General features: G+C 59.5%; 44 protein-coding genes. 27 read left to right on the forward strand and 17 right to left on the reverse strand.

Annotation, left to right across the window (positions count from 1 at the left end; genetic code table 11):
• On the reverse strand, positions 1–536 hold a 536-nt coding region (locus K1Y02_05495; protein MBX7255794.1), incomplete at its 3' end, for a class I SAM-dependent methyltransferase.
• Positions 537–666: 130 nt separating this feature from the next.
• Between K1Y02_05495 and K1Y02_05500 the strand changes: the two genes are divergently transcribed.
• The 3 genes from K1Y02_05500 (at position 667) to lepB (ending at position 3,308) form a co-directional block, all read left to right on the forward strand.
• Positions 667–1,593 (forward strand): GNAT family N-acetyltransferase, encoded by a 927-nt coding sequence (locus K1Y02_05500; GenBank protein ID MBX7255795.1) that lies wholly within the window; start codon positions 667–669, stop codon positions 1,591–1,593.
• A gap of 147 nt (positions 1,594–1,740) precedes the next feature.
• Positions 1,741–2,673, forward strand: a complete 933-nt coding sequence (locus tag K1Y02_05505) for a hypothetical protein (protein ID MBX7255796.1) — start codon at positions 1,741–1,743, stop codon at positions 2,671–2,673.
• A 59-nt stretch (positions 2,674–2,732) separates the two neighbouring features.
• Complete coding sequence (gene lepB / locus K1Y02_05510) at positions 2,733–3,308, forward strand: signal peptidase I (GenBank protein ID MBX7255797.1); 576 nt, start codon at positions 2,733–2,735, stop codon at positions 3,306–3,308.
• A 15-nt stretch (positions 3,309–3,323) separates the two neighbouring features.
• Here the strand turns inward: lepB and K1Y02_05515 are convergent, their stop codons facing one another.
• Entirely contained in the window at positions 3,324–3,917 is a 594-nt protein-coding gene (locus K1Y02_05515) for a hypothetical protein (protein MBX7255798.1), read from the reverse strand.
• 99 nt (positions 3,918–4,016) lie between these two features.
• Here K1Y02_05515 and K1Y02_05520 point away from each other — a divergent pair, with 99 nt between their 5' ends.
• Complete coding sequence (locus K1Y02_05520; protein ID MBX7255799.1) at positions 4,017–4,592, forward strand: hypothetical protein; 576 nt, start codon at positions 4,017–4,019, stop codon at positions 4,590–4,592.
• 49 nt (positions 4,593–4,641) lie between these two features.
• Here K1Y02_05520 and K1Y02_05525 read toward each other — a convergent pair whose 3' ends face one another.
• The 3 genes from K1Y02_05525 to rplJ all read right to left on the reverse strand — a co-directional run bounded on the left by K1Y02_05525 (position 4,642) and on the right by rplJ (position 7,429).
• Positions 4,642–6,276: a GAF domain-containing protein gene (locus K1Y02_05525; GenBank protein ID MBX7255800.1), complete on the reverse strand. Its 1,635-nt coding sequence runs from the start codon at positions 6,274–6,276 to the stop codon at positions 4,642–4,644.
• Positions 6,277–6,408: 132 nt separating this feature from the next.
• Positions 6,409–6,810, reverse strand: a complete 402-nt coding sequence (gene rplL / locus K1Y02_05530; protein ID MBX7255801.1) for a 50S ribosomal protein L7/L12 — start codon at positions 6,808–6,810, stop codon at positions 6,409–6,411.
• Positions 6,811–6,904: 94 nt separating this feature from the next.
• Positions 6,905–7,429: a 50S ribosomal protein L10 gene (gene rplJ, locus K1Y02_05535; GenBank protein MBX7255802.1), complete on the reverse strand. Its 525-nt coding sequence runs from the start codon at positions 7,427–7,429 to the stop codon at positions 6,905–6,907.
• Between the two features lie 426 nt (positions 7,430–7,855).
• Here rplJ and K1Y02_05540 point away from each other — a divergent pair, with 426 nt between their 5' ends.
• The 11 genes from K1Y02_05540 (at position 7,856) to K1Y02_05590 (ending at position 19,961) form a co-directional block, all read left to right on the forward strand.
• Positions 7,856–8,836, forward strand: coding sequence for a peptidylprolyl isomerase (locus K1Y02_05540; GenBank protein ID MBX7255803.1), 981 nt, complete (start codon positions 7,856–7,858; stop codon positions 8,834–8,836).
• Positions 8,837–9,040: 204 nt separating this feature from the next.
• Entirely contained in the window at positions 9,041–9,838 is a 798-nt protein-coding gene (locus K1Y02_05545) for a hypothetical protein (GenBank protein ID MBX7255804.1), read from the forward strand.
• A gap of 77 nt (positions 9,839–9,915) precedes the next feature.
• Positions 9,916–11,223 (forward strand): phosphopyruvate hydratase, encoded by a 1,308-nt coding sequence (gene eno / locus K1Y02_05550; protein ID MBX7255805.1) that lies wholly within the window; start codon positions 9,916–9,918, stop codon positions 11,221–11,223.
• 28 nt (positions 11,224–11,251) lie between these two features.
• Positions 11,252–11,578, forward strand: a complete 327-nt coding sequence (locus K1Y02_05555; protein ID MBX7255806.1) for a septum formation initiator family protein — start codon at positions 11,252–11,254, stop codon at positions 11,576–11,578.
• A complete protein-coding gene (locus K1Y02_05560; protein ID MBX7255807.1) occupies positions 11,575–12,582 on the forward strand; it encodes a PhoH family protein in 1,008 nt (335 codons plus the stop codon). Before K1Y02_05555 ends, K1Y02_05560 begins: the two co-directional genes overlap by 4 nt.
• The gene (locus tag K1Y02_05565; GenBank protein MBX7255808.1) at positions 12,579–15,053 is read left to right on the forward strand and encodes an HDIG domain-containing protein; all 2,475 of its coding nucleotides are present in this window, start codon (positions 12,579–12,581) and stop codon (positions 15,051–15,053) included. Before K1Y02_05560 ends, K1Y02_05565 begins: the two co-directional genes overlap by 4 nt.
• Positions 15,053–15,574 (forward strand): rRNA maturation RNase YbeY, encoded by a 522-nt coding sequence (gene ybeY / locus K1Y02_05570; protein MBX7255809.1) that lies wholly within the window; start codon positions 15,053–15,055, stop codon positions 15,572–15,574. The genes K1Y02_05565 and ybeY overlap by 1 nt, the downstream gene beginning before the upstream one ends.
• 37 nt (positions 15,575–15,611) lie before the next feature.
• Positions 15,612–17,060, forward strand: coding sequence for a hemolysin family protein (locus K1Y02_05575; protein ID MBX7255810.1), 1,449 nt, complete (start codon positions 15,612–15,614; stop codon positions 17,058–17,060).
• Entirely contained in the window at positions 17,057–18,316 is a 1,260-nt protein-coding gene (locus K1Y02_05580; GenBank protein ID MBX7255811.1) for a hemolysin family protein, read from the forward strand. Before K1Y02_05575 ends, K1Y02_05580 begins: the two co-directional genes overlap by 4 nt.
• Before the next feature lie 53 nt (positions 18,317–18,369).
• Complete coding sequence (locus K1Y02_05585; protein MBX7255812.1) at positions 18,370–19,137, forward strand: 1-acyl-sn-glycerol-3-phosphate acyltransferase; 768 nt, start codon at positions 18,370–18,372, stop codon at positions 19,135–19,137.
• An 11-nt stretch (positions 19,138–19,148) separates the two neighbouring features.
• Positions 19,149–19,961 carry a 1-acyl-sn-glycerol-3-phosphate acyltransferase gene (locus tag K1Y02_05590; GenBank protein MBX7255813.1) on the forward strand — a complete coding sequence of 271 codons (813 nt, stop codon included), beginning with the start codon at positions 19,149–19,151 and terminating at the stop codon, positions 19,959–19,961.
• Positions 19,962–20,016: 55 nt separating this feature from the next.
• On the opposite strand, the gene K1Y02_05595 is transcribed toward K1Y02_05590, so the two are convergent.
• From K1Y02_05595 to K1Y02_05605, 3 genes are all read right to left on the reverse strand, one after another.
• Positions 20,017–21,231: a PmoA family protein gene (locus K1Y02_05595; GenBank protein ID MBX7255814.1), complete on the reverse strand. Its 1,215-nt coding sequence runs from the start codon at positions 21,229–21,231 to the stop codon at positions 20,017–20,019.
• 28 nt (positions 21,232–21,259) lie between these two features.
• Entirely contained in the window at positions 21,260–22,018 is a 759-nt protein-coding gene (locus K1Y02_05600) for a hypothetical protein (GenBank protein MBX7255815.1), read from the reverse strand.
• Between the two features lie 266 nt (positions 22,019–22,284).
• Positions 22,285–23,055, reverse strand: coding sequence for a DUF3800 domain-containing protein (locus K1Y02_05605; protein MBX7255816.1), 771 nt, complete (start codon positions 23,053–23,055; stop codon positions 22,285–22,287).
• Positions 23,056–23,296: 241 nt separating this feature from the next.
• Between K1Y02_05605 and K1Y02_05610 the strand changes: the two genes are divergently transcribed.
• Positions 23,297–24,286 (forward strand): hypothetical protein, encoded by a 990-nt coding sequence (locus K1Y02_05610; GenBank protein ID MBX7255817.1) that lies wholly within the window; start codon positions 23,297–23,299, stop codon positions 24,284–24,286.
• Between the two features lie 20 nt (positions 24,287–24,306).
• On the opposite strand, the gene K1Y02_05615 is transcribed toward K1Y02_05610, so the two are convergent.
• Positions 24,307–24,714, reverse strand: coding sequence for a PaaI family thioesterase (locus K1Y02_05615; protein ID MBX7255818.1), 408 nt, complete (start codon positions 24,712–24,714; stop codon positions 24,307–24,309).
• A 108-nt stretch (positions 24,715–24,822) separates the two neighbouring features.
• On the opposite strand from K1Y02_05615, the gene K1Y02_05620 reads away from it, so the two are divergent.
• On the forward strand, positions 24,823–25,542 hold the full coding sequence (locus K1Y02_05620; protein MBX7255819.1) for a hypothetical protein: 720 nt from the start codon (positions 24,823–24,825) through the stop codon (positions 25,540–25,542).
• A gap of 45 nt (positions 25,543–25,587) precedes the next feature.
• Here K1Y02_05620 and K1Y02_05625 read toward each other — a convergent pair whose 3' ends face one another.
• On the reverse strand, positions 25,588–26,985 hold the full coding sequence (locus K1Y02_05625) for a Gfo/Idh/MocA family oxidoreductase (GenBank protein ID MBX7255820.1): 1,398 nt from the start codon (positions 26,983–26,985) through the stop codon (positions 25,588–25,590).
• A 636-nt stretch (positions 26,986–27,621) separates the two neighbouring features.
• Between K1Y02_05625 and K1Y02_05630 the strand changes: the two genes are divergently transcribed.
• On the forward strand, positions 27,622–30,501 hold the full coding sequence (locus K1Y02_05630; GenBank protein MBX7255821.1) for a DUF4861 domain-containing protein: 2,880 nt from the start codon (positions 27,622–27,624) through the stop codon (positions 30,499–30,501).
• A gap of 215 nt (positions 30,502–30,716) precedes the next feature.
• On the forward strand, positions 30,717–32,174 hold the full coding sequence (locus tag K1Y02_05635) for an HDOD domain-containing protein (protein ID MBX7255822.1): 1,458 nt from the start codon (positions 30,717–30,719) through the stop codon (positions 32,172–32,174).
• 6 nt (positions 32,175–32,180) lie between these two features.
• Here K1Y02_05635 and queA read toward each other — a convergent pair whose 3' ends face one another.
• Positions 32,181–33,203, reverse strand: coding sequence for a tRNA preQ1(34) S-adenosylmethionine ribosyltransferase-isomerase QueA (queA, locus tag K1Y02_05640; GenBank protein ID MBX7255823.1), 1,023 nt, complete (start codon positions 33,201–33,203; stop codon positions 32,181–32,183).
• A 95-nt stretch (positions 33,204–33,298) separates the two neighbouring features.
• Between queA and K1Y02_05645 the strand changes: the two genes are divergently transcribed.
• Entirely contained in the window at positions 33,299–35,179 is a 1,881-nt protein-coding gene (locus K1Y02_05645; GenBank protein ID MBX7255824.1) for a hypothetical protein, read from the forward strand.
• A 64-nt stretch (positions 35,180–35,243) separates the two neighbouring features.
• Positions 35,244–35,687, forward strand: coding sequence for a cyclic nucleotide-binding domain-containing protein (locus K1Y02_05650; protein MBX7255825.1), 444 nt, complete (start codon positions 35,244–35,246; stop codon positions 35,685–35,687).
• Between the two features lie 2 nt (positions 35,688–35,689).
• Here the strand turns inward: K1Y02_05650 and K1Y02_05655 are convergent, their stop codons facing one another.
• From K1Y02_05655 to K1Y02_05675, 5 genes are all read right to left on the reverse strand, one after another.
• Positions 35,690–36,499, reverse strand: a complete 810-nt coding sequence (locus K1Y02_05655; GenBank protein ID MBX7255826.1) for a PDZ domain-containing protein — start codon at positions 36,497–36,499, stop codon at positions 35,690–35,692.
• Positions 36,500–36,515: 16 nt separating this feature from the next.
• Positions 36,516–36,839, reverse strand: coding sequence for a hypothetical protein (locus K1Y02_05660; protein MBX7255827.1), 324 nt, complete (start codon positions 36,837–36,839; stop codon positions 36,516–36,518).
• Between the two features lie 100 nt (positions 36,840–36,939).
• On the reverse strand, positions 36,940–37,704 hold the full coding sequence (locus tag K1Y02_05665) for a hypothetical protein (protein MBX7255828.1): 765 nt from the start codon (positions 37,702–37,704) through the stop codon (positions 36,940–36,942).
• Positions 37,705–37,734: 30 nt separating this feature from the next.
• On the reverse strand, positions 37,735–38,463 hold the full coding sequence (locus K1Y02_05670) for a hypothetical protein (protein ID MBX7255829.1): 729 nt from the start codon (positions 38,461–38,463) through the stop codon (positions 37,735–37,737).
• Positions 38,460–39,203 (reverse strand): hypothetical protein, encoded by a 744-nt coding sequence (locus K1Y02_05675; GenBank protein ID MBX7255830.1) that lies wholly within the window; start codon positions 39,201–39,203, stop codon positions 38,460–38,462. Before K1Y02_05675 ends, K1Y02_05670 begins: the two co-directional genes overlap by 4 nt.
• A gap of 356 nt (positions 39,204–39,559) precedes the next feature.
• On the opposite strand from K1Y02_05675, the gene K1Y02_05680 reads away from it, so the two are divergent.
• From K1Y02_05680 to asnB, 4 genes are read left to right on the forward strand one after another with little or no spacing between them, the layout of a single operon-like run.
• Entirely contained in the window at positions 39,560–40,483 is a 924-nt protein-coding gene (locus K1Y02_05680; protein MBX7255831.1) for a glycosyltransferase family 9 protein, read from the forward strand.
• Positions 40,476–41,528 (forward strand): glycosyltransferase family 4 protein, encoded by a 1,053-nt coding sequence (locus K1Y02_05685; GenBank protein ID MBX7255832.1) that lies wholly within the window; start codon positions 40,476–40,478, stop codon positions 41,526–41,528. The genes K1Y02_05680 and K1Y02_05685 overlap by 8 nt, the downstream gene beginning before the upstream one ends.
• Positions 41,525–42,670 carry a glycosyltransferase gene (locus tag K1Y02_05690; GenBank protein MBX7255833.1) on the forward strand — a complete coding sequence of 382 codons (1,146 nt, stop codon included), beginning with the start codon at positions 41,525–41,527 and terminating at the stop codon, positions 42,668–42,670. The genes K1Y02_05685 and K1Y02_05690 overlap by 4 nt, the downstream gene beginning before the upstream one ends.
• Positions 42,671–42,673: 3 nt before the next feature.
• A complete protein-coding gene (gene asnB, locus K1Y02_05695; protein MBX7255834.1) occupies positions 42,674–44,566 on the forward strand; it encodes an asparagine synthase (glutamine-hydrolyzing) in 1,893 nt (630 codons plus the stop codon).
• A 7-nt stretch (positions 44,567–44,573) separates the two neighbouring features.
• Here asnB and K1Y02_05700 read toward each other — a convergent pair whose 3' ends face one another.
• The gene (locus K1Y02_05700) at positions 44,574–46,880 is read right to left on the reverse strand and encodes a YfhO family protein (protein MBX7255835.1); all 2,307 of its coding nucleotides are present in this window, start codon (positions 46,878–46,880) and stop codon (positions 44,574–44,576) included.
• Positions 46,881–47,106: 226 nt separating this feature from the next.
• Between K1Y02_05700 and K1Y02_05705 the strand changes: the two genes are divergently transcribed.
• On the forward strand, positions 47,107–49,080 hold the full coding sequence (locus K1Y02_05705) for a hypothetical protein (GenBank protein ID MBX7255836.1): 1,974 nt from the start codon (positions 47,107–47,109) through the stop codon (positions 49,078–49,080).
• A 249-nt stretch (positions 49,081–49,329) separates the two neighbouring features.
• Positions 49,330–50,235: glycosyltransferase (locus K1Y02_05710; GenBank protein MBX7255837.1), on the forward strand; the 906-nt coding region annotated here is incomplete at its 3' end.

Genomic DNA, 50,235 nt, shown 5'->3' on the forward strand with positions numbered 1-50,235 from the left:
TCTTCAACCTCTTCCGGCGTGTAGAAGACTGAGCAGTACACCATCAGGCTCTTGTTCTCGACGGCGTTGTAGCGATTGAACCATCTAAACGGATTGTGACCCGACAACGCGTCCAAGCGACGGCCCATCGCGACCGCGTTGGGCGCTTCCACCAGCAATGTACCCCCGGGACGCAACACGCGGGCAATCTCTTGAAGTACCGAGAAGGGGTTGTAGAGGTGCTCGATAACGGACGCGAATAAAACCAAATCGAAGAAGGAGTCATCGTACGGAAGGCGCTCGCTGTCCACGTTGCAGGCGACAGACACGACACCTCGCGCTTTTCCCTTCTCCACGTCGTCACCCAAATCCACCGCGTGCAGTTCCTCGGCGAAGCGCTCGCGGATGACAAGTCCGGCACCCGCCACGTCGCCCCCGCCGCCGATGTCGAGGCAGCGGCGCTGCTTTGACGTGACATGGCGGTTGAGTAGCTCCAGCACCATGCGGTGTCGCCGTTCATGGAACCGGCGGTATGCGTCGTGATTGTGGTTTTCCAAGGGAGTAATCCTGAATCGCGGGATATGGTAACACAAGTGGCGACAGCTACCGTGGAACCCCCTCGATACGCGGCACGAACCGGACCTGCAACTATACGGCCCTCGCTCGGATAAGCTATTATCCAGCAGTATGATGCGGATCGAGAGGATTACAGACCTCCCCAAGAACTTCGATGAGTTCGTGGTGGAGATTGCCGGGGGACTCGCCGGGTTGTACGGCCCCGCCGCCGCTGAGGCATACGCTGAGAATGGTCCGGCCGGGGTTGCTGCCTCCCTTGCGCACCCGCAGGTGACCGGCTACGCAGCCATCGGAGAGGAAGGCGCCGAGGCCCTGCTCATCGGCGTAATCCGCAATGACCTCGCCCATATATCCTTTATCCACGTCCTGAGCCGGTGCACGGGTAGAGGCCATGAATCGCAGCTCACGGAATGGGCGGTCAACCGTTTTCGGGATGCCGGACTGTCGGGGATCGTTGCCGAGGCCGTGCCACTTTGTTCGCTGACATTGGACGACACCTATGCCCGCCTTGGATTTCTGCGTGTCGACCGCATGATCATGATTGCGCCGCTGACGGCCGGGGCTTTGGCCGTCGACAGTCTCCGCACCAGCCATCCCTTGGCCGAAAAGGACTGGGAAGAGGCGGCGGGAGTCGTGTTGGATGCGTACCGGGATCACCCAGGACAGTTGCTCCATTCGGAAGTGAGGAACATGGAGGCCGCGATGGCGTTTATTGCGAGCGCCACATCGGGGGGCTTCGGGCGCACGCGCCCAGGGTTTATTCGATGCATACGCCGCGGGGGACGGATGGCGGGCGTTTTGTTTGGATGCGAAGCGGCTCCCCAGGTCGGGTTCATCCTTCAGGTTGCCGTGGCGCCGGAATTTCAGGGAAGAGGTTTCGGGCGCACCTTGTTATGCGAAGTGGCGCAGTGCTTCCGCGAAGCGTCCTACGAACGTCTTGCCCTTGGCGTTACCGAGGACAATCCCGCGCGTCGTCTGTATGAGCGGCTGGGTTTCAAGAAGTTGCGGCCAGTGACGGCCTACGCGTGGTGGCGTTAGGCAACGCGCAATTCGTGGGCTTGACGGGCCTACTGGATTTTCACCCCGTACTCACGGCACTCTACTTGGGCGTAGACGCGCGGTTTAAGCGGAAGAGCCACGCATGCAAATGAGCGATGGAAGTCAACCCCGAAAGGCGATGCACGAATGCTCAGAGTCTTTGCGATAGGTTTTGTCTTCTGCGCGGCGGTTGTGTGCGCGGAGTCTCCTTTCCCCGCCGAGTTGGAGTATCTCAACCAGTTTGCGTCCAGTGAAGACGCTATGGTTACCGGGGTGCGCCAGTATCACGTTTTGCAGCAAGCGATGGCCGACTGGGATGTGGACATCGCGGAGAGTCTCGCGGGCCAGGGAGAGAAGGAAGATGCGAGCGACCGGATGAAGCAGAGGCAGCAACGCTTCGAGCTCATCGAGAAGGCGTACAATGTGTTGCTTGGCCACTATCCCCACAACGCGCGCGCCCAAAACTACTATGGAGAGTTCCTGTACGACTGCAAAGGCGACCAGATGGGGGCGATCAAGGCTTGGAAGATCGCCATCGCCGAGGACTCCAAACTGAGTCTTCCCTACAACAACCTGGGTATCCACTACTGCCATCGCGGCGACATCGCGCTTGGGCTGGAATATCAGCGGAAAGCCGTAGACCTCGATCCGGACAACCCCGACTACAAGTACAATCTCGCGCAGACGTACCTGATCAATTGGCCCGAGGTGCAGAAAGAACTCAAGTGGGACAAGAAAAAGGTCTTCTTCGAGGCGATGAAACTATCGCGCAGGGCGGCGGAGTTGAAGCCGGATGACTACGAGTTGCTGGAAGACTATGCCGTGAACTTTTTCGCGGCGGATCGATTTGAAGTGGAGCCCAATTGGAACGATGCGGCAAAAGCGTGGGAACAAGCGCGCGCCAAGGCCAGGCGCACCGATCAGGTCTTCTACACGTGGCTCAACGAGGCGCGTGTGCGTATCCGGCAACCCGAATACGAACAGGCCATGATTTGCCTGGATGAAGCATTGAAGCTCGAGCCGACTAGCGACGTTGCCAAGAAACTCAAGCGTGAAGTGGAAGCGAAACTGGCTCAGTAAAGATGGAACTACCACAGTTTATAGGAAATCTCCCCCGCGGACGTGTGGCGTTCTACTCCGTGGTAATCATCGGGTCGCTGGTGCCCATATACGTGTTCGGAATTATGGGTGCGGTACCTTTTAAAGTGCCTTCCAGGTCGATGGAGCCCACGCTGCTGCCGGGAGACTACCTGTTTGCCACTCCCGAAGAGTACTACCACCGTGGCGACATCATCGTGCTTCGCGACCCGACCCAGAAAGGGGCCTATCTCGTCAAACGGCTCGTGGGATTGCCGGGCGACACGATTTCGGAGGACAACGGGTATCTCTCCATTAATGGCAAGTACGCATCGGAGCCGTACCTGTTTGAACCCGTCAATTACGTTCTTGTGCCGGTCACCGTTCCGGAGAACGAGATCCTCGTACTGGGAGACAACCGTAACGAGAGCGAAGACAGCAGCCGCTGGTTGATCGATCCCGACACGGGCGAAGTCACCGTGAGCGACGAATATGGCAACAAGGGTCCCGATGGCAAGAATTACAAGCGGACGGTGCCCATCTCATCGGTTATCGGAAAGGTCCGCTATATCTACTTGCCATTCAGCAGGGCCGGGAAAGTGGAATCCTATCCGCTGGTGAATGTGGACGGAGAATAGTCCGGATTTCTCACACTACAACTCGGGATGAAACACGCGGTTGACCGGAGTCCGGTGGCACCTCGGACACACAAGCGAACCGTCCTTGGTGCGATTGCGTGTGGCATTCTTTACGCACGCGACACAGACTACCGCTTGGCACCGTGAGCAGACCAGCCCCAAATCCGCATGCAATTCGGGGGCCTCGTTTAAGCGGCCATCGTACAACATCGGCGGCCACGGAGCCTTGCGCAGCGGTTTGCTGCACTCCATGCAGGTAGACGTCTTCACTTGCGGCGAATACAAGTTTGCCCCAATCCACTCCGGCGGACGGCGGTCCATGAGGAACGCGTGCGAGGCTTCGCAATAGGGACAAACGAATTCAGCCATCTTTCGGCCTCTCAGTTCGGGCTTGACTCGGACGCAAAGGGCCATTTCAGGTCCCGACAAGGTGACAAGCTGATGCGGGTGAATGACCAAGTGGCGGTGGCACGTGTTGCACTCCATCTCAAACGAGCTCGTCGGACCACCGCCCCGCGTCGACCCTTCCTTGCTGCGCATCCACGCGCGGAGCGTTAAAGCCAGCACCACAACCGTGCCTGCAATCCCGATGATCACGGAGACTTCCATAGAGGCTGATTTCAATCCTTATTCTGTCGCGCTTCTGGCATCGCACCGGGCGTACGGACTCCACTTGTCAGAACGCGACGCGCTTTCTATACTGAGACTATGAAACCAATACTTATTTTAGCCGCATGCGCTATCCTGGGCGCAGGTCTCGATTTCAAGGAAAACATCATATACCGGCTTGAACTCAAGAGTTCCGCCGAGCCCGTGTATGGATACTACAAGTCCGAGGCGTCCACGCCCAAGGGAAAAGTTTACTACTTCAAAATGGTCAGTCCGGATTCCAATGCCACGCTGCCTCCAGGTTCCTATCAGGAAAGCGAAATCGCCGACCGATTCGAAGTAAGCGATGACGAGTGGAAGCAGCTTCAGGAACAAGCACAAGCCAGAGCGGGAAACGTCAAAGTTCAGACTTCCTCCGGCGAGATATGGGTAAACGCGCACGAATTTGAACTCGCCAAACGCGCTACCCAAATGGCAGAAGAACGTCTCAAGCGATCAAAGCCTACCGAAATCACGGAGTCAACGGAGTCGGAGCCTGTAGTCTTGACCGAACCTGCACCGAGCCCGGGTTTCCTGAAGCTGTGGGGAGGGCACATCGCGCTGGCGGCTGGTGTGGTCCTGCTCATCGGCGCGGTGGTCAAGTTCATGATACTGGGCGCGTCAGGCCGAGGCTGAGCGGAGGTCGAGTTCGGGCGTCAGGCCGCGCGTGCTGCGGGCGGCTTCACTATTGAATCGCTTCCACCTCGTAGGCGTGTACGGGTTCTTCCTTGCCCTTGAGAAGGACGGTGCCGATGGCACGCGCTTTCACGTGGTCTTTGATGAGCTCATAGGTCGTATCCGCAACCACAACCTGTCCGGGTTCAGCCAGCGAACACAGCCGCCGCGCAGTATTGACCCGATCGCCGACAACGGTGAACTCCATGCGATCGGGCGATCCCACCAGTCCCGCGATGACCTCGCCTGTGGCAACCCCGATGCCCAGCTCAAAGGGAGGCAGGCCCGCTTGCTGGCGCTTCGTGTTCATCTCATGGTTGCGGATTTGCATCGTCACCGCGGCGGTCACCGCGCGCAAGGCGTCGTCGTCCCGGTTGAGCGGCGAGCCGAACACCGCCATGATCTCGTCGCCGATGTACTTGTCGAGCGTACCCTGCATCGAAAAGATGATCTGCGTCATCGCGGTGAAGTGCTCGTTGAGCATGTCGACCAAGGTCGATGCGGGCAGCCGTTCCGCGATGGGTGTGAAGCCTCGAATATCGCAGAAGAACGCCGTGACCACGCGCTTGGTGCCGCCAAGCTCGAGCGCGCCTTCCTTGCGCATGATCTCTTCGACAATTGACGGCGACAAGAAGCGTCCGAGATTTGCGCGCTTCTTCTCCGTTTCCACCATGCGCTGATAGAGACGCACATTGTCGATGGCGAACGCGGCCTGCGCGGCAACCGACGCGAACAATTCCAGGTCTTCCTGGTTAAACGTATGGGTTGTGCTGCGCGTGTCGACGTAGATTGAGCCAAGGAGTCGATCTTCGATGCGCAGCGGCACGCACATCGCGCTGCGAATCTGCTGGCGGATGATGCTTTCGCTCCCGCTGTATTGTTGGTCGTCGCTGGTCATCAGCACGGGTTCACCCGACATCGCGGCGCGGCCCGCAATGCTCATACTCGGAGATCCCGCGCGCATATCCTGCCCCATCTCGCGGGCAACGCTGACGCGAAGTGCGCCCGTGGCTTCTTCTCGCACCATCAGAAAGCCCCGGTCCGCGCCCGTGACTTCCATGGCCGTATCGAGAACGGCGGACAACCGCTTCGAGATGTCGAAGTCCGAAGCGAGCAGTTTGCTGGCCTGATAGAGCGCGGAAAGCCTGCGGAAGGCGCGGCTCATGGTCAGAACGTCTTGCTTGGCGGTTTCCTGTGCGACGGCCTGCGCCTGGGGCTGCCCGCTGGTTGCCTGCTTGCCAATCATGGTGAGTGTGCTGCTAACGCGATCCATCTCGTCGCGAATCTTGGCCAGATCCTGAACCAGAGACGATGGCGAAGAGGAATCCGGTTTGGGAGCCTGGCCGGGGTCGTCAGCAAGGTAGACGAGCAGGCAATTGCCGCCGAGACGGATTTCATCGCGATCGCTGAGTACGCGCTCGACAATGCGCTGATTGTTGACGTAGGTGCCGTTCAGGCTATTGAGATCCATGACGACAACTTGGTCGCCCCGCCGGAGGATTTTCGCGTGATGCCGGGAGACGCCTTCGATCGCCAGCGAGACGGTATTGTCTTCGGCGCGCCCCAAATGCGTAATGGCAGCGGTAATAGGCACGGTATACTGCTGCGCGCCGGGCTGTTGAGGATCGACCAGAAGCCTAGGCATGCCAGGAACTCCACACCGGGTTTTGCGTGATAATACGATGCGGCGGGGAGGCGATCAACGCGCCACGGAAACAAGAAACGCGGCGAGTGCCGAAACACTCGCCGCGTTTGATCTGAATCGACAAAACGAGGACTAGGCGTGGCCCTTGATCTCGACCTTCGCGCCGGCCGCTTCGATCTTCCCCTTGATGTCTTTCGCTTCGTCTTCGGAGATGTCTTCCTTGATGGGCTTCGGAGCGCCGTCGACGAGGTCCTTGGCTTCCTTGAGGCCCAAACCGGTGATGGCGCGGACTTCCTTGATGACCTGGATCTTGTTGCCGCCGACTTCCGCGAGGATCGCGTCGTACGAGCTCGGGCCTTCGTCCGCGGCCGCTTCGCCGCCGCCAGCGCCAGCCATCGGCATCATGGCGCCCATCATCATGGGGGCGGCAGCCGTCACGCCGAACTTGTCTTCGAGCGCCTTGATCAGCTCGCTCAACTCCAACACCGACAACTCGGAGATTTTCTCGATGATTTCTTCTGTCTTCGTGGCCATGGATTGAAACTCCTACACGTATCGGGCACACAGCCCGTATTCATTCGTTTAAGCAGCGGCGCGAGCCCCTGTGGCCCGCCTCGCCCGCAGCCGTCTACGCGGCGGCGCCTTCCTTCTGTTTCTTGATCTGGTCGAGCACGTTGACCAGATTACGCGGCATGGCACTGAGCACGCCGACGAAGTTGCGCAACGGCGCGGCGATCGTTCCGACGACCTGGCCGATAAGCACTTCGCGCGACGGCAGGCTCGCCAGCGCTTCCAGTTGCGCGGGACCCAGCACCTTGCCGTCCAGGATACCTCCCGTCATGGAGACGACCGGGACGTCCTTGTTGAACTCCTTGAGAACCTTGGGCGGCGCGGCGGGATCGTTCGAGAACGTCCATGCGGTCGGGCCATCCATGAACTTCGCGGCGTCGGACAGATTCAGTTCGTCGAGAACGCGCTTGGCCAGCGTGTTCTTGTAGACTTTCATCTGGACATTCGAATCGCGAAGCTTCTTGCGTAGCAACGACACCTGGCCGGCCTTGATTCCGATGTATTTCGTCATCACGACGACCTGATGGGCTTCGATGCGCTCCTTGAGTTCGGATACGGCATCAATCTTTTCTTGCTTTGGCACTTGCAGTCACCTCCTTTCCAAAGCGAAATAAAAAACCCGCACGGTCCGAAGACAGTGCGGGATAGGATTCTCCAAAAAATGGTTCCGTACCGCGGTCTCGGCAGGCAATTTTAAGGCCTAAAGGCCACCGGCTGTCTTCAACCAACGATTACACGGTTTCCCGTGCGGTCGGGGATATCGTAGCAAATGGCGGGCGGCACGATCAAACTCTCGTCGTGGGAGGTGGGGCGCGTGGCGAATTCAGCCGTGTATCGGAGGTGTGCATCGATGGTTTGCGCAGTTTTCCGCGCTATGGTATGCTTCTCGGGTTAGCGCATAGACTGTAAAACCGAGAAAATCAGGTAGCCCGGCGCGGCTTGGATGCTCCCAATTCGACTGCTGGGATTCCGTGCTGTTCGTTACCGCATAGCGAGGATCGAATCTACGATGACTACACTGCGAGCGGCTGTTTTGTTGGGGCTGTTGGTGTTTGTGCCCGCATTTGCCGGGTATGCGCAGCGCGCAACTACCGTGGACCAGGTGGTGGCAACGGTCGACAAGGAAGCGATTCTGCTGAGCGATATCATGGCGGAAATCGGTCCGCAGTTGAATGAGATTCGCCGCGGCGCGACCAGCGATGCGGAATTCGATGCCGCATTGCAGAAGAAGATTAAAGCAACCTTGGATCAAGCCATTGAGAACAAGGTGTTGCTGCGCGAGGCGCAGAATATCGGTCTTAAAGTGGAAGAGGACATTGTCGAGAAGCGGCTGGACGAGTACAAGAAGCTCTTCAGCACGAATGAAGAGTTCATGAAGGAATTGCAGTCGACCGGCGAGACGCTGAGCGATCTGCGCAACAGGCTCCGCAAGCAAATGCTTGCGCGTACGATGGCAATCCGCAAGACGAAAGAGTTCGACACGTCCGTCACCGTGACGGAGTCCGAGGTCGCGCAGTATTACCAAGATCACATGGACGAGTTTAAGCACCCCGAGCGTGTGCACGCATATCAGATTTTCCTCCCCGCGAATTCGGAACCGGAAACGCGCGCGAAGGTCAAAGCGCACCTGGAAGAGTTGCGCAGCGAGATCGACGCCGGTTCGGATTTCGAGGAGCTCGCCAATCAGTATTCCAAGGCGCCGGGCTCGGAAGACGGCGGTCTCATTGGATGGGTCGAGCGGGGCGATTTGGTGCACCAATTGGAGGACACGGTATTCGGGTTGAAGCCCGGTCAGCTTAGTGAAATCGTCGAGACGGATGGCGGTTTTCACTTGCTGATGGTCGATAAGCGCGAAGAAGCGGGCCTTGCGCCGCTCGCGGAAGTCCGTAAGGACATCGAGCCGATACTTCGGACCGCGGCCGCGGGCGTCCACTACAAGAAATGGATCGAGGATCTGAAGCGCCGGAGCAGCATCCAGGTGTTTATCTGATCCTCCTGTGGACGGCGTGTCGCAGCGGCGCGGTTAAGCGCCGGTGCAGCACGCATTTACGCATAGCATTGAAGATACGCCATGAGGATTTCTCGCGGACAGTCTGTGCGCGGAGAGCCGCCGTGGACTTTGCAGTAGAGCTTGCGAACGCTCACGCCGTGGGCTTCGCGGCGTGGGTCGTGAGAAATCCGGGATAGTGCATGTATGTTGGGTCGCGCCCTCAAGATGGCTTTCTGGGTTGTGTATGACCATACCGGAAAGCTCCTGGCAGCCAATCTGCTGTGGGCGTTGATCGTGCTGGTTCCAGGTAGTATTGCCGCAAGTTGCATACTTTCGGGGAACCCTGCCGTTCAGTTGTTCTTGGGGGTACCCGGTGCGCTACTCACCGCATTGGCCGGTTTTCCGGTGATGGCGGTGGGGGTGGCTCACATGGCGAAACAGCTCATCGAGCGCAAAGACGGGTCGCTAGGGGATCTGTTCGCAGGAATCCGGCTTTATTGGCGTCGCGCAATTGGCGTCGGGGGAATACTCGCGATTGCGCTTACATGCTTGACGACAAGCGTATGGTTCTACGCATCAAAGTTGAATGAGGTAGCCCCGATTGTGGGGTACGCCCTTAGCGCGTTGGCCTTGTGGGGAGTGCTTCTCGTGCTGCTCACGGGACTGTATGCATTTCCCGCGCTGGCGCAGAAGCGGGCGGGGGTGGTGGCCACACTTAAACTGTCGATACTGCTCGTCCTTGCTAACCCATTTCTATCTATAGGCTTAGGGTTGCAGGTGTGCGCTCTTGGGGTCATTGCCTTGCTGTTGCCGCCGTTCTTGTTCTTTTTGTACGGGTCGGTGGTGATGGTGCTGATGTCGTCGGCCTACGAGCTCCTGGCTCGTAAGTATGCGACGCCGGACAGCGCGGAGGGGCCCACGAAGACCATCGCGCCGGATGACAGTCAGGACGATTATCTGAATCGGGGAGTTCGAGACGCTCTATTCCCTTGGAAGGGTTAGATTTATACGGAAGCTGAAGCCGGAGGCCGCCCGAACGGGCAGGCTGTACGGACAGGAATGGAAGGAGAAAGGTACCCATGACGAGAATAACCGGAATCGTTGGGCGCGAGATTTTGGATTCGCGCGGCAACCCCACAGTAGAAGTTGATGTATACCTGTCCAGCGGCGTAATGGGCCGCGCGGCTGTCCCCTCGGGCGCTTCGACGGGTGAAAACGAAGCCATCGAATTGCGCGATAAGAACGCCAAGCGTTACCTCGGCAAAGGCGTGTTGAAAGCGGTTGACAACGTCAACGAGGTCATTTCCCAGGAATTGATGGGGATGGACGCGTTGAATCAGCGCGAGATCGACAAGACCCTCTGCTCGCTCGACGGTACATCGAACAAGGGGAAGCTCGGCGCAAATGCTATCCTCGGCGTGTCGATGGCAGTTGCGAAGGCTGCCGCGACCGCATTGGAAGTCCCGCTGTACCGTTATGTTGGCGGCGCAAACGCCCACGTCCTGCCGGTCCCGATGATGAACATCCTGAATGGCGGCGCCCACGCGGACAATAACGTCGACATCCAGGAATTCATGGTCATGCCCGCCGGTGCGAAGTCGTTCAAAGAAGCGCTTCGCATGGGAACGGAAGTCTTCCACGCGTTGAAGGCGGTGTTGAAGAGCCAGGGTCTGAACACGGCGGTCGGCGACGAAGGCGGTTTCGCACCGAACCTGAAGTCGAATGTCGAAGCTGTCGAAGTCATCTTGAAGGCCATCAAGAACGCCGGGTATAAGGCGGGCAAAGACATTTTCCTGGCGTTGGACTGCGCGGCCAGCGAATTTTACAAGGGCAAGAAGTACATTTTGAGCGCCGAGAAGAAGCCGGAACGGAGTTCCGCGGAAATGGCCGACTTCCTGGCCGGGCTTGCAGCCGCGTATCCCATTATCTCCATTGAAGATGGTATGTCCGAAGGCGATTGGGCCGGCTGGAAGTTGTTGACCGACAAGCTGGGCACGAAGACGCAGTTGGTGGGCGACGACTTATTTGTCACCAACACCGAGTACCTGGCGCGCGGTATCCGCGAGGGCATCGCCAACTCGATCCTCGTTAAGGTCAATCAAATCGGTACGTTAACCGAGACGTTGGAAGCTGTCGAGATGGCCCAGCGGGCAGGTTACACGGCGGTTATTTCCCACCGCAGCGGTGAAACCGAAGATTCGACGATCGCCGACTTGGTGGTGGCGACGAACGCCGGCCAGATCAAGACCGGTTCCGCGTCGCGCAGCGACCGTATCGCCAAGTACAACCAACTGCTTCGTATCGAAGAAGAGTTGGGTGGCCAGGCAGAATTCTTGGGTATGCAGGCGTTTTACAATATAATGAAGCCCAAGGCCGGGGCGAAGTAACCAGCCCCATTACAGATTGGCTTGAAGGATGATGGGTAAAGGGTACGTAATCGCGCTGCTCGTCACCATCGGGTTGACGGCTGCATACGTATGGCACCGTGATCTTCGCGGCAAGTACGAATACTATCTCGAAAACGAGAAGTATGTGCAGACGGTCCAGGACCAGCTTGAGACGTTGAAGCAGGAAGAGCAACGACTGCAGGAGCGTGTCGATGGCCTGGACAACAATGACCCGGTCGAGGTCGAGGCGGATCTCCGCCGCGATAGAAAGCTCGTCCGCCCGGGAGAGAAGATCTTCCGCGTGGAGTTGGAGCCGGACGGCAGCGCACAACAGGGAGTCGTTACCGAACCCTGACACACGAGATCATTCTGAATAGCCAAGAAGAAGCAATAAAGCTTCTTGGGCGCAACGGAGAACTCCGGAAGCGCATCCAACAGGAAACCCCTGTTCGGATCGTCGATCGCGGCGCTAAGGTCGTTGTGATGGGCGAAGACCCTGATGCGGCCATGGTTGGGTCCATGCTGAGCGAAATGCTTGTTGCCGTACGGCGCGGGCACACGCCAACCGTGGCCGACGTGAGTTATGCCTTGAACGAAGCACGAACGAACCGGGGCGCACCCCTGAGCGATTTGCTCGGGGGTTCGCCCCGTCCTCTCTTGCGCACCGAGATCGCGATTAAACCGCGAACTCGGGGCCAAGTCCGTTACCTTGAGGCCATCCGGAACCACGGCGTCACCCTGGCGATCGGTCCGGCGGGTACGGGGAAGACGTACCTGGCGATGGCGGCGGCGATCAGCGCCTTGCTCAACAAAGAAGTGAACCGGCTTATCTTGACGCGTCCCGCGGTCGAAGCGGGGGAAAGCCTTGGATTTCTGCCGGGAGACTTGCAGCAAAAGGTCAATCCGTATCTACGACCCTTGTACGACGCGCTGTATTCGATGGTGGATGTCGAGCGTGCCCGCCGGTTGATTGAACGCGAGGCGATTGAAGTGGCGCCTCTGGCTTTTATGCGCGGCCGCACGTTGGACCACGCGTTTGCCATTCTCGACGAAGCGCAGAACACGACTTCCGAGCAGATGAAGATGTTTCTCACACGGCTTGGCGAAGGTTCGCGAGCCGTGGTCACGGGGGACATCACGCAAGTCGACTTGCCCAAAGGCACGACTTCGGGCCTTGTGGAGGCGAACCGCATTCTGAAGCACACGCCGGGCATTGCCATTGTGCGGCTGGATCGCGCCGACGTGGTGCGGCATCCGTTGGTGCAGGGAATTATCGACGCCTACGAAGCGGCGGGCGCACAAACCGATTCGGAGACGCAGCACCATCACAGCGTCCTGGAACGCGGTGGGCGGCAATGATATTCGGGAAGTATCTACGAAAGAGGCAACGGCTCAGCGGTGGAACGTACCGCGGGCAGTCGCAGCAATCGCTGACGTATCGCGAACGCCAATTGAAGCGGGGCGCGTTGGCGCTGGCGTTTATCGTGCTGTTGCTGGGCGTGACGAAACGCCTGACCACCACTTCGGAAATCCGCGTGCCCGACAAGGACGGAATTCCCGCCGACGAAACCATCATCGCGGAGATCGGTTTCCAGAGCGAAGACACGGCGAGTACGCGCGAGGCCAGGGAAGCGGCGGCAAGCAAGGTTCCGGATGTTTTTCGCGTTAACGACGAAGCGGTGCGATCTCAGTTGGAACGGTTCGACGCGATGGTTTCGGAACTTAAAGCGCAGCGCGAAGGACTTGAGGCGGAGCTGCGCGATCAGCTTAAGCCGGGCGTACGTGAGCAAGCCCTGAACGCGACGCTCTCGCGCGTGGTCAAGGCGCATGCCGAGAGTCTCATCGCTTCTTCGCAGTCCTTGAGCGCCATTGGCGACGCAAACCTGTTGGCAACGTGGCTGATGCCCAAGCCCGAATGGGTTCGCTCCGTGATTTCCGCGAAGGGAGATGAAGGCAATAGCCGCCCGACGCCGATGGAGTTTGCCAATCTCGATCAACTGACGCGCATCGCAAAGAGCGGTCTCGAATATGTGCTGTCGTACGGGATACTCAAACCCGGTGAGACCGGAAGCGGATTTTCGTCCAAAACGTCGGATCGCCAGATTCTGGTGCTGCGCGAGCGTCCGCTTGCGGGGCAGTTCGAAGAAGAAGAGATTCCCCTGAATCAGGCGCTGAAGCTTGGCGAGGCGCGTGACACGTTGAAGGAACGCATTGCCAAGGCCGACGAGGGACTTCAGTCGGTTGCAGGAGATGCCGCCGCCGATCGGGTGTCGATTCAAGATGCCGCCGAAGAAGTGGCCCAACTTTGCCTGGCGGACACGTTACGGTTTGATGACGAAGAAACACGCGTGCGCCGCGAAACGGCCCGTATTTCGGTTGAACCCGTTATGAAGGAGTTCGTGCCGGGCGAAGAGATCATTCGTCTCGGTGTGAAGTGGACGCCTCAAACGCGGCTGGACGTGCAAACGTACTTGGCGGAGAAGTCCCGCTTCGACAAGCAGACGGCCAACGTTTTGGGTACGTTCCTTGGGCACATGATTCTCGTTGGCATCATCTTGGGCGGTCTGGAGCGGGCATTGCCGATTCTGGCGCCTAAACGAAAGATGCCGCTGCGCGATTTCATGCTGGTGCTTCTGGTGTTATGCGCAACGATCTTGATTGGGCGCGTGATCGCCTACTTTGACGACAGCGGATTTCTTGTGCCCGCGATGGCAGCGGCCATTCTGCTCGCGATTCTGACGAATGCCCGGCTAGCGGGACTCGTCAGTCTTCTGATCGCCATGCTGGTTTCGATTCAATTCGACAACAATTGGCGGGCCATGGTCATCCTGTGCACGATGTCGTTTACGGGGATTCTGAGCATTACGGTGGTGCGCCGCCGCAGCGATATGGGCAGCGCCGCCGTCAAAGCAACCATCGTGGGCATACTCGCGATGGTTGGCATTGCACTCGCGCAGGATTCGCTCTTTAGCGAAGCGACCTTCCGAGGCTTGCTTGCCATCGCGCTGAACGGCTTGGTCTGTTTGTTCATTGTGCCGGGGCTCCTGTCGCCGCTGGAACGGCTTTTTGGGATTACCACCGACATTCAGTTGCTCGAATACTCCGACCTTAACAACCACATCCTCAGCCGGTTGGCGATGGAAGTCCCCGCGACCTACGCGCATTCCCTGATGCTTGGGCAGTTGGCGGAGGCGGCCGCGGATGCCATCGGCGCGAATGGATTGCTCGCGCGCGTGTGCGCGTATTACCACGACATCGGCAAACTGCGCCGGCCCGAGTATTTTGTCGAGAACCAGACCGGCGCCAACGTGCATGACGGCCTCTCGCCGCGATTGAGCGCGCGCGCAATCGCTTCGCATGTGTCAGAGGGCGCAGAAATGGCGCGCAGCCTGCGGCTGCCGAAACCGTTGATCGACGCGATCTACGAGCATCACGGCACGTGCCTCATCAGCTTCTTCTATCAGGAGGCGGTGGCGCAGCAGAAGCACGGCGGCGTTATCGAAGCGGACTTCCGGTATCCGGGGCCGCGTCCGCGCAGCCGCGAAACCGCGATTCTCATGATATGCGACGCGGTGGAATCGGCGGTACGTACGCTGAAGAATCCCAATGAGGAGCGCATCCGCGAGCTGATCGACCGCATCATCTCCAACCGGGCTTCCGACCGGCAGTTTGACGAATCGGACCTGACCCTGAAAGACTTGGACACGATCGCCGAAGTGCTGACAAGGCGTATAATGACCTCGCAGCACCGTCGTATTACCTATCCCGACCAGACTCCTAAACCGGAAGCCACAAACGTGATTGCACTCTCGGGAGGACAGGACAAGTAATGTTGAGCCTAGCCGTCCGAAACACAACGCCCCATCCGAACACCTACGCAAAAGAAGACCTGCGAGTGCTTGCCCGGCGCGTGTGCGCGGGAGAGCGGATCACCGACAACGTCGAGATTAGTCTTTGGCTGTGCAACGACGACCAGATTCGCGAATTGAATCTAAAATACCGCAACGAAGACGAGCCCACGGACGTGTTGTCGTTTCCTCAAGAGGAAGCCTCGACGTCCAAGGACGAGACTGAGCCCCGTCTTCTTGGGGACATCGTGATCTCGCTGGACACCGTGCTGGCGCGTTCTCCGAATCCCAAGGCCATCCGCCAGGAAGTGCGGCTTCTGTTTTGCCATGGATTGCTGCATCTCTTGGGCTATGACCACCCCGACGAAAAGCAGCGCCAAGTCATGGCCATGAAGCAGGCGGAGTATCTCCGTCTCCCTCTCGAGAGTGTTTGGATTCAACATCATGGCCACGGCGCCGATTCGCCGCGCAAGCGAGGAACGAAGAAACTTGGACGACGCTAAGCGACCGCCGCGCCGGGCGGGTTCCCGGAGCGCCCAGGTGGCGTTCCTCGGCGCGGCATTTCTGGTAGGGATTGGGATGTTCTCCGCATACGGAACGCCTCCGCTCGACGGCGCCACCATCGATCCTGCGGCAATGACCGAGCCCGCGCAGTCGTGGACAGAGATCTTTCCGCCGCAGATCTTGCTTGTAGTGTTTGTGCTGCTGTGTTGCTCGGCGTTCTTCTCGGGATCGGAAACGGCGTTCTTCTCGATCCACAAGATTCGCCTGCGCAGCATGCGCGAAGAAGGTAGCGTGGGCGGCGCGCTTGTCGCTAAAACCATGGACCATCCGGGCCGCCTGCTGACGACTATTCTTGTGGGCAACACAATCGTCAATGTGCTCATCGGTATCTTTCTGGGGTCGCATGTTCAGGATCTTCTTAGCTACTACTTCCCCACGCTGCCCGAGGCTGGCGCGTACGTGCTTGCGGTGGCGCTATGCACGTCCGTGCTCGTGTTCTTCGGCGAAATCTCTCCGAAGGTATTCGCGGTGCGTATGAGCGAGCGAATCGCTCGCGTGGCGGTGTTCCCCCTGCTTGCCGCGGATCGAGCGCTTGCGCCCATTCGCGACAGTCTGCTGTGGATGACCGAGGCGCTGTTTCGACTCACGCGATTCCGGCAATTGCACGCCGCGCCGTTTATCACCGACGACGAATTGCGGACGGTGCTCACCGACGGGGAAGCCCAGGGCGTCATCGAAGACGACGAGCGGCAGATGATCGAAGGCATTCTCGAATTCAGCGACGCGCAATTGCGCGAAATCCTCGTGCCGCGCCCCGATGTCATTTCACTGTCCGAAGACACCACCGTGGCCGAGGCGCTCGATACAGTCCGCCAACACGAGTATTCACGCATGCCCGTGTATAGGGATAGCCTCGATACCGTGGTTGGCGTGTTGCTCGCGAAAGACCTCATCCCCTGCATTGCGCGCGGCGAGTTGCAGCGGACTATCAAAGGACTCATCAAACCGGTTCATTTTGTGCCTGCGATGATGACGGTGCAGCAATTCGTTGCGGACGCGCAACGCCACCGCGCGCACTTGGCCGTCGTGGTCGACGAATACGGCGGAACCGCGGGCATTGTCACGCTCGAAGACGCCGTCGAGCAGGTCGTCGGCGAGATCATGGACGAAGACGAGCAGGAAGAGCCGGGTTACTTGAAGCTTGGCGAGTCGGAGTATCAAATCGAAGGCGGCATGCCGCTGGACGAGTTGAGCGAGTTGCTTGGCGTGGACCTTCAAGACGATGAACACGAGACGCTCGGCGGCTTTCTAATGGCCAAGAGCGAGAAGATCCTGGAATCCGGCGACGAAATCGACTACGAAGGCGTCCGATTCACTGTCGAAGCCTGCGACGGGAAGCGCGTATCCAGCGTGCGCGCGTACATCTCCAAACGAGACCCGCAGGAAACGGAGCCCACCGCAGGCTCCGAGGCGGGTGCGACATGACGCCCATTACCGCATTCGCCATCTTGTTTGTCGCCGTGATCTTTACGGCCATGTTTGCCGGATACGAAACAGGCTTTGTATCGGTGAATCCGATCCGACTGCGCTTCTTGGCGGAAGAGGAACACCAGAAACGCGCGGCGCGGCTCCTGCGATACCACTCGCATCCCGATCAGATGCTGACCATGTTGCTGATCGGAACGAACATTGGGACCGTCGCCGCGACACTCGCCATCAGCAGGAGTCCGCTCGGCGAATTGGGCGCGATGCTCATTGTCACGCCGCTGCTTCTGCTATTCGGCGAAATCGTGCCCAAGAGCGTGTTTCGCATGCACCCCAACCGGTTGTCGCTGGCGCTGCTCCCGGCGGTTGAACTTGCGTACGTGCTCCTGTCGCCGCTGGCCGCGCCGGTGTCGTGGCTGACCCGCGCCCTGTTCCGCACGGCGGGCGCGCGTGAGCAGCACATCAGCCCCCTGATGGCCACGCGCGACGATGTGCGCGTGCTGGTCGATGAGAGCGCCGATCACGGAACCATCGAGCCGGAAGAGCGCCGCATGATTCATTCCGTGATCAATCTTCAGGCGACGCAGGCCAAGGAGATCATGGTGCCGCGCATCGATATTCAGGCGCTGCCCGACACGGCCACGCGGCAAGAACTGGTGGATCTCCTCGTGGAATCGGGCCGCACGCGCATTCCGATCTACCGCGAATCGATCGACGAGGTCATCGGCGTGGTGAGCGCTCACGAAGTGTTGTTGGACACGACGCCCGATAATCCGGACATCACACGGTTTATCCACGAAGTGAAGCATGTGCCCGATTCCATGAAGGTCGACGATCTGCTCCAGGAGCTGCGGAAAACGAAGCAGCATCTTGCGATCGTGACGGACGAATACGGCGGCACGGACGGGCTGGTCACCATTGAAGACATTCTGGAAGAGATCTTCGGCGACATCATGGACGAGCATGACCGTGAAGAAAGCCAAATCCATCAGGTGGGACAAAACGCCTACGTGATCGACGCGCGAACGTACCTCGAAGATGCCTCCGAGGCTGTGGGAGTCGCCATCGAAGACGACGAAGTGGAGACGGTCGGCGGTTGGGTCATGCATGTGGCCGGGCGGATACCCTTGCAGGGAGAGGTTATCACGCACGGCAGGTTCCGAATCACGGTACTTGACGCCGGGGGCAATTGTATTGCCAAGATCAGGCTGGAACTGCTGCCTGAACCCGGCACAGGGGCTTCCGCGAACAAGTAATCGATGTATCGCCGCTGAATTCCGCGCGGCACAACCACGGGGACTCCAGAATCGTGAAATTGCTGGTGGCACTGCGTGTGGGTTGGCGCATGCTGGCGTTGGCCGTTTGGACGCTGTCGCTGTTTTCGCTCCGCCTGGTCAGTAAAATGCTGGGTTTGTACTCCCTTTCGCTCGATCAGCGGACTACGCGCCGCTTGCTCTACCGCTGGGCGGGAGGCGTGGCGCGCATCGTGAACATGAAGCTGGAAGTGCGCGGAACGCCGCCGTCGCCGCCGTTCTACCTCGTCACCAATCATCTGAGTTATATCGACGTGCTGCTTCTTGCGCGCACGGCGGGCTGCGTTTATGTATCGCGCGCCGATGTCGAACAGTGGCCGGTCGTCGGTTTCATCGCGCGCATGATGAACACCTGCTTTATCGATCGCGCGCGTGTGCGCGACACGAAGCGCGTTAACGACCTTATTGCAGGACTGCTCGACAAGGGATACGGCGTGCATATGTTCGCCGAGAGCAAGATCGCGCAGGATGCGCAGATACACCCGTTCAAACCGCCGCTGCTGGAGCCGGCCGTCCAAAAGGGTTGCGCCGTGCACTATGCGGCAATCTCGTACAGCACGCCGGTGGGCAGTCCGCGCGCCGCGGATGTCATCATTTGGAAAGACGGCGTCTCGTTTATGGGCAACATGATCAATGTGCTCGGCCTTCCCGGGTTCAGTGCCGTCATTAGTTTTGGCGACAAGCCCATCCAAGGTGACGACCGCAAAGAGCTGGCTGACAAGTTGTATCGCGCTGTACTCGAGCGCTTCACGCCCGTGGGTTGAGGCTGAGCTCCGTGAACGACACAGGTCAGGAAGCGCTTCCCCTGAAAGGAGAAAAGCCAGGGCTTGCCGATGTGCTCCGTGTTATTCGGCGAGTGACATTGATTGCCGCATGGACCGTGGGGCTGTTCTTGGTCCGTCTTACCTTTATGCCGCTATCGATTGTGGCGCGCGTGACTGAGCGGCGCATGCGTCAGTCGATACTCCGGCTGTGGGGCCGCGGTATCGCGCGGATCGCGGGGATGCGCATCGAAGTGGTCGGGACTCCACCCGCTCCGCCCTTTCTTCTGGTTTCGAATCATCTCAGCTACGCGGACATCGTCGTATATGCGCAGTGCCTGGGGTGCTTGTTCGTGTCCATGGCGGAAGTGAGTTCGTGGCCGCTGATCGGGTGGATAAGCAAAGGGATGAACACCCTATTCATCGACCGAAAGCGTATGCGAGATGCGCGTCGCGTCGCGGAGTTGATTCAAGCTTCGCTTCACGAAGGCAACGGCATGCTGGTGTTTCCCGAGAGCGTGACAAGTCCCGGTGAAACCGTGCTCCCCTTCAAGCCCGCACTGTTGGAGCCTGCCGTTGCGATAGGGCTTGGCGTCCACTACGCAACGCTGCGCTACGCCAACCCCGGCGCCGTTCCTCCCGCCTCGATTGCCGTATGTTGGACGGACAACACACCATTTGGTGTGCACGTGTTGAGGTTGTTGCGCGTGCCGCGATTCGAAGCGCGCGTGATCTTCGGCTCTGAACCTATTGCCGCCGATGACCGGAAGGAGCTTGCCGCGCGGTTGCGCGACGCAGTTGCTGCGCAACTTGATCCCGTGGAGTAAAGTAAAAGGCGCCTCCGCCGAAACGGAAGCGCCTTGATGGAATCTCAATACCGGGCTATTTGCCTTCGCCCCAACTGACCTTCGGCGGCTTTGCATAGTCGGCAAAGCGATCCTCGATCTTCGCGTCCGCGGCCCCGCCGCTATGCACCAGGATGCGGTATTTGAACGTGAGCGTTTCGCCCTTCTTGAGCGTGTAATCGCCGTTCAGCCGATTCGAGTCTTTCTCGGTGAAATACGAAAGGCCGAAACAGTTTGCTCCCAGGAGCCCGTAGTCGCGCACGTGCCAGCACGTTGGATAACGCAGGTTCGACGGATTGTCGAACACCGTGACGCCGCGTACGCCAACGCCTTCGATGGTGCCGGAGTAGTCACACCAGGGCGAAGCCTTGCCCCAGCACGCTGCCCCTCCCACACGGCCCCCATCAAGCGTAATCGTTCCGCCGTTCTTCTCATTCAGGCAGTCACGCATGCGCAGGGCGACAATCCCACCTTCCTTGGTGTCCTTAAAGAGCACGTCACCCTCGGTAGCCGTGAACGTGACTGTTACGTCGAACAGGCGCGAACTGGCAGGTGTCGGATAGAACCGATATTCGCGTTCTTCCGCGAGGATAGGCTTCTTCTCTTTATCAACCCAGGAATTCTTGGCATGAATCCAGCCGTACGCGTCGCCAGAACCGTGCGTAACCTCCCCGCTGACTTGGTAGCCGGAGTTTTCGCCCTCGGCCCAGCAGTCGACGCCGTTCACGTCGCCATAAGCGCTCCAGAAGGACTTGTGGTGCGGGTGGTCTTCGGATAGTTCCTTTTCGCCCACTGGCCAATCGCGCGTGATGGTTGCGCCGCCCTCGGAAAGCAACGGCCACAAGAAAGGTTTCTTGTAATCGTTCGAGTGGTAATAGGCGGTGAACAACTCGTCGTCAATGAAGACTTCCAGTTTGCCGTTGTCTTCAATGCGAACGCGAGGTGGGTGCTTGTCGTCGTTCACTTTGACCGTGTACGTGTGCTTTGTATTTGGCATGGCGCCCTCCGGAAGGAAAACGAACTCGCCGTTGCGGACTGTCCCCGGAAATTCCTTGCCGGTCTTGCCCTCTTGGACACGAATGGCAAGGTTGTCGGCGACAGTCCCGTCAAAAGGTAGCGACAGCGGAACATGGAGACTGGTTTGCGAACCCGATTCAAGCAGGATGGTGCGTCCATCAAGCGAATCGGCCGCCATGCCAGGCATCGCTGCCGAGATTAGAACTGCAAGTGTCCACACCAATCGAGTATTCATTCTGAGTCTCCCTGTGCGAATCGGTCGCTTATCTCAACGATGCCGCTTCTTCCAGAACACGGTCATACCAATCGATCTCAACCGCTTCGATGCCGCGAAGAATCATCGGGAACTCCGATGTCTTCAATTGCTGAAACAGGGCCGCGCCACGCCGCAGAATCTCATGGCCTAGCGTGAACCCCGCCAATTCCTCTTCATCATACAGATCCGGGCGCGATTCCATCAGCGCGCGTGAATTGTCCATGATCTCGACGGTAGCCGTCAGCAACTTCACGTTGGACAAACACGTGAACAACTTCAGCACTTCCGTCCGGAATCGAATGACTTCTTCCTTGGGCACGTGCGCGATCATCTGAATCATCGTTTCGCGTTTGGCCACGTCGCGTGGCGTTAAGCCGCGCGCGTGCGCATACTTCAGCATCTCGCCCTCGAGGCGGCGCGTTTCGAGATACGCTTCCAGCGAATGCGCGCCCGCCTTTACCGCCGATGGGAACATCACGCCAAGCTTCCATACCGTCTTCACCGCCATCATCATCAGCGGGGTCAGGCGCCGTGGCGACCGAATGACGACTCCCATGTGATCGAACGCCGCATCCAGTTTCATGCGCTGTTGCGACTCGGGATAAATGCACTCCAGAAAGTAATCGCGCAACAGCTCAATCTTACGCTCGGAGACGGCTCGAAACTCGCCGAATCGCCGTACATTCTCAAGCAGATACCGCCCGCGCAATTGCTCGCGGTATCCATCGATTACGGCGTATTTTAGAGTCGCATTATCGGCAGGCATGGCAACTTCTGCTTTGCAGGCGCTGGAACACGAGCTTGCGCCAACTCCATCACTTTAGCACAGCTTGCCCGCCCGGGGCGATTGTCGCAATCTGCGGTTATGATGACATCGCGAGGTGCTCGCCACGCGCACTGTGTCCGTATTGGATTAATGAGTTATCTATATTGACAATCAGAGTGCTTGGTGGTATAAATCTTTTGGGTCCGAAACTTGGCTCGTCTGAGTAGTAGGACTCACCCGGGAGCTGAAGAAGCTCCCCCTTTCTTTTATAGACGGACTACTCCAAAGGGAACGGATGGTGAAGCAAACCTGCAAAGAATTGGCTGCAGGCGAGTGAAGTACTTTGCGCCTCCCGTCTTCCGCATGTATCGGCAGGGATTCTGGAATTGGTAGAGTACGTAAGCAGCCACGTCACATGCTTGAATGAAGTATGAGTGTTTGGAGTCTCGCATAATCGGATCTTCGATCAGATTCACAATCTGAAGATTCCTTGATCCCGTTCCGTAATGTTGTTGATTGGGTACAGGGTTGTACCGCCTCATCCGTCTCAGAAGGTTGCGTAACTTCAGTTCATCGGTATGGTCACAAACGACGATGCCCTTTTCCGGAAGGTTGCGACTGCCTCGGAAGTTGCCGGCTGTAATGGTATTCTCGAATCGTTGAATGAGCGCTTCCCATCCGTGCGTAAACACATCATAGCCAGGCGATTTGCGGTTCTTGTCGACTATCACGTTGATGATGTCAATCTTCGGAATCCGCGCGAGTTCGTCGCAGACGGCGCGAACTATGGCGAGGCGGTCGTTTCTTGCTATCAACGCATACGACTTTGGGGGCTTGTTAATCATGCGAGCGGCATGGATCTCATCACGAAGCCGCAGCCCGTACTGAACTCTCAATCGACGTCGAAGGGCTACAAAGAGGGCCAACGTTGACTGCCAGTCTTGTTCATGCACGATGAGCCCAGATAGAGCGAAGCAAGTACTTGGAGATCCCACCAGACCCGGATCGCCGCTTTCATCTACGTACATTATGTACATATCCGACCCCCCGAAGATAGGAGTACCATTGTACCATGATGGCCATGCCGATTGTGCGCGCGTGAAGGACATGGAGCTTGGCAGCCTGTTTCCGGTGACTCACAAGTTACAGCCGCAGATTGGGCGGGCTTCGGCGCATCTAGAGAGAATGTGGTACACTTCAGCGGGGTAAAGGGGCGAATCAAAACGTAAGGGCTGTGGCCCGTCTTCTTCGGCGACGGATAATGGAGGTCCGGGGAAGATGCGCTATCTACTTGCCCTATCAATTTTTGTGGCGGCCTTGGGCGCCGGTTGTCCATCGGGAGATCCCGGATTGCCACCCGGAGGTGACGATACCGGCGGTGGGGGCGGAGTAGACGGCATTGTCAACGGCAGCCTCGACGGAGCCCAGATCTTCCCTTCTGACAATCCGTGGAACACACCCATCGACACGCTTCCTGTCGATCCGAATTCCGATACGTTGATCGACAGCATTGGCCGGGACGACCACCTTCACCCCGATTTCGGCGCGAACTGGAACGGCGGTCCCTTTGGCATACCGTACATTCTTGTTTCGGGCGACACGCCGGGCAAGGCGGTCGAGTTTGAGTACGACGACGAGAGCGATCACGCGTTGTATCCGATTGCCCGCAACACACCGATCGAGGGGGGACCCAATTCCAGCGGCGACCGTCACATGATCATGATTGATCAAGACAATTGGATCCTCTACGAACTGTACAGCGTGTATCCTCCCGCGCACTCGGGCGCTCCGTACAGCGCGGGGTCCGGGGCCATCTTTGACCTAAGCAGTAACGACGTGCGTCCGGCGGGATGGACGTCGGCGGATGCCGCGGGCTTGCCGATTTTTCCGGGCTTGGTGCGATACGACGAGGTCGTGGAACAAGGCGAAATCACGCACGCGTTGCGTTTTACCGTAAACCATACGCGGCGTGCGTATGTGTACCCAGCGCGGCACTTCGCGAGCAACAATACAAGCGCGTCGCTGCCGCCGATGGGGATGCGTGTGCGGCTCAAAGCGAGCTTCGATATCTCCGGCTATCCGGATTCGGTGAAAGTGATTCTGCGCGCCTTGAAGAAGTACGGAATGATGGTGGCCGACAACGGCAGCGACTGGTACATCTCGGGCGCGCCGGATGCGCGGTGGGACGATGACGAACTGAACACGTTGAAAGAACTCACCGGAGACGATTTTGAAGTTGTGCAGATGGGGACTATCGTTACGGATTGAAGCGACGAACAGACCGAGCGTTACGGTTTGCGGCGCAGAATGTAGAACGATCCGCTCGCTTTTGCGACGAGATCGTCGCCCGAACGGACCTCGGATTCGAGGAACGCAATTCGATTGCCTTGACTGATAACACGCGTCTCGCAGGTGACGCTGCCCGCTGACACGGCCTTGATGTACGTCATCTTTACTTCGAGGGTCGCGCAGTCGAGTCCATCTTCCAGACCCGCGAGCACGGCAAGCGCCATACTCGTGTCGGCCAGCGTGTACTGCGCTCCGCCGTGCAACACACCGCCCGCGTTAAGGTGGCGAGGCGTTATCTCCAGGTGACAAATCGAATGCCCCGGCTCGACAAGCGAGACCGTCATGCCGACCATGCCCGCGAAATAGTCCGCGAGAATGTCATTGACGTTCTGCATATCCAACTTCATGGACCCATCTCCCCAAATCCAACGCGGCGCGTCCACAATACTCCATCTCGCGCGTGGATGCATCCGTTCGCATTGAATTGTGCCCGCCAAAGCGCCCAAACTCCCGCCATGGGCAAAGCGAAAAGCAGAACTCTTGAAGTCGATCTTTATCCATCGTTGCGCGACTATCTCGAAGCGCAAGGATACACCGTGCGCAGCGAAGTGAACGGCTGCGACGTAGTCGCCCAGAAAGGCGACGACCTCATCGTCGTCGAACTGAAGCGCGCGTTCGGTATTGCGCTGCTTGTTCAGGCGACCGAGCGTCAGCGGATCAGCGATTCGGTCTATGTCGCGATTCCGCGTCCGGGCGAGAGCTTATGGTCCAAGAAATGGAAAGGAATCCGCCATCTTCTGCGGAGGCTCGAGCTCGGATTGATACTGGTCGCGCCACGTTCCCGAGCGCGTAAAGTCGAAGTCGTGTTTCACCCGACGCCGTTTGACCGCAAGAAACGCAGCCAGAAACGGCGCGCCGTACTTGAGGAAGTCGCGGGGCGTTCCGGCGACTACAACCAGGGAGGCAGCACGCGGCGCAAACTGATGACGGCGTATCGCGAGAGCGCCGTCCGCATCGCCGTTTGCCTGGATCGTTTGGGGCCGCTTTCGCCGAAGACGTTGCGTGCCTTGGGAACAGGCCCGAAGACGACGGGCATTCTCTACGACAACGTTTACGGTTGGTTCGAGCGCGTTGACCGAGGCGTGTATGCGCTGAGCGCGCAGGGCAGGAAGGACCTTGCGCAGTACGCGGACCTTGCGGCGGCGTTCGCGGCGGAATTGAGCGAGGCAAAATAAAAAGGCAGGGAGCGGTTTCCCACTCCCTGCCGATTCACGCGACGCTTAGCAGGGAAGCTCCCAGCCCTTGCGGTATTCTTTGCTGACGATTTCAGAGGCGTTGCGGACGTTCGTCACAACACCCTTCTTGTTGTCCCAGCGAAGTTTCTTGCCGGACTTCACCACCAGGTTACCGAAGTTGACCATTTCGGTAAACGGACCCGCATAGTCGAAGTTCGAGCAGGAGGGTTCGCCGCCCTTGCAGGCGTCGATCCAGTTCTGCGCGTGGTCTTCGCCAGGAATGCGCGGAAGGTATGGATCGGGCTTCTTGTAATCCTTCATCTTCTCGTCGGGCATGAGGCGCGGATTACCGCCGTATTCGCCCTGGGTGATGACGCCCTTCTCTCCGACGAGGAAGGAACCGTTCATGTTCTCATCGCCCAGCACCTGGTTTTCAGGAATGCCGGCAGGACGCTTCGGCCGGTTGTAGATCTCTTCGCCGGTCTTCTCATCCTTCCAGTGACCGTCATACCAGTACACGTCGACCGGGCCCATGTCTCCGCGCGCCGGGAACGAGTACTTGATCGTGCTGGAGATCGGGAAGGTCTCTTTGTTGCGGCCCTTCTGCCACACGACTTCCACCGTGTAGTACGGGGCTTCCACCAACTTCAACGACATGTACACCGGGTCCATGATGTGGCAGGCCATATCGCCGAGCGAGCCGCCGCCGAAGTCCTGCCACGCGCGCCAATCGTGCGGGCAATACGCTTTGTTATACGGACGCCACGGGGCCGCGCCGATCCAGCGATCCCAATCCAGATTCTCGGGCTGAACCATTGGCGGCATGGGTTCGCCAAGGCCCTGGTTCTTCCACACGGGACGATGCGTCCACACGTGGGCTTCTTTGACCTGGCCGATAGCGCCCTTCTCGATCATCTCGCACAGCTCGCGTACGCCATTCCCCGAATGTCCTTGATTGCCCATCTGGGTGGCGACCTTCATCTCGCGGGCCGTGTTCGCCAGAAGGCGCGCCTCGGCGACCGTATGCGTGAGGGGTTTCTGCACGTACACGTGCTTGCCGAGCTTCATGGCCATATACGCGGCGGGCGCATGGGTGTGGTCGGGAGTCGAAATCGTTACCGCGTCGATTTCCGGCATCTGCTCGAGCATGATGCGATAATCGTGGTATTGCTTCACGTTCGGGATGCGGGCAAACGCCTCCTTTGCGCGGTCCCAATCCACGTCGCACAGGGCGACCACGTTTTCCTTCGTGCACGCCATGATGTCGCTCAGGCCCTTACCGCCCGCGCCAATCGCCGCGCAGTTTAGTTTCTCGTTTGGAGAGAGTTTCCGTGGCACGACCTTTGCCGTGTTCGGCGCGGCGGCGGCCTTCGAAAAGGTCATAACCGCCGAAGTCGTCGTTGCCATGAGAAACGCTCTTCGAGTCAGAACATGCTTGCCCATACGTTGAATCCCCTATTGCCGTGGTAGCCGCTACCCACTGTTTGTATGCGTCGCGCGAGCGGATGATTCCTTCGCCGAACACGTTACTATAGGATTCAAGGAGCGGCCTTCGCAACCGCGTCGCGCTCGCGGGGTTTAACGCAAAGTCGTAAGGATGTTTCAATCTGGCGGTCTACTCGCTCTGCGGGAGGCAGTCGCAATTCTTGCTGTAAGGTGACTTTGTTGAGGAAGTCAACGCGCCACGCTCATTCAACTCCCATCCTGTTCATCTTGTGAATCCTTGTTAAAGAATGGAATTGAGGTCTTTCCATTGTAGCTTTGGGAAGGTCCCTGTTCCGCGCACACGCAGAATCCTGGAATTCGGCTTCCAGGGAACCCTTGAGACTTTCCGGGGATAACAAGAGAAACAAAAAATACCCCCCTCAACTCCCGGAATTGCCGCATGGCGCCGGGCGCCGGATGGTCGCCATCGACTCCGCCGGGAGGCTTGTTGTGCCCCTCGACGGGCGCGGGGCGATGAAGTTTATGTTGTTAGCCGCCAAATGCTATAATGAGCGGCTGTGTCGCGTTTTCTTTTGCGATTTTGTGGATAGGACTCCCCGGATCACCGTGATCCTGGGTGGAGGATATGTATACATGCGGTGGATGAGTTTAGTAGTACTGTTGTTGGTTGCGTCGGTCTGCGTGGCCCAGGAGGCGCCCGCTCCGGCTCCGCCTGCTCCAGCACCCGAGGCGGCGCCTGCGCCAGCACCGGCACCTGCTGAACCGGCGCCAGCACCGGCTCCGGCACCCGCCGAACCGGCCCCAGCGCCCGCCCCCGCGCCAGCACCAGAGCCAGCGCCTGCTCCCGCGCCTGAACCTGCACCCGCTGCGCCCGCTGAGCAACCGCCCATGGCGGAACAGCCTGCGGCACCAGCACCGGCTCCGGCACCCGCCGAACCGGCCCCAGCACCCGCACCCGCACCAGAGCCCGCGCCTGCACCGGCACCGGCACCGGCCCCAGAGCCCGCGCCCGCGCCACCCGCTGCCCCGGCAGCGCCCCAACCCATCGCCAATCCAGCCTTGCCAACGCTTGAGCGCGTCTTCGGAGAAATGGTGAAACTCGATCCGAACTTGGTGGCGCAAGTGAAGGCGTTGGAACCGGGCAAGCTCCAGTTTGTCGACGCCAACCAGGACGGCAAGCCGGAAGAGGTGTGGTTTATCGATCCGTCGCCTCGCATTCCCGCGGAATACCAGCCGGTGCTTGTACGCGCTATCGACGAAGACAACGACCTCGATAACGGCCGCGAACCCGATATGGACAGCGACGTATATGTCGCCGATTGGAACGCGGATGGCATCGCCAATGCGGTGGTCGATTACACGGACATCAACGACGACCAGCAGTTAGACGAAACGGCGTTTTACTTTGCGGGAGGGCGGTTCGGAGCACCTGAAAACGCGCTCATGGTGTGGTGGGGCAAGGACATTGGTGGAGACCACCTGCTTTGGTACAACGTCGCCTACACGTATTTCCAGGACCTGTGCCAGTGGCACTCCCACTTCAGCGGTGACGAGATGTTCAGCGCCTTCATTCTGACGCCGGACACGCCCGAGTGGGTTCCCGTATTCGAGAATCCCTTTGTGTTCTATGACCGCGACCGGGACACGGCCAGCGAAGAGACCATTCGCTATGAGTTTGTTGATGGCGCGTTGAAATCCTACCGGCACAGCTTTGACGCAGACAACGACAGCACCCGCGAACTGCCGCATGACTACGACGTTTCCATTAGTGCTTACGCCCCCGAAAACACGCGCATGGCCGACACCGACACGCAGCGCTTGACCTTGCGCGGCGTGCAGACGCAACCGCTATTGACACACCCGGCCGCAGCAGCCATGGGCGCTGGAATCCCGTGGACCATCAAAATGCTGACCTGGGACGAGAACGACGATAACGTCGATGGAGACGGCAAAGCCGATCGTAACGAGCGTTGGGAAGGCATCATTGCGAAGGGGGCTGAAGGATTCCCGCAAGTTGGCGGACCCAGTTGCGGCGCTTTCAACAAGCGGTACGAGCTTGAGCCCGCCAGCAAAACGCCCATCCGCGTGTATTTCCGGCCCGCAGACCACCGCATCCATCTTTTCGGCGCGAAGAAGTCGTGGATCGATGTCGACGCCAACGAAGATAGCCAGTCCGACATGAAATACGACATGACCGATTCCAACAACGACGGAATCGTGGACACGTGGGCCATCGATATCGATTGCGATGGGAAGGCCGACGATACGTGGCAGGCCGCGGATGCGTCCATCGTCGATTTGGGCTGGAACTGGGGCGAGGTAAACACCACGCACACGGGCGCATTGGCCGCCGACGCGCCCGCCTTGTTTGCGCTGTCGCAACGTCTGGAACAGGCCTTGGCCGCCAAGGGAACCGACCCGGCAACGGACCCGGTTGTCCAATTGGTACGCTCGGGTTTTGCATCCCCCGCGTTTGACGACGCGCGCCGCCGCAAGTACATGAGCAGCGAAGAAACGCGCGTTTATTATTTCGGTCTTATTCGTGACCGCATGATTGTCGCGCTCAAGAAAGCGCACGACAATGCCGCATTCTGGCAGGGCCTCAACGAAGCGCGCAGCCGCGGCGACTACGGCAAGATGCGGGAATTGGTAGAGAAGGAATTTGCTTTGGCGGAAGCGTTGCCTGCCTACCCGGATTGGGTTGCCGGCAAGATGAACGAGCTTCCTGCCACGCCGCGGGTCGCGTGGGCGCAGGATTGGCTGCCCGACCAAATCGGCTGGGAATCGGAGAAGATTGCCTACCGGACCGCCTGGGGGCAGATCGATTTCTTCGGCAAGAAAAAAGACGCGCTCCTGCTGCCGACTCTGAAGTCGGAAGAGGGCATTGAACGCGAGCAGGATTGGGGCATGGACAGCCTCTTCGTGCGCGACACGGCAGGTTGCGGCGGAGTGACGCTTTACGTCAACGGCAAAGGTTTCCCCGTTCGCAGCCCGCAAGGAGTCGGCGCGGCGACATTTACGAAAGGCTTGGTGGAACAGACCAACGACAAGGTCACCGTCGAGGTCAAAGGCGCGAATGTCGGACCTGAAGGCGCAACGTATACCGTACGCCTGCGATTCACGGCATTCGCGGGACGCGCGGATTCCGCAGTAGAAGTGTTGGTCGAAGGTGGCGCGCCCGAAGACAAGATTGAACTGGGTATCAGCCTGACCCGGTTGTCGCGCCAGGACTTGGTGGTGGACACGGCGGCCGGAGTGTTCGGCGTGAAGGGCGAGCAGACCTTCAACGTGGGACCCATCGGGATGGGGGTCGTGTACCCGGTATCCCGTTTCCTGCGAGTGTCCAACCCCGCGAGCGAGAACGAAGTTGTCCTCAGCATCGACAAAGGGACTCCGCTCGTCTATCACATCATTGCCGATTGGCAGCGAGGCCGTCAGTACCCGGTCGCGCCGTCCACCGGCGATTGGCTTGAAGAACTGCGGCGCCTTTCGCAACTGGTTGGGTTAAAGTAGGCCCCGCTTTTAGTGATTCCATCTGTCCTACGTGTCCTCCACGAACCAACGCGGAGGACACGTTGCTTGACACCCCCTCGAATGCTTCCTAGAATGAAGTGCTCTGCGATGAGATGGAAGGCCTGGCGCAGCCATCAACCTGCACGGGGTTGGCCGTCGTTTGCCCGACAATTACACAGTTTTACGCTCATAACGCCACAGGATTATCCCTCCACATGACTTCGAATCACGGCGACGTTCGACCCGGCGGCAGTAAGAAGAGTCTGCTCAGCAAGCCCACTTCCGAGGCAACTTCCTCGGGAGGAAGCGCATTGCGGAAATCTACCGACCCCGCGTCCAAGCGCCGTATCGGCCAGTTGCTGGTCGATTCGGGACTGGTAGACGAGCGTCAGCTCCAACGCGCGCTGAAGGTACAGGAAGAAAAGGGCGGCAAGATCGTCGAAATCATGATTGCGCAGGGCTCCCTGGATACCGATCAGTTCGTGGAGTTCCTGGCCCGGCAGCCGGGTGTGGCAAGTTTAGACCTGTCGCATTACGAAGTGGCGCGCGACCTTGTTCAACTCGTGCCGCGCGAGATCGCGGTACGCCATGAACTGTTCCCGATCGACCGGCTTGGGCGGCTATTGACCATCGGCATGGTTTGTCCGCTCGACTCCAATACCATTCGCGAAATCGAAACCATTACCGGTCTTCGCGTGAAAGCTCTTTTGTGTTCCGCACATGACATTCGAGAAGCCATTGAGCGGTACTATCCGCAGGCCGATCCCGAAGTCTCCACGGAAATCTCGCTGGCTACGTCTTCCGCATCGGAAGATGTGCATGGTCTCAAAGCGCCGATCCGGTTGCGCAACGTTGCCGCGCTCATACACGAGGTCGACACGCTGCCCGCGCTGCCCGAGACAGTCAAACGTGTGCAGGAAGCGACCCTGGACCCGCTAAGCTCCGTGCGCGACGTCGCCGACATCATCGTCCTGGACCCGCCAATCGCGGCGAAGGTGCTGAGCGTCGCCAACTCGGCGGCATACGGTTTCCCGCAGCGTGTGGACGATATCTCTCTTGCGGTCGCGTTGTTGGGACTCCGTGAGACCTACTCCATCGTATTGTCCGCGGCCGTCGTGAATATGTTCGAGAAGTCGAAGAAATTCGACTACAAGAGTTTCTGGGTTGAGTCGATGTGCTGCGCCGGCGCGACGCGCATAGTCTCGAAAGCGGCGCGGCGCAAGCATCAGGTTGGTGTATTCTCTGCAGGACTGCTGCACGACATCGGGCGGCTCGCGCTTTCCGAGATTGTGCCGGAACTCTACGCAAAGGTCCCCAAAGAGTTGTCGTCGCTTGAACTGGTCGCGGCAGAAGAAGAAATCATCGGGCTATCGCACACGGAAGCAGGGTACCTGCTGGGCGAACGTTGGGGTCTTCCGGTAGACATTGTCGAACCGATTCGCTTCCACCACCGGCCCGACTTGGCGGTCGACAGCAAAGAGAATGTGGCCATCGTATCCATTGCGTCCGCAATGGCATACGCGCAAGGCGCGTCCATCGAAGAAAACGCTCCCATTTTCGAAGATCTGAAGCTGCCCATGACGATTCTTCGCTTGGACTTCGAATCCGCGGAAGCGATGCTGGTCGAGTACCTTAGTCTGCGCAATGCCTGTCTCAGCGATTCACTGAGTTGAGCGCAGTCATCGAATCAGCATGACGTCGCCGTAGGAGTAAAAGCGGAACCGCTCCTCTATGGCGCGCCGGTAGGCCGCCCGGATCAGTTCCTGTCCGCCGAACGCATAGACCAATGCCAGCAAGCTGGAACGCGGCAAGTGGAAGTTCGTCTGCAGCACGTCCACGCCGCGAAATGCGTACGGCGGATAGATGAACGTGTTGGTTGCGCCGCTGCCTTCTCGAAACGTGCCGTCCACGCACTGCGTTTCCAGCACGCGCGTTGCGGTCGTGCCCACGGCAACGATTCGCCCGCCTTTTGCCCGCGTCTCATTCAACGTTGCCGCCGTTTCCGCGGGAAATACAAAATCTTCGGGGTCGAGCTTGTGCGCTTCGACCGTCTCCGCTTGGATCGGCTTGAAGGTGCCGTATCCCACGTGCAACGTAAGCGAAACTCTGCGCACGCCCAGTGCATCGAGCGATGTGAAGACTTCGTCCGTGAAGTGCAGGCCCGCCGTGGGCGCGGCCACGGCGCCCGGTGATGCCGCATAGATGGTCTGATAACGGGTCAGGTCATGTGCGTCCGGCGATTCGCGGTGAATGTACGGCGGCAGCGGGATCTCGCCCACCTCTTCCAATGCGCCCAGCACGTTTTCGGTTTCGAAACGCACGCGCCGCTTCCCATCGGGGAGTACATCCTCCACAACGGCGCGTAGCACCCCCTCCACGATAACGGTCACGCCCGGCTTGACGCGCGCCGACGGCCGCACCAAGGCCTCCCAGCAACCCGGGGATTCCTCGTGGAGCAGAAAGATCTCGACCGCTCCGCCCGACGGCTTTCGGCCGTGCAGGCGGGCGCGGATCACACGGGTCTGGTTGAGTACGAGGCAGTCGCCCGCGCGCAGATACGCCGACACGTTGCGGAAGACGTCCGTGTGGATGACGCCATCGGCGCGGTCGATCACCATCAGCCGCGACGCGTCGCGTTGCTCACACGGCTGCTGCGCGATAAGCTCTTCGGGAAGTTCGTAATCGAGTTCGGAGATATGCATGCTGTGGCCTGTTGAGACTCCATGGTAGAGAACATGACACGGCATTCACAACGGTCCTGCGACGAGGATGCCAGGGAGCGCGCCAAAGGCCGGCAATGACACCGAGCGATCGTGTACATACGAAGCGGGCTGTTTGGGGAATTGCCCTGCTGATCGCGGGCTATTCCGCGATCATGCCGCTTGTCCATCTCTGGGTTGCTTGGGCTCCGCCCAAGGGAATGGCATTCACGGGCATGCACCATTCCGATACGGTTGTGTTTCTTCATTGCATGCGCATGTTCGCCACGGACTTCTATTCGCCGTTCGCAAGCTGTCACGCGGAACTCGGCGCGCACAGTGTGCGTTACTTCGCGACGCCCTTCTACTGGATCTACGGTGCCATCGGGGCGATCGGCAGGGTCTGCAACGCAAACGAGTGCATCGCGCTTGGCCTGGCGAATGGACTCAGTACCGCGGTGTTTCTCTGCGCCGTGTATACGTTCTTTCGTTCCGCAGCACCCAGGCAGGCCCGTCTTGCGTTCGTGCTCTTTGTATTGGGCGGCGGAGTAGGCGGATTGACCTATCTCGCATCCGGCGCACTGGGATTGCATGGCAGTACCCAGTTCGACACGTACTTCAAATGGTTCACCTTATCGCTCGTTGAAGGCAATGCCAATGTGAAGATGCCCAGGCTCTATTACACGCTTCCCTTCGCCATGGGAATGTTTGGTCTGACGCTAACGATACGCAACGCAACCCGCTCCGCTGTGTTGCCAATGGCGGCGAGTACGCTTCTCATTGCTGTTGGATCGTTCTTCAACGTGCGATTGGCCCCGCTATTCTTTGGAACAGGCCTGCTGTATCTGTGGCTTGGCGCGGCCGGGAAACCGGTCAAACCACGCGTCGCCAATGCGTCGTTTTTGTTTGCAGGTGTTCTTCTGGGCGGTGTTGCGGGCGTGTTCGTCATGCGGTTGAGTCCCACGTTCTACAACAACGCGTTTAGCTCCGTGCGAGACTCGCTGTCCCTGGGGGCTTATGTGTTGGACACCTTGCCGTTGCTGATTGCGGCTTCCGTTGCGGTGTGGCAGACACGGTCGGACACAGGCAGGCTGGGCCGCGTCGCGTTGGCGGCGGCGGGTGGATACATCGTAGCGTACGCGGTCCTCTATGCTGCGTTTCACACGTACTACGGCACGTGGCTCATTGTGCACGATTACGCCGCGCCGATAGCCGTTTCGGACTGGGCCTTTGTGGGCGCTGGCGCGGGTGCAGTGTGGGCGTGGCGCAGGCGAGTGCCGCAGTCTGGTTGTGTCGAGGGACACGGCTGGATCGCCATCTGGTTTCTGGCGTTTCTCGCGTTGGCAATCACGGCTTTTGGCGCGGGATGGTTCATGCGATTCACGCCATCGCGCATTCACTGCATCCTGGGCATGCCGTTGTCGCTGCTGGCAGCGGCGGGAATTCATCGGGTTCAAGCGCGCCGGCCTGTGCTGGCGCGCGCGCTGACCGCAGTCATCCTCGTTTGCGGAATCAGCACAACATTGGTATCCGCGCTCTGCTTCATGGGTCCGTTGGGATGGAAACCGGACGCGAGTCCCTTTGCGTACATCCACGGCGAATCCATGACACTCGCCGACGCGGAGGTCATCGCGCACATGCCGCCGGGCCGCGTACTCACGCAATACACGCCGGGACCGCAAATCAGCGATGTCATCTCGCTGCGGCCCCAGAATAGCGTTGTTCTGGGCATGGGCACGATGAACCTATCCGATCTGAGCGCCTCGGAGATGGCTGCGGCCGTGGACCGATTCTTCCAGATTGAAACCACGGACGAAGAGCGCCGCGCCTTCGTGCGTAATTGGTGCGTGGACTACATTCTTTGCAGTGACACCCACAAGCAGGATGACGCCGTCGAGAGAGAATTGCGCAAGTCGAATTGGCTGCAACTTGATCACGAACAAGGTGGAGCAGTGTTGTTTCGCGTGATGCCCGGTTGAATCGCGCGGCTCGTTCACGTCAGGATGTGCGCCTGAATTTCCGGTGACAACGAAGGGCAAGGCTATGAATCTTCAGCGTGTGCGTTCGTGTATTCGTGAGACACCCGTCTTCAAAGGACTGACGCCGCGAATGATCGACCGCGTCGGCATGACGCTGCTGTGGACGGGCGAGATCATCCGGTTCTCACCGGGCCAGCCGTTGTTTGTCGAAGGAGACGAGCGCGATACCAGCGGCTGCATTCTGCTCGACGGCGACGTGACTATTACGCGGGAGGGCGGTGACCCCGTGACGTGTACGGCGCCGGAATTGTTCGGCGAGATGCACCAGCTCGAAGAGACCGCGCAACGTACCGCCACCGTATGGGCGGCAACGGACGCGGTCGTGCTGCGTTTCGACTGGCACGAGTTCATAACCGCGATGGGGTTGCTGCTCACGCAGTCCGAACAGATTCAGTTGAAAGAAGCGTTCCTGCATCTCACGCAACGGCGCAGGAAGGGTCAGGAATAGACCTATTCCGCGACGACGTGCAACACCATCGGCTTTCCGTTTCGGAGCACGCGCGCCTCGAACTGTTTTTGACCCTGCAGTCGGTCTGCAAGTTCGAATATCGACGCTTCGCTGGTGATGGGAATGCCGTTTACAGACTGAATGACGTCTCCGCTCATTAGCCCCACCTTGCCTGCCAACGGTATTCCGCCAAGATTGTCGGACGTTATACCGATGATTCTGCCGTTGGCGTCCTCCACCATTTGCGGCGCTGCCTGAAGCATCAGCGTAACCGGATCCAGCGCCTCCAGCTCGCGTTCCATTTGTTCCGCATTGACGACAATTGCACCGTCGTTCGACTTCTTGGATTCGCTTTTCGGCGACGGAGTCGCGACGGGGGCCTCGCTCGCCCCGTCTCCAATTCGAATACGCAACACCACGGACTTCCCTTGCCGGGTGAGATCCATCTGCAACGTTTTTCCGGGCTTGAGTTCCTTCGCTGCCTTCACCACTTCGTCGCGCATCTGGATAGGCGTGCCGTTGACCGACACGAGCACATCGCCTTCCTTCAACTCCGCCCATTTGAGGAACAGGTCATTGCTCGCGTCGCGCAACCGAACGACAACTTGCGGCTGCTTTCCCGATACCTTCATCGTCACCAAAGACGCTTCCAGTCCATCGGCAAGCGTTTGGGCCTGATCCGCGCGAATGGTCTTCATGACCATTTTGGGGGCGGGCGCAGGCGCGGCCTCGCCTCCGGACGCCACATTCGCCGCGAGCACGGTCAAGGCGAGTGCGGCAACTCCTACTCGTAACGGCACGATTACGCGCATTGAACTCTTCCGGTTGCTATTTAGGAACAAGGGTAGCGTATGCCTTTCCAGGGTGCCACGCGCCAGCCTGAGACGGAACGTAGATCCACCAATTGTCGCCAATGGGGTTGTCCACCGAATTCAGGCTCTTGACGCGAATCCACTCCCCGTATACTTCCTGGATCTGCACTTCGCCGATGGTACTCGTGACGGTTGCGCCGACGGCAAACAGCGGAGGCAGGGCGGGCGCAGTGTTTGCCTGCGCATACACCGCGGCGGGCTGTGCCAGCCACATGGCGACCGCGCCACCTGCAAAACCCGCTATCAGACTGAGGGCCACACTTAACGCCATTTTCTTCATGTTTCTCTTCCTACTTGGGTGGACTCGCCGCCAACGCCCCGCGCCGGGCCAACTCCATTGTAGTGCTCAGGTTACTGGACGACAAAGCGCGTCCGGACATTCACGTACCGGACGGTGTGCTTTCCGGTACATCAGACTGGGGTTCGGGCGCGGGCGTTTCGCCCCGGAAGCGCTGCAACTCCTTTGAGATAACATCCGCCATGGGCTTGAGAATGCCCTTGACGCTGATTCCTTCTTTCAGGACATTTCGCATGAACAACACACAGAGGTCCGCCGTCGAAACAGGCGAATCGCTGCCAAGGTCTGTCATTTCAAAGGGTTCGATGGCCAGTTCGAGGCTTGAAATGGGTAACACGTTCGAACTCAGGGCCAGCATGGCCCCATCGCACTTGAGCCTCCTGACGATGTAAGCATGCTTGGCGCTTTTGGGGGCATCCGACGCAAGGGGTTTTCCACGCAGACGCGAAGCGTTTTCGTCGAGCTTCCCGAGATTCGTGCCCACGCCCGCCTCATGGCGCAGATTGATTCGGGCGTCCACCACCGAGATCTCTTTGATGGTCGGCGTTTCGGAAAAGACCGTGGGAAGGTCCAACTGGACGAGGATGCTCGCAAACCGCATCGCCTCGCCCTTCTTGAATTCTTTCGGGTTGTAGATGGTCAGGCCGCCGATCTCGATGGCTTCCTTGGACCAGACCACGGAGACCTCATCGACGGTGACCTCGGTGTCGTACACGTAACCGAGGCCGCGCTCAATGCCTCGTTTAAGGCCGGAGTCGAACCGTGTCCCGATGAGGATGACGCCCAACCCGATGAGGATCAGGACCAGGCCAATCGAGGTGACGATGAACTTAAGTAGCGCTTTCACGATCGCTCCGCCCTTGGTTTGCCGGAGCCATTAATCGAAGATGTGAGCCACGCGCCGAATCTCCGAGAACAACTCGTAGTAACTCAAGCGCCCGTAATAGATCGCTTCCTCGGGCGTCGGCGCGCGCCACGCGGGCACGCCCGGCGAGATTCCCGGCCACTCGAAGTAGTACTTCGAGCCGATTCCTTCCAACACAAGCTTGACCGCGATCGAGTCCGCGCCAATCGCCGGCACGCCCTTGAAGAGATCGCTCTTCGGGAAAATAAAGACCGTTGCTCGCCGGAAGACCTTCAGGGCGCCCGTGGGCTCCTCCTCTACCGGCCCAAAACTGCGGCTCTGTATCGGGGCAATTGTCGTTCCGTCGGGCAATTCCAGGTGAGCGGTAATTCCGCGCAGGCGGACCGCGTCGTAGGCGACGCTCATGTCCGCGAACTGCGACTCCAGGCGGCATTCGATGACGATGTAGGCATCGGCGATGGCGAGCGCGTCGCTGTCCAAGCCCGGCTCGGCGTTGGCAGGCGCTTTTGAGGCGGCCTTCTTCACCTCGACGGCATGCGAATCGAGCCAGATGGCCCTCGAACCGCCGCCGAACAGATCGGGATAGCGCCCCTCGCCCGCGTGGATGGTGGAGATGCCCCACGCCGGCTCAAACCGATAGCTGGCCTCGATCGGCGGAGGCGGGGCAGGCTTGCTCGGTGTCTGGCACGACGCCAAAACAACACACGCCACTACTCCCACCCAGACCTTCCTTAGTCTCATGGTTTGTCTCCATCGGGTTGTTCAGTCGGCTCTTGATTCGGTTTTTCCGGCTTGCTCTTCTCGGGAGTTTCGTTCAGGCGCACTTTGGGCTCCCGGGGAGTCTGCGGCGCATCCGGGCTCAGCGGAGGTTCCTTGATCGAGCTTTCGCCGTTCTTGCCGCCGATACCGTAATTGCGCAGCGTCATCTCGCCGTCCGGGGCGCGCATCCGCACCACACCCGATGGCGTGACCTGGTCGTTGATCCAGAGGTCTACCTTCTTTTCGCCATCGACGATCTCATAGTGCTCGGCGCGCACCTTCCCGTCCAACGTGTCAATAGAGTCCATGCCCTGCGATTTACGCTTGGGAGACTTTTCGGGAGCTGCCTTCTGTGATTCGGTATCGAGCGCCAACTCGCGCGCGGGGTCGGGGGCCAGCTTCTCGATGACGCGGTGTATGTTCGCGGGGTCACTTGTGGGGCCGGTGAGCAACATCTTGTAGATGATCTTGTAGCCGACTTCCGGCACGATCTCGAACTCTACCCAGTAGCCGTCCTTATTGCCCACCTCTTCTTCGCCCACGATGGCCTGCCGCACCACGTATCGCTGGCCTCCTCGCGAATCGATCAGGTCATACCAGGCCCACTGGCCCACCTTGGGGTTCACCAGCTTGCCGCTGAGAAAGTCGCCCACGACACCCTGGGCGTGCGCCGCAACGCACGCCGCCGACATGCAAACTATCGCTATAACCAGTCGCTTCATGTGCCCGCCTCGTATACACAGCTTCTTTGTAGGATGTATCGTATCATAGTCGGGATTTCGCACGAATACACCTGGACTTCTCGCTCAGTGAATTCGAACGTGAAAAGCCTTAGATGTCGATGACTTGGAGATTCTCCTTTTTCGTCTCCCCCGCGGAAGCGGGGGTCCATCTTCGTGCTTTGGATATCTGTACAAAGCGAAGATAGATTCCCGCTTGCGCGGGAATGACGGGAAGGGGTGTTCTTGCTCAGCTTCTGATGCGATTGCCTGGACTTCTCGCTCCTTGTGAGTTTGTGGACGATTTCGGCGTATTCTTCCAGAGATGACTGGCGGCAGGGGTGAAACAAACGCGAGCCATGAAAGCCCTAACTTCATTTGAAGAGCGGTACGGTCCGCTGACACGGCGGCTGAACCGTTTGCGCCGGGCCTGGCGGTGGCGCGCGAAGTGCGCTTCCCGCAAGCCGGCGCGCATCCTCGTGGAGACCCGGTGGCGGCTCGGCGACGAAATCATGGCGCTTCCAATCTACGAGGCGCTTAAGACCGCGTTTCCCTTCGCGCGGGTCGACGCGTGGTGCAACTACCCCGATCTGCTGCTGGATTCGCCGTATGTGGACACGGTCTACGAAGGCACCGCGATTCCCGACGATGACGGCGTGGATCGGTACATCTTGATGCGAGGCGCGCCACGGGATCGGTATCGGCGGGAACACTACGCCGCGTTGGCGGGCGTGCCTACGCCCGAATGTGCCCCGAGGTTGTACTACCGCGATTGGACGTCCCCGATGGTCCGTCCACACGAAAAGACGATTGCCGTGAGTACGGGGGCATCCTGGCCTACGAAGCGCTGGCCTATCGATCTCTGGAGAGAGTTGTGCCAAGCGCTGGAAGAGGAAGGCTACCGCCTCATTCAGCTCGGCAAGGACGACGAAATCGTCGGACTACAGGAGTCGTTTCTGGGGAAGACCGGTATTCGCGATGCCGCATGCCTGCTGCATGCCGCGCGCCTGTTCATCTGCTGCGATTCGGGCCTGATGCACCTTGCCCAGGCCGCCGGAACGCCGGCCATCGCCTTGTTCGGCCCCACGGACCCCGCGATACTGCTACGCCCCAACGAAGGCGTCACGGCCATCACAAACGCGCGGCCATGCTTTGGGTGTTGGAACATCTCCCAGGACATGCAAAAAGAGGGCGTGTGCCCGATTCACGAACCGCAATGCCTCGGGACCATTACACCGGCCCGGGTGTTGCAGGTTGTACACGAGGTTCTTGCGCGTGAGTAGCGCATCGAAAAGAATACGCGTGCTTTTTCTCACGCTGTATCCCGACTTGGCGGCCAGCCCCAGGTACCGCGTTGCCCAGTTCTTGCCGCATCTGCGCAAGCACGGTATGGAGTGCGCCGTCGCTTCCGCCGTTACCGAGGACGAATACTCCTGCAAAGGACGGCCACTCTGGTACCACGTGGCCGAATTGCGGCATCGAGTCGCGCAGATGCTTGAAGCCAGTCACTACGATGTGGTTTTCCTGCAGAAAGCCATTACGACTGCCTACGTGCGCGGCAATCACACGATTCTTCGCCGCCGCGCGCGGCGATTGGTTTATGATATAGACGACGCGGTGCATCTATCTCCGCCGAGTTCGTTGCGTGGCGCGCGACGGATTGTTGAAGACCGAGCGCAGGTGCGGAAGCTCATGGCCATGTCCGACCTTGTCCTGGCAGGAAACGCGTGGCTTCGTCAGGAGGCCGAGAATGCAGGGGGGAACGCTGTGTTTTTCCCCACCGTCGTCGATACGGATCGCTTTGTGCCCTCGCAAACTGGTTCGCCCGCGTTTCGAGTCGGTTGGATCGGGAATCCCAGCACCACACCTCATCTGGCGGCGGCCGCGGATGCATTGGAATCGATGAACGACACCGAAGTGATTGCCATAGGAGCCGACCCGCATTCGGTTGCGTTGACGCGGGCGACCGTGGTCCCCTGGTCCTACGAAACGGAGGTAGCTTCTATACAGAGCCTCTCTGTTGGAATCATGCCTTTGCCGAAGGACGAGTGGACCCGGGGAAAGTGCGCGCTCAAGGCGCTGCAATACATGGCGTGCGCAATACCGTGCGTGGCGACGCCTTACGGCGCTGTGACCGATATCATCCAGCACGGTGAAAACGGACTGTTCGCCGACTCAACGCAGGAATGGCGGGATGCTTTCGAACGACTGCGCGACCCGCGCGAGCGCGCTCGCATCGGCGATGCCGGAAGACAAACCGTGATTGAGCGCTTCAGTCTCGCGAGCGCCGCGCCGCGGCTCGTCGCGTTGTTGGAGGGCGTAGCATGAGCGATCCCCAGATACGCGCGACGAAACGGGTCTGCTACGTGATCCCTTCCCTTGAACCCGGAGGCACGGAGCGGCAATTGATCTATCTCCTGCGGGGCTTGGCGCGCGACCACGAATTGACGGTCATCTGCACGCGCGGCCCCGGAGCCTTCATCGGCGAAGCGCGCCGTTTAGGCGCGTATGTATATTCTCTTGAAGGTTGGGGGGGCTGGGATTTCTCTCTGGGAAGAAGACTGCGGCACATTTTTCGCGCCCATCGGCCCGACATCGTGCACACGTTCCTTTTTGGTTTTGAGTTGGCGGCAAACCGCGCTGCGCGCGAAACCGGCGTCCCCGTGATTGTGTCGAGCCGTCGCGAGTTGGCGGACTGGAAGAAGAAGCGGCACTTGCGCATTCAGAAACGCGCGAACGAGTTGACGGACTGCATGATTGCGAATAGCCGGGCCGTTGCCGAATTCGCCGCCAAACAAGAAGACGAAGACGTGAGCCGATATCGCGTAATCTACAACGGAGTTGATGCGGATGCGTTCCGGAGCACCGTTGAGCAGGAAACGATTCGCGCGTGTTTCTCCATACCGCGGGACAAGAACGTCGTCGGCATGGTCGCCAACTTCAGCCCGGTGAAGGACCACGATCTGTTTCTTGAAATGGCGGCTGTCCTGATGCGCCGGCGAGAAGACATCCATTTCTTGCTGGTCGGATCGGGTCCAAGGCAGAAGGAAATTCTCGAGAGTGTATCGCAGCGCAATTGGGAGGACCGCTTCACGCACGTGACCACGGTCGATGAAATGGCCGACCTCTACCGGGCGATGACCGTGAGTGTTTTGTGTTCGAAGATTGAAGGATTCCCCAACGCGCTCATGGAAGCCATGGCGGCGGAACGGCCCGTCGTGGCGCCTGCCGTCGGCGGCATTCCGGAACTGATTAAAGACGGCGTCACCGGCAAACTGGTCTCCGAGCGAACGCCCGTGGCGTTTGCGGACGCGGTCGAAGCCTGTCTGGAACGCCCAAACGAGTGCGCGCGCATTGTGCAGCACGCGGCCAAGTACGTGCGCGAAGAATTCTCCGTCGATCGCATGGTGGACGCGCATCGCGCGCTCTACACGCATCTGCTTGCCAACGCCACCCGGGAAGGAGGCTGACGCATGTGCGGAATCTGCGGTATGGCGTACAGCGATCGATCCAGGGCTCCGGAAGTGGCGAGGGTAGCGGCCATGAACGCGGCCTTGAGCCATCGCGGCCCCGATGACTCGGGCTTGTGGGCCGACGATAGCGTCGCGCTGGCCATGCGCAGGCTCGGCATCATCGACTTGGCGCGAGGCCGCCAGCCTTTCCTGAGCGATAACGGCCAATTGGCGCTGGTCTATAACGGAGAAGTCTACAACTTCCGCGAATTGCGCCGGGAATTAGAGGAGCGTGGTCACACGTTCCGCACTCTATGCGACACCGAAGTCGTGTTGCACGCCTACGAGGAATTCGGCGACGACGCGTTGAATCGTCTGAACGGCATGTTTGCGTTTGCCTTGTATGACAGGACCAGGCAGCGTCTGCTTGTTGCACGAGATCATATCGGGATCAAACCGCTTTTCTACTCGTATCGCAACGGACGTCTGCTGTTTGCATCCGAGTTGGATGCCTTGCTGCAATCCGGGCTTATCGACGGGACCATGAATCCCGCAGCTTTGGACGCCTACTTCACCTACCTGTACATCCCCGCGCCCGACACCATTCTGCGCGACGTACAGCAACTGCCTCCCGGGCATAAGCTCGTGCTGGAGCGCGGCAACATACGCGTCGAATCCTATTGGGAACCGGAACTGGACCTCGACCCTACGTGGTCCCTCGAATCCTCCGCCGAACGGTACACGGAATTGCTCCTCGAGTGTGTGCGCAACCAGTGCGTGAGCGATGTGCCCCTGGGCGCGTTTCTGAGCGGCGGCGTGGATTCGTCGGCGGTTGTGGCGGCGATGTGCGCCACCGGCGGCGCGCGCGTACAGACGTTCTCGATTGGGTTCGACGACGCCCATGCCAACGAATTGCGGTTTGCGCGCCTTGTTGCGGAACATTTCGGCACCGATCATGTCGAAGAGATCATGAAGCCCGATGCGGTGGAAATCGCCGCGACCCTCATCCGACATTTTGGACAGCCCTTCGCCGACTCGTCCGCCGTGCCCACGTGGCTGGTGTCGCGTCTCGCGCGGCGTCACGTAACCGTTGCGTTGTCGGGTGACGGCGGAGACGAACTGTTCGCGGGCTACACGTGGCTGCACATGGCGCGCAATGTGCATCGATACCGGCAAGTCCCCGCACCCGTGCGAAGAACCGTCGACGCGGCCCTCGGCTTCGTTCCGAGTTCGCCCATGGCAATGAAGGTTCGCCGGTTCAGCCGCGATTCGTTCTTGGCGCCGCTTGAAGCGTACCGCCGCAGGCAAACGTGTTTCGACGCAACCCAACGCGCCCGCTTGTTCCAGCCAGATGTGGCGGACCGTGTCGCCGCGTGCGGCGTTGACCGCTTTCGGGAGCACGCCGACCGCGCATCGAGTCTCGACTACGACAACTGGATGCTGCGGCAGGATTTTGTGATGTACCTGCCCGACGACATCCTGACCAAGGTGGATCGCATGAGCATGGCGGTGTCGCTGGAGGCGCGCGTTCCCTTGCTCGACCTGCGGATGGTCGCGTTCGCGAACAGCTTGCCCTTGCCCCTGAAACTCGACGGCGGTATATCGAAGCGCGTCGCGAAGAAAGCCCTCAGCAACTTTCTTCCGGCCGACGTCTTGAAGCAGCGCAAGCGTGGATTTGCGGTTCCGATTCAACGTTGGTTCCGCGAAGAACTGCGCTCCCACTTCCAGGATTGCGCGCTGTCATCCGAGTCGCGATTGCGCGGCTACCTCGCGCCGGATGCGGTGAAAGGACTCTTCGACGCGCATGTGGCGCGCCAGGATGACCTTGGTCATCATCTGTGGGCGGTGCTCATGTTCGAGCATTGGTTACGGTACGCGGAGTCTATTCCGGGTTTCTCGCCCGCGTTGCCGTGAGGCGGTTTCAGCGGCGTAGGAAGAGAAAACGGAGTCCGAGCAATCCGGTCGCGGCGAGGGAGAGAAACGAGACGGCCAATCCCACGTAGTGCGGCAGAGGACGGTAGCGAAATTCGATCACGTGCTCACCGGCGCGCGTCGCCACTCCTCGAAACAACCCGTTAACTTTCAGTATGGGCTGCCGTTCGCCGTCCACCCATGCCACCCAACCCGCCGAGAACGTGTCCGCAAGGACGGTGATTCCCGGCTGCGTCGATTCGACGCGCACGATGACGTGTTCCGGGCTTACGTCCTCCACGGAACACGTTGCGCTGACGCCTTCGTCGGGGACCTTTGCGGACGCGGAATCCGCCGCCAACAGTTCCAGACCATCCGAAAACGCGTCCACAACGCATTCCCGTGCGGGATCGAGGGAAGGATCCGCCAGGGCGTCCAATGCCGCCGTGAGACCTACGGCCACGCGCCAGCGGGGCGTCCAGTAGGAACGAGGCAAGGCGTCTTCATTGAGGAATATCCGCACGTCTTCGCCGGACGCCGGGAGTTCACGGAGCCGCGCGCCACGGGTGCGAAAGATGGGCTCACGCAAGAGCCCCTGAGGCGTCGCCAGCAGGACGCGCGCCGCCATGAATCGCAGCAGACCCGGCTGCGCCGCGTCAGGCGACACGCCATTGCCCGAGGTTCGCGTTAGCGGGGTTGGATTCGGTACCAGCCGCTCCCACCACTGCGCTTCGTCCTTCGTGACCGGCAGATCGACCCCGCCAATCAGGCTCAACGGATAGATGAACCCCAGATTGCCGTTGAGTGAAACGTCGAGATCGCGTGTCGAAAAGAACGCGCGCGCGCCCGCCGCCTGAACGCGGGCCGTATCAAGGACGGTAGCGTGCAGCGTGTAACACCCGGGCGCGTTCTGGCGCGGATGCCGGTACTGGGTTTTGCCAGCCGAAGTGAGGTCCACAAAGAGCAGGACGGCCAGGGCCAATATCGTAACGTTGCGCAGCCAGTGCTTGCGCCAGATCAGGAACGGTCCGACGATCATGAACATGGCCAGCATCTTTCCGCGCACTTCGCCGCCAAAGCCCACGGCGACGAAGACAATGACGGCCATCATCGCGACCGCAGGAAAGAAGATGGACGGCGCGCGGAAGTTCTGTTTCGGCACGAGCACACGATCCGCGCCGAGGGATACCAGCATGGCGATTCCAAAGATTGCGGGATGCAGCAGGGCAAGACGCGGAAAGCTCAACGGGAGCCGGATGGGCAACAGAGTGGCGACTGCAATCAGTACGGCGGTCGCCCCGAAGAAGAAGCCTACTTCACGCCAGCGGTGTCTGTGAAACAAGGCGGCGGGGATTAGCGCCAAGGCCGGAATGCCCACGTACCCGAGCCGGGGAAGCATTCCGCCCGTCGGCGCGAACACTTGGGCCAGCAACTCGCCTGGCGCGGTGTAGGGCTGCGCGGCCACCGTCATGTTCCAGAGTGTCTGGGAGGGATCGGCGGTGGCGAGGGCGTAGTTCAGGGATGGCAGCCACTGCACGGCGGAAACGCCCAACGCCACGGCGGGTATGGACAAGGTCAACTTGACGCGTGTCAGGAAAGGCGGCGCCAACGGGTTGTGCGGGAAAACGGCTATCAGGGCCAAGTATGGGACCGCCAACAGAGCCGCCGCGACCGCCAGGGCATATACCCCGGACAAAATGAGCAGCGCTCCAATGACACCCGCAAGCACGGCCATCGCGCGGTCGAAGTGATATGCAAACTCGCGAACGGCCCAGAAGAACAGCGGCAGCCAAACCAGCGCGTCCGCGACCGGAGGACGTGTGACGCCTCCCGCGGCAAAACCGCAGAACGCATACACAATTCCCCCCAGCAGGGCCGGGAGATGACCCACGCCCGTGGCGCGCGCCGCCAGCACGAAAAAGAGCCCCATGAGGAACAGGCAGAGAAACCCGTGCAGGGCCATGGCTTGCTCAAGGGGGGCGATAAGAAAGACGGCATTCAAGGGTTGGAACAGGCCCAATCGAGCGTCCGTGTATACGGGGGTGCCGCACAACTGCCGGCTGTTCCACATTGGGAAATGGCCCTTTTGCATGGACCCAAAGGCAAAGTCATACGCGGGGTAATAGAATTGATAAAGATCGCTGTTTTCGTAGGCCTCGTGGGGGCCGCCCGGGGCAATAAAGGCCGCATTCCAATAGATCGGCGCCAACGCCACGAATACGAGCGCGACCAGCAGCATCGGGCGGAACGAATACCGATACGGCGAGTCAGTCTCCAGGAAGGTTAGCTTCAGATTTCCGGAAAGCTCGGCGATCACGGTAGGCGTCCGGAATACGATTGAATGCGAGAGACGGTCGTCCAGGATCCTGGAACGGCAAAAGCCATGATTACGTCTCCCGCGGCGCTTGGGCCGGTCAAACTATCCACTCCACCTGAAATCGTAACACCGGGGTTTAGGCGCTTTCCATCGAACGGGGTAATTCATGGTAAGATTCCAGGGAGAAACATCGTCCTGGGGAAGGGTAATGAGGAAGAATAGAAGCGTGCGTGAGTGTGGAAGCCGGTTGCTCTGGTTAGGAATTGCGGCAGTAGCCTTATGCGGAACGGCATGGGCAGTGCCTATAGGATACACGGATTGCGAAGGCTATACCGTTATCTTCGACTCGGACAACCCGCCCGCGTGGGCCGTACAACCTCTTGTTCCTTCCCACCGCGCCAAGTTCAATCAGATTACGTTCAACGTCACCTACCTCGACGTTACCAACAATAACAACATCGGATTCGACGACCCCGCTTTGGGTACAGCGCGCCGCGACGTCGTGGACCGTGTGCTCGAATACTTGGGCGATGTCCTCAACGAATCCAGCCCGGCAACGTGCGATATCGTGTTTAATGTCTCAGAGACGGACGGAACAAGCTTCTTGGCGTCTGCGGGGCCGTATTTCTCGGTTTCTCCAAATGGGTTTAGCAGCGGATTTGCCCATCAGCACATCACCACGGGTGTAGACCCCAGTGGCAGCGTCGCAGACGTTACGTGTACGGTCGACTTCGGCTGGCCTTGGTACACAGCGGCGGCAACTACAGTCCCTGGCGGACAATACGACCTCTTCTCCGTCCTGTTGCACGAAATGACGCATGGTCTCGGAATCTTGTCGCTTTCAAACGCCAGCGGGACCAGCAAGATCTCCGGAGGAAACCCGGGCGTCTACTCGAAGTGGGACGACTACATGGAGACAGGCACCAGCGGAACCGTCATCTTCAATAACACGACGACGGTCTTCGTCGGCAATACGTCGTACCTTACCGGCAGCAACGGCGGACTGGTCTTGGATTGTCCCTTCGGCAATGCCGCGTACGGCGGTACGCGCCCACCCTTGTATGCGCCTTCGCCATTCGTGTCGGGAAGCAGTCTGAGCCATTGGTCGGACGGCATCGGTAGCGCGTACGTGATGAAACGCAGCATTGCTTCCGGCGTGGCAATTCGCACGTATGCGCCGGTCGAAGTTGCTGTCCTCAAAGATATTGGCTATGTGAATGCCGAAGCTCCGACCGCGCCGGACGTCGATTTCGCCTCGGCCACGTATACGATCGCCGAAGGAAACAGCACGGCCTCGCTTACCGTTTCGCTCTCCGAGGCGCCTGGCCCCGGCAATACGACAACGGTCGACTACGCGATTACCGGCGGCTCTGCCGAAGCGGGCAAAGACTATACCCTCACCAGCGGCACGGTGCAGTTCAATGCCTTCGACTCATCGAAAACAGTCAATATCCAGATTCTCGACGATGCGTTCCGGGAACCGAACGAGACCGTTGTGGTCACGCTGTCGAATCCCGTGTACGGCGTCCTGACGGGGACCAACAATCCTGCAACCTTGACGATTCAAGACACCGACCCCTTGCCGGGTGTCGATTTCTCCAGCGCGACGTACTCGATTGGCGAATCGGGATTGGCCGCAACCCTGGAACTGCGCCTCACCGACGCGCCTGGCACCGGCAACACAGCCGTGGTCACGTATACGACCAGTCCGGGCACGGCAACATCGGGTGTGGACTACCCGGCGGTGAGCAATACGGTTACGTTCGGAGCGGCGGAGACCGTCAAGACCTTTAATGTACCCATCACCAACGACACGAAGCATGAATCAAACGAGACATTCACGGTGACCTTGAGCAATCCATCGAGCGCGATTCTGCTGAATGTGCTGAATCCTGCAACCGTGACCATTACTGACGACGATCCCGATACGGATGCGGACGGTATTTCCGACGCAGATGAGTTGTCGGGCCTGTTCGGTTACGTGACCAACCCCAACCGAACCGATACGGACTATGACACGATCCCGGATTGGGTGGAGATTCAGGGATTGAACGGACACCTAACCGACCCGACCGATGCGGACTCCGACAACGACGGCGCGCCCGACGGCGTGGAAGTCTATTTCGGAACCGACCCGCTCGACCCCTTCGATACGGCGGCGTTCCCGACAATTTCCGTACCTCGTTTCGAAGAGAGGTAACTCAATCGTCGGCGCGGCCGGGGTACATGGCTTAAACCGGACACCTGGCAGTACCGCGACTATCGTTTGAGGCGCAGCCGCCCTCGGCTGCGATTCAGCGCGCTGCGGTTACAGGCCTGCGGCGCTACCCATATGTCCTCACATCGTTTTCCTTCTTCCATCCCTTGACGCAGGCCCGTGAGCCGCGTAGGATGACGCGGGGTGTATTCGGTTTCCACAGGAATAGAGTGCAACGGGACTGGAGTTGCGATGGAAGCCACGAGTTTGTCCGTCGTCTTGGTGACGCGTAATCGCGCATCTCTCCTGACGATGGCTCTGGCGCATTTGGAACAGCAGACGTTTCCTGCCGCTCGCTTCGAGATTGTGCTGGTCGACGCGGGCAGCACAGATGGGACGCCCGAGGTCATGCAGCGATACGCGGCGGGCGCGCCGGTTCGCATCCGTACGTTGCGCACGGAGGACACAAACACCTCGCGCGCGCGCAACACCGCCATCAAAACCGCCACGGGCCGTTGGGTCTTGTTTCTGGATGACGACCTTTTGGCGGGACCGGGTCTCGTAGAGAGCCATGTGGCGGCGCAAGAACGCGCGGGCGGCGAGTGTGCCGTGATTGGCAAGGTTGACATGCATCCCCAGGCCGATACGAAGGTCTTCCTCGGAGAACGCGAACTGGGACGCAGGCGGAACTTCCTCAAAGACCAACCCCTGCGCTTTCTCGATTGGCGGCTCTGGAACCTGAGTCTTCCGCGCAACCTGTTGATTGAAGCGGGCGGGTTCGACGAGGAATTCTCGGTGTCTGGGCTCGACGATATCGAGTTGGCGAATCGCTTGGAGCAGCAGGGACTGCGTGGATATTACTGCGACGACGCTTGCGCCTACCTCTGGATGCCGTTGAATCTGGAAGAGCAGCGCCGCCGGTACTATGCCGAAGGTCATACGCTTCCCCGCGTGATGGAGAAGACCCAATCGGACATGGTCCGTAACCGGTATCTCGGCCCTCTGCGCTGGGGTCTTCCGGGACCCGCGCAGGTGATGCTGCCGGTGTACCGCCGCGCGTGTATGTTGCTGGCAAGCAACACGCGGCCTTTCGGCTACATGTGCCGCCGGATTCTGATGCATGCCATGCGCGAAGGGTATCGCGATGCCCTGCGCGGA

Source organism: Candidatus Hydrogenedentota bacterium (assembly GCA_019695095.1).
Taxonomy (GTDB): Bacteria; Hydrogenedentota; Hydrogenedentia; order Hydrogenedentales; family SLHB01; genus JAIBAQ01.

Bases quoted from the DNA above. Each gene is read 5' to 3' on its own strand.
- K1Y02_05660 (MBX7255827.1), bottom strand. From the start codon at position 36,839: ATGAAGAAAATGGCGTTAAGTGTGGCCCTCAGTCTGATAGCGGGTTTT.
- K1Y02_05610 (MBX7255817.1), top strand. From the start codon at position 23,297: ATGCGCTATCTACTTGCCCTATCAATTTTTGTGGCGGCCTTGGGCGCC.
- K1Y02_05500 (MBX7255795.1), top strand. From the start codon at position 667: ATGATGCGGATCGAGAGGATTACAGACCTCCCCAAGAACTTCGATGAG.
- K1Y02_05690 (MBX7255833.1), top strand. From the start codon at position 41,525: ATGAGCGATCCCCAGATACGCGCGACGAAACGGGTCTGCTACGTGATC.
- K1Y02_05675 (MBX7255830.1), bottom strand. From the start codon at position 39,203: ATGAAGCGACTGGTTATAGCGATAGTTTGCATGTCGGCGGCGTGCGTT.
- K1Y02_05605 (MBX7255816.1), bottom strand. From the start codon at position 23,055: ATGTACATAATGTACGTAGATGAAAGCGGCGATCCGGGTCTGGTGGGA.
- K1Y02_05595 (MBX7255814.1), bottom strand. From the start codon at position 21,231: ATGAATACTCGATTGGTGTGGACACTTGCAGTTCTAATCTCGGCAGCG.
- K1Y02_05680 (MBX7255831.1), top strand. From the start codon at position 39,560: ATGAAAGCCCTAACTTCATTTGAAGAGCGGTACGGTCCGCTGACACGG.
- K1Y02_05655 (MBX7255826.1), bottom strand. From the start codon at position 36,499: ATGCGCGTAATCGTGCCGTTACGAGTAGGAGTTGCCGCACTCGCCTTG.
- K1Y02_05645 (MBX7255824.1), top strand. From the start codon at position 33,299: ATGACACCGAGCGATCGTGTACATACGAAGCGGGCTGTTTGGGGAATT.
- K1Y02_05505 (MBX7255796.1), top strand. From the start codon at position 1,741: ATGCTCAGAGTCTTTGCGATAGGTTTTGTCTTCTGCGCGGCGGTTGTG.
- K1Y02_05515 (MBX7255798.1), bottom strand. From the start codon at position 3,917: ATGGAAGTCTCCGTGATCATCGGGATTGCAGGCACGGTTGTGGTGCTG.
- K1Y02_05650 (MBX7255825.1), top strand. From the start codon at position 35,244: ATGAATCTTCAGCGTGTGCGTTCGTGTATTCGTGAGACACCCGTCTTC.
- K1Y02_05580 (MBX7255811.1), top strand. From the start codon at position 17,057: ATGACGCCCATTACCGCATTCGCCATCTTGTTTGTCGCCGTGATCTTT.
- K1Y02_05630 (MBX7255821.1), top strand. From the start codon at position 27,622: ATGCGGTGGATGAGTTTAGTAGTACTGTTGTTGGTTGCGTCGGTCTGC.
- ybeY (MBX7255809.1), top strand. From the start codon at position 15,053: ATGTTGAGCCTAGCCGTCCGAAACACAACGCCCCATCCGAACACCTAC.
- K1Y02_05615 (MBX7255818.1), bottom strand. From the start codon at position 24,714: ATGAAGTTGGATATGCAGAACGTCAATGACATTCTCGCGGACTATTTC.
- asnB (MBX7255834.1), top strand. From the start codon at position 42,674: ATGTGCGGAATCTGCGGTATGGCGTACAGCGATCGATCCAGGGCTCCG.
- K1Y02_05525 (MBX7255800.1), bottom strand. From the start codon at position 6,276: ATGCCTAGGCTTCTGGTCGATCCTCAACAGCCCGGCGCGCAGCAGTAT.
- eno (MBX7255805.1), top strand. From the start codon at position 9,916: ATGACGAGAATAACCGGAATCGTTGGGCGCGAGATTTTGGATTCGCGC.
- K1Y02_05555 (MBX7255806.1), top strand. From the start codon at position 11,252: ATGATGGGTAAAGGGTACGTAATCGCGCTGCTCGTCACCATCGGGTTG.
- queA (MBX7255823.1), bottom strand. From the start codon at position 33,203: ATGCATATCTCCGAACTCGATTACGAACTTCCCGAAGAGCTTATCGCG.
- K1Y02_05625 (MBX7255820.1), bottom strand. From the start codon at position 26,985: ATGGGCAAGCATGTTCTGACTCGAAGAGCGTTTCTCATGGCAACGACG.
- K1Y02_05620 (MBX7255819.1), top strand. From the start codon at position 24,823: ATGGGCAAAGCGAAAAGCAGAACTCTTGAAGTCGATCTTTATCCATCG.
- K1Y02_05520 (MBX7255799.1), top strand. From the start codon at position 4,017: ATGAAACCAATACTTATTTTAGCCGCATGCGCTATCCTGGGCGCAGGT.
- K1Y02_05670 (MBX7255829.1), bottom strand. From the start codon at position 38,463: ATGAGACTAAGGAAGGTCTGGGTGGGAGTAGTGGCGTGTGTTGTTTTG.
- K1Y02_05565 (MBX7255808.1), top strand. From the start codon at position 12,579: ATGATATTCGGGAAGTATCTACGAAAGAGGCAACGGCTCAGCGGTGGA.
- K1Y02_05545 (MBX7255804.1), top strand. From the start codon at position 9,041: ATGTTGGGTCGCGCCCTCAAGATGGCTTTCTGGGTTGTGTATGACCAT.
- K1Y02_05540 (MBX7255803.1), top strand. From the start codon at position 7,856: ATGACTACACTGCGAGCGGCTGTTTTGTTGGGGCTGTTGGTGTTTGTG.
- rplL (MBX7255801.1), bottom strand. From the start codon at position 6,810: ATGGCCACGAAGACAGAAGAAATCATCGAGAAAATCTCCGAGTTGTCG.
- K1Y02_05635 (MBX7255822.1), top strand. From the start codon at position 30,717: ATGACTTCGAATCACGGCGACGTTCGACCCGGCGGCAGTAAGAAGAGT.
- K1Y02_05600 (MBX7255815.1), bottom strand. From the start codon at position 22,018: ATGCCTGCCGATAATGCGACTCTAAAATACGCCGTAATCGATGGATAC.